The organism is Aestuariirhabdus haliotis, assembly GCF_023509475.1.
Classification (GTDB): Bacteria; Pseudomonadota; Gammaproteobacteria; order Pseudomonadales; family Aestuariirhabdaceae; genus Aestuariirhabdus; species Aestuariirhabdus haliotis.
Genome location: NZ_JAKSDZ010000003.1, coordinates 57,672 through 115,342 on the forward strand (window position 1 = coordinate 57,672; position 57,671 = coordinate 115,342).

The following is a 57,671-nucleotide window of genomic DNA, read 5'->3' on the forward strand; positions in this document are numbered from 1 at the left end:
GCACCTGAAGCCAATGCATCGCTAATAGCGCTCGCACCCAGATAGGCGTTGAGGCTCAACAAACCGGCAGGTAAGGGCTCACCAGTAAACATCTCGCGGGTGTTTTGCTCTTGCAGAGATTTGGTCAAGGCTTGAATGTTGTCGCCCTCTATAACGGCAACACTGAGGTTCAGTCCTTGCTTTTCAATTTCACCACGTAACGCTTCTGCACAACCCTTGGGGTTGATGCCGCCCGCATTACTGATAATACGAGTATGGTCCCTTGAGATTTTGTCCAGCAGCGGACTGAGATTGCTAACGAAATCGGGGGCATATCCCATCGCCGGGTTTTTCATCCTGGCGCCAGCCATAATCGACATCGTCACTTCGGCAAGGTAGTCGAAGACCAGATAATCCAGTTTTGATTTTGTGATCAGTTGTTCCGCGGCGGTTGAGGTGTCTCCCCAAAAGGCTGATGCGCAGCCGATGCTCACTTGCTTATTATTGTTCATGCTGGTTCCGGGTTTTAAAGGCTGGATTGATCCTACCAAGCAAGCGCTTGGTTTGTAAAGTGATGAATACAGGATATGATTGGCACTAATTGCGCAAACTAGTATTGGAGAAACACCGCAGATGAGTAGTAAAGCTGTCGCGTCGTTGGATCTGGATGAACTGGATCGAAAGTTCTATGCCATGGAGATTACAGATCCGAAGAGTGCCAAGGGGAGGCTGTTGCAGACGGCTGCTCACTTGTTTCGTGTGCGAGGCTTCGATCGTACGACCGTCAGGGACCTTGCCAGTGCGGTAGGGATACAATCGGGCAGTATTTTCCACCACTTCAAGAATAAAAATGAAATTCTTGAAGCTGTAATGCGCGATACCATCGTCTATAACACGCGTTTCATGATAGAAGGCTTACGCAAAGCTGATTCGACCAGAGATCAGTTGCTGGCTCTTATCCGCTGTGAGCTGGACTCGATCAATGGTGTAACCGGCGAAGCCATGAATGTGCTGGTGTTTGAGTGGCGCAACCTCCCGGAAGAGAAACAGCAATCGATTCTTGAGCTAAGAGGTATTTACGAAGGCTTATGGCTTGCTGTCCTTGAGGATGCGGCCTCTATTGGCCTGGTGAATGGGCATCCATCGGTTCTTCGGCGGCTATTAACCGGGGCTTTGTCCTGGACGTCTACCTGGTACCGCAAGGATGGGCCTTTAACGGTAGAGCAGTTATCTGAGCAGGTGCTACAAATGATCGTGCGAGACTAATGTCGGCGGTCATCTGTCTGTCGTTAGTCGATAGCCAACCGGCTTTGTTATGGGGCATGCCAGGCACATTTGTTTTGACGCATAAAACAGGCGGGAAGAAAAACCAAGAAAATCATTGACTAACGGCCTCAGGTCAGTAGAATTCGCCTCTCTTTCGGGTGGTTAGCTCAGCTGGGAGAGCGTCTGCCTTACAAGCAGAGGGTCGGCGGTTCGATCCCGTCACCACCCACCAAGTTTGGAGCGGTAGTTCAGTTGGTTAGAATACCGGCCTGTCACGCCGGGGGTCGCGGGTTCGAGTCCCGTCCGCTCCGCCACAAATCAAGCCCTTGCCTTACGGTAAGGGCTTTTTTTGTGCTTGCTTCCAGGACATGGGGTCGCAGTGTCATAAGATTGTCATCGTCACTGGATACATTGAGAGCTCAAGCTGCTTCGCAATGGGGCGAAGGGTATTGAGGAAGCTACCATGGATGAATATTTGGAAGAGATGCTGGAGCGAAACGCCCAGGATCAAATGGACGATAATGAAGAGGATGCTGTCGAGCTTTAATCCTGTTTTCCAGGGTTAAGGTCATTAATTGCGGTATGGCTAGTTTAAAGAAGCCCAGCATTGCCGGGCTTCTCTGGTTTACCGCTGAGTCACTGTTGCCTAAGCGCTTTGAGGGGGATCAAATGCGGTCAACTCAAGTGCGGGTCCGCTGTATTTCTCAATACGCACGAGCGACGAGTTGGCTGCGCAACCGTTTGCCAATCGAGATGTTGGAATATCCCGGGTAAGTACATTGGGACCACCGTTTTTACAGATTCCGGTAGCCTTGTCAAAATCGGGCCAGGCGCCTTCGTGTACACAGACCGTACCTTTCTTTATGCCATCGGTCACCTTGGCACCGACCAAAATCTCACCGCGGCCATTATAGGCTCGCACAAGGTCACCATCACTGATTCCTCGTGCTTTGGCGTCTTCGGTATTGATGGTGATAGGTTCACGGTTCGCTACCGCATAGTTTTCACGAATCTTGGCGTAGTTAAATTGACTATGAAGCCGATCTGCGGCGTGGGAGGTGATAAAGGTTAACTCATCATCTTTGGCGTTACCGGCCCATTCATCAGGTACCAGCCAGGTAGGGTGAGGAGGGCAATCTTTAAGGCCAAAGCCTTCGATGGTTTTTGAATAGATTTCAATTTTTCCGCTTGGAGTGCCCAACGGATTGATGATGGGATCTTCACGGAATGCACCGTGACGAACAAACTGTTCATTCTTTTTGTTGGGCTTCATTTCAATCAGTTCGTTCTTGTCCCAGAACTGACCAAATTTTGGCATACGAATACGAGCTCGCTTGCCACCTTTCGCTGCTTCTTCGTAGAAATATTTCAGCCAGGCCATTTCATCTTTACCCTCTCTGAAGGCGTCTCGTCCTTTCCCTGGCATCAGAAGTTCTGACATATCGCCAAAGACATCAAAGTCACTGCGAGCTTCAAATTGTGGATCAATCACTTTCTTCATGGGGACAAGGTGCTGATTGCTATAATCGCCGGTCATGGTCATATCGTTGCGTTCAAATGACGTACTGGTCGGGAGAACAATGTCGGCGTATTTGGCTGCGGCGGTCCAGTAAATTTCGGAAACAACGGACAGTTCCAGCTTTTGCCAGGCCTTGATCAAACGGTTGGTGTCCTGGTGGTGGGTAAAATTTGCTCCGCCAGCCCACCAAGCCATTTTGAGATTGGGGAAGGTGAGCTCTTTACCGTTGTGCATGTACTTTTTGCCAGGGTTTTCGATGGCTTCGATGATGCGCGCTACCGGCAAGGCATTAACGGCCCCTTTAGCGTCCAGCCAATCACCCGACGCTTGCCCTGATTTTCCGATGTTGGCACCTATAGCAGGTAACACACCCGCATCCCGGGTGGGGTTACCTCCATTGGAGTAATGGTAGGACAAGCCAAAGCCGCCACCGGGTAAGCCGATTTGTCCTAACATGGCGGAGAGGGTGACCAGCATCCAATGCCGTTGCTCACCATGCTGCTGGCGCTGCATGGCCCAGCCTGACATCAGCATGGTGCGGTTACCACTCAGGGTATCGGCCAATGTTTCCATCTGCTCCGCGGGTACACCGCAGATGGCTTCGGCCCAGGCCGGTGTTTTTTCAACTCCGTCGCTATTACCCAGCAGGTACTCTTCAAATTTGTCATAGCCAACGGTGTATTTATCCAGGAAGCCTTTATCGTGTTTGTTACGTGACACCAGCGAATGAGCCACGCCCAGCATCATGGCGGTATCGGTGTACGGATGCGGTGCAATCCACTCGGCTTTATCGCCAAAGAACTCTATGGTCTCTGAGCGCATAGGATCTATACAGATCAGTTGTTTACCGGAATTCTTAAGCTTGTGGAAAAACTCGATGCCGGAGTTATCATTTGAAGTCCAGGCGATTCTTAGGGTATTCATCGGGTTTAAGCCCCATAGAACAACCACTTCTGAATGTTCCAATACAACCGGGTGAGTGGTTTGTTGTTCATAGACTTCGATGGAGCCCATTACATGGGGCATGATGACCTGTGCGGCGCCTGTGGAGTAATCGCCGAGGTGACTGGTATAGCCACCAGCCAGAGACATATAACGTCGTAACAACTCACGGCCTTTGTGCAATACACCTGATGAGCGCCAGCCGTAGGCCCCGGCGAATATCGACTCGTCTCCGTAAGCCTTGCGAATACGAAGGTGCTGGTTGTGAATCAGTTGCAAGGCATCATCCCAGGATACGCGAACGAATTCGTCATCACCGCGTGCTTTGGCTGGAGATTCAGGGTTAGCCAAATAGCTTTTTCGCACCATAGGGTATTTAACCCGTGCCTTGGTATGAACCTGGTCGGGGCCGGTGAGTTGCAGGCTGTTAGGTACGGTTTTAGGAAGTGCGCCTTCGGTGGATACTAGCTTGCCGTCTTTGACCACAGCGTAGAGTGGCCCCATCCGCGAGGCGGTCAAGATGCCCATGCCCCGGGGCTTCATCTCTGCCGCTGCTGGAAGCGGGATGATAGAGGAGATTGCCAGAGTGCCCAGCGTTGCCCCTGTGCCTTTTAGAAAACCACGGCGAGTAAAAGTAGTCATCGTTCGTTCCTCCAGATGGAAGTATGTAATCAGTGATTTGAATCAACTAGGTCTTTGGCGTGGTTCTGGAAATACTTGGTCAAAATCTCAAGGTCCAGAGCCGAGATGTCGGTTCGGTCGCCCATACCTTTGGCGATCGGCCCCCAGGCATTAACAGTAAAGTGATGCGATGGGATAATCGCGTGGCAGCCGGCGCAATAGACATTATCCAGCTGCTCTGCGTACTCCCAGAGAGGTTCCGAACTGGCTAATACAGGGGCGTCGATAGTGGCCGTGAGCTCGGCGCTACGCCACTCGTTGTTATACTCATCAGCCTTGAATTCGCTCACGGTTAAAGCGGCCTGTCCCTGTTCTGATAGCATGGCAATAATTGCTCGCTTACCCTCCGCGAGGTAAATGACCTGTTCTGCCCCTTTCATTTGATAGCCGGAAATTTTTACTTCACGCTGGTTATCGTTACTGCTAATCAGTTCCAGTTGCACTGCGGGATTGATACGGCCCAATTCGCCCATGTCGGCACCTTCAACGGTGTACACTCGCTTGGCATCGGCCGGAACGTTTTCGGTGTGGGATAACAAATTATTGAAGGCTTCGCTATCGAGTTCGATGACCGGTGGGAAGTGCGCAATGCCCTTGTGACAGTCAATACAGGTCAGAGAGTTTTCGATACCGTACTCGTGTATTTTTACGGTGTCTTCGGTCTGTTCATAGGTATCCATGGCCTCCGGATTGTGGCACTCCCGGCAGCTGGCTGAATTGTTGGCTCGCATTTGTTCCCACACCATCTCTGCCATCTCCAGACGATGGGCTTCGTATTTCTCTTCGGTACTGATTTTTTTAGTAATAAATTCGTGATAGATATCTTTGGTGGCACGGATTTTTGCGATCAGGTAACCGAGGGTGTCAGGGGGGAGGTGGCAGTCTACGCATTCTGCACGGAATCCCTTGGCGTTGGAGTAATGGATTGAACTTTGATACTCCTCGTTAGGGATTTGCATGGTATGACAGGATAGGCAGAATTCGGTAGTCGACGTTGCTGTTATCGCATAGGTAGTGGCCCCCAATGCTGCGAAACCAACCAAAGCGCCAATCAGAGCAATTGTTAAGATTGTTTTTTTGGAAAAACCCATAAGTTCTTAATACTCCAGAATTGAAGTGTGAACAGTAAAAGTGAGAATGACTTCTCTTAGGTAAGGCTGGTTCCTAAGGCGGGCGCATAGCGGCAAACGCGGCTTGTCTTTTAAGTGTAGACCCCATGATTGGGCTAAGCTTTAGCTACATCACACATTGCTAAGTTTAATGAGGGATCGGGAAAACATTATTTTATTTCGCTATGTTTTTCGCTTGTTTTATTCTCTATCTGATAGCGATTCTGTTTTGGTCTGTCCCTGTTGATCATCTACAAAAAAGTGCAGTGAAAGACTGTTCTCCTGTACTTGTATTATCTAAAGCGAAACAAGAAAAATATTCACAAACTGAAAGTTGTTGGAAGCAGGGTGAATGGAGTGATAGAGAGCGATCACTCAAAAATATTTCTATGCTTGCTGCGCTTTTGTGTCGGGGGTAATGGGGGGAGGGGCTATCTGTTTTTGCGGCGGTATTCGCCAGGCGTTCTATCGGTCCAGCGTTTGAAAGCGCGTTGAAAGGCTTCCGGCGATGAGAAACCCAACAGGTAAGCGATCTCTCCAAGGCTGAGTTCGGTATCCTGTACATAAGTAATGGCCAGATCGCGCTTGGTTTCACCGAGTATTTGCTGAAACGTGATGTTTTCTTCCTGCAACTTGCGGCGCAGGGTCCAGCTGGGCATGGCAAGTTTTATTGCGACGTCGCTCACGGTCGGTGTGCTACCCGGTAATGCACTGGCCAGTATTTCCCCAACCCTTGAACGCAAAGAACGTCCTTTTTGCATCTGTGACAATTGTTGCTCGCACAGTTCACTCAGATAGTTAAAGTTATTGGTGTTGCTAAACAATAATGGGGTGTCAAGGTGCTCGCCCGGGATGGTTAATTGATTGTACGGCTGACTGAATACCGGCTCGCAGTCAAAATAATGGGCGTAGCGATCACGGTAGCTGGGTGCTGCAAATTCGATCTCGACACGCAGGGCTAATTGGTTATGCCCGGAGAGCCAATGCAGTTGGTGTTTCCACATCGACAACACCGAATCGACCACGAAACGGTTGTAATCGTTGTAAGGCGCGATGGAATAGAAGCGGAGTAATCCGACCTCTTCTTCGTGATAACTCGATTGACCGCGAATATTCACGCTACCCAGGGGCTCATAACGGGTGAGCACTTCCATGGCCGTTCGCAGGTCGGGGGCAGCCATAGCGGTAAGTCCGGGTAACCCAAGATTCTGGATATTGGCACTGCGACCCATTTCCAGCCCCAGTTCCGGGTGGCCGGTCAGTTCGATAGCTCGCTGCCCCATATGCATAAGCCGGGGGATGCTGATGCGCGCGCCGGGATCGCTCAATATAGCCTCGTCGATCTGGTACTGTTCGAGCAAGGGAGCTGAGTCCTGATCGAAAGCCGCCATAGCCTGAATCAGGGCATCGATGATGTGAGGGGTGACATTGCCTAGTTTCATGAAGGCTGGGCCTGCAAAGTTGGGTCAGTATTCTGTTGATTTCGATCATTGAGCACCGGCTGCGGCCATTCTATGGTGTTCGCCAATGGGATGCGACCGCTTCTAGACGGTTTTCCCTGCCTGAAATAACGAGGAGAGTTGAATGTCTGCCAGTAAATACCCCCATATGCTCGAACCACTGGATCTTGGATTCACAACGTTGCGCAACCGAGTCCTGATGGGCTCTATGCACACCGGGCTGGAAGAGGCCCCTCAGGGTTTCGAACGCCTGGCAGCCTTCTATGCCGAGCGAGCCCGCGGCGGTGTTGGTCTTATTGTTACTGGCGGTATTGGCCCTAATGCCGAGGGCGCTGTAGCCATGGGCGCCGCCAAAATGGATACCGAGGAGGAGTCGGATAAGCATCGCGTGATTACCGAGGCCGTGCATCGTGAGGGTGGTAAGATCTGTATGCAAATTCTGCACGCGGGTCGTTATGCCTATAACCCGAAAAGTATTGCACCCTCTGCCGTTCAGGCGCCTATCAACCCCTTTAAACCTCATGAGTTGACCGACGAAGAGATCGAAAAGCAGATTCAGGATTTCGCCAATTGCGCCGCATTGTCACAGCGTGCGGGTTACGATGGTGTTGAGGTGATGGGCTCTGAAGGGTATTTCATCAACCAGTTTATCGCCAAGCAGGTAAACCAGCGGACGGATCGCTGGGGCGGAGACTACGAGAACCGCATTCGCTTACCCCTGGAAATTGTCCGTCGTGTGCGTCAAGCCGTGGGTGAGAAGTTTATTATTATCTATCGTCTGTCCATGCTCGATCTGGTTGAAGGCGGCAGCACCTGGGATGAAATTGTACTGCTGGCCAAAGAGCTCGAAAAAGCAGGTGCCACAATTATCAATACGGGTATCGGTTGGCACGAAGCCCGTATTCCAACTATCGCCACGTCGGTGCCACGTGCAGCCTTTACGGGTGTTACTGCCAAGCTGAAAGGGGAAGTCTCGATTCCGCTGTGCACCACCAACCGTATTAACATGCCTTCGGTAGCCGAAGAGGTTCTGTCCTCCGGAGAAGCCGATATGGTCTCGATGGCGCGTCCTTTCCTGGCCGATGCCGATCTGGTGGCCAAATCTGAACAGGGTCGTGAGGATGAGATCAACACCTGCATCGGTTGTAACCAGGCCTGCCTGGATCACACCTTTGCTGGTAAGTTGACCTCCTGCCTGGTTAACCCGCGGGCCTGTAATGAAACGCTGCTTAACTACCCGAAAGTCGAAGCGGGTAAAGCCAAACGTATCGCTGTTATCGGTGCTGGTCCTGCAGGTCTTGCGGCATCCACCATTGCGGCCGAGCGAGGGCATCATGTAACGCTGTTTGACGCGGCAGATCAAATTGGTGGCCAGTTCAACGTGGCCAAGAAAATTCCTGGTAAAGAGGAGTTTTACGAGACTCTGCGTTACTTCAAGCATCAGATAGAACTGCACGGCGTTGAGTTGCACCTGAATACCCGAGTCAATGCCGACATGCTGAAAGAGGGCGGTTACGATGAGGTTGTGGTTGCGACCGGTATCAAGCCTCGCACACCTGAAATAGAAGGCATTGAGCACGAGAAGGTCGTTAATTATCTGGATGCTATTTTAGGTAAGAAACCAGTAGGCAAGACTGTTGCTGTGATTGGTGCGGGTGGTATCGGTTTTGATGTCAGTGAATTGCTGGTCCACAAGGGTGAGTCAACCAGCCTCAACCGTGAAGCCTTTCTGCGTGAATGGGGTATCGATCCGGAGTTCAACCAGCGTGGCGGTATTGTGGGTGTTGAACCTGCTTTTGAACCAGCGGCACGTGATGTCTATCTGTTGCAACGCAAGAGCAGTAAGGTGGGTCAGAAGCTGGGTAAAACCACCGGTTGGATCCACCGCACTAACCTGAAGAAGCGCGGTGTACAGATGATCAATTCGGTCTCTTATGACAAGATCGATGATCAGGGGCTGCATATTCGGGTCGGCGATGAATCACAGGTACTGCCCGTTGACTCGGTTGTTGTTTGTGCAGGCCAGGATTCCTTACGTGACCTGTACGACGGTCTCGAAGGTAGTGGTCTGTCCCTGCACCTGATTGGTGGTGCCGAAGTGGCTGCTGAACTGGATGCCAAGGCGGCTATCGATCGTGGTGCCCGTCTCGCGGCCGAAATATAATCGGTTGCTGCTTCGCAGCCTCCCACTCGGGAGGCTGCCTTCCTGCCCTGTCTTTATGAGCTCCGTCGCTTTTTTAGCCGACTGATAACCCCGTCACGACCTTTTTCTTCTGGTGTTCTACACTGATGATCTGTGGAATCCAAACTGGCTGTAGCGGCTTGGCGTTCCTATATCTGAACAATGGCTGGTTTCCAGCAACTGATACGTAGTAAGTTACTGTATGGTGTGATCACGGATGTGACACCAATGGCGAGTTGCGTTTGATTATCGGGATACAAGGAGTCGCCCAATGGGTCGTGAGACCATCACAGAAGCGGTTATGTTTTTTGACCAGGGGCATGTGGTCAAAGAGATGCTCTATCCGGAGTTTGAAGCGGTTCTCGATGGTGTTGTACAGATTAATGATTTTCGAAATCTACTGGTAAAATCGGCTTTTGTTGAGATAGATAGCACCTTGTCGGTACGCTCTGCCGTGCTCTTTATGATCGATTTCGATGAGCAGGGTTACGCCGATAAGGACTGGAATATCCCCCTGCAACACCTTGCCTACTCGGCAGGTTTGGGTCCTGACCTTGGCGCAGGCCCTATCAAGCTGGCTTGTCGCAGCCAGTGCCCGGTAAGTTGGCATCAGGCACAAATGTGGGATCCCGAGATGAGCCCGGACGCGAGCCATCTGGTTAGCATCAAGCGTGCCGCTGAAACCAACAACCTCGGTATTTTGGCCGATCGTAAACCACCACCAGCTCCCGCAGCCGTTGCGGCTTCCCAGCCGGCTGAAATTTCACCACCTATTCTTGATCAGAGTGTCCCGATTCTGGACGCCCCCCTGGCGGCAGATCCCGGGATTGAATCCAGGGCTCTCGAACGCCGTTTGTCCAAGCAATACCAGAAAGAACACCGTGACAAGGTCGCCAATCTGATCAAACGCCAGCGTCTGCATATTTCCACCCTCAAAACTCGTTTCAAAGAAGAGTTGATGCAGACCAATCAGTTACTGCAGCAGGAGAAGCAGCAACAGGTTAAAAAGCTGGATGCACTGAAAAAAGAGATGGCGATGCAGTCTCGACAAAACGAAACCCTGAAACGCACCATGAAACAGCAGTTAGTGGAGTTTCGGCGTAGTCGGGAAGAGTTTGCCCAGCAACTGCAGGATATGGAAAGTGAAGAGATGGGCGATATCGCCCGGATCAAAGCCCAGTATGAAGATCAAATGGCTCAGCGTCTTCAGGCGGCAACAGCGGAGTTGCAGGATCAAATCGAGGTTCGCGATGTCGAGATGGCCTATCGCAATGAGCTCGACGGTCAAATGCAGGAAGAGCTGGAGTCATTGAGGTCTCGCGTCGAAGAGCTGACTTTGCGTCAGTCTGATGATGTCCTGGAGGATTTATCCCATAAAGGGGTCGTGTTTGTGGCCTATCACCCAGGTGTTGGCCACATTACCATTCCGTTGCATGACATCCCCAAGTACATGAATCACACCATGGGCTATGTGGCGAGCAAGTGCTTCGTATCGGAAGAACAGTATAACCAGTGGTTAAGGCACTACGAGTCACCGAATTGCGATGCCCGTACTACGGATGGAAGCCGTTGCAGTGTGCGCCTCGATCGAATCGATTCACCAGGAATGTATGTTGATGGTCATTCCAATCACTGCGACAAACATCGAGGTCTAAGTGCGGTAGAAGCTGTTAAAGCAGCAAGAAGTAGCCAATAATCGCTTTCCCGGGCGCCCCCAAACCTGCTTACATTTAGTTATAATGCCCCTTTGTCTCAGGCGTATGGTGCTATGGAACAGTTTAGAAACGTGGGTGTCATCGGCCGCCTTGGTGGTCTGGAAGTTGTCGACACTTTAAAGCGCCTGCTGGATTATCTCGATCGGCGTGATCTCAATATTATCCTGGAAGAGAGTCTGACGGCGGCTTTGCCTGACCCTGGACTGCAAAGCGGCAGCTGTAAGATGCTCGGTGAAGTCTGCGATCTGGTGATCGTGGTGGGGGGCGATGGCAGTTTATTGGGGGCCGCCAGGGCGTTGGCACGCAGTAATGTGCCAGTACTGGGCGTTAACCGTGGTCGCTTGGGGTTTCTTACCGATATTTCTCCGGATGAGATCGATACCCTGATCGGTGAAGTGCTCGATGGTCGCTATATCATGGAAAGCCGGTTTCTTCTCGAAGCCCAGGTCAAACGTAACGGCGAGCCTACGGGGCAGGGGGCTGCTTTGAATGATGTGGTGTTAAACCCCGGCAAATCGGCTCGGATGATTGAATTTGAACTCTATATCGAAGGGCAGTTCGTCTATAGCCAGCGTTCCGATGGCATGATCATTGCCAGCCCGACAGGCTCAACCGCCTATGCCCTGTCGGCAGGTGGCCCCATTATGCACCCCAAGCTGGATGCCATGGTGTTGGTGCCAATGTTCCCTCATACCCTGAGCAGCAGGCCCATTGTTGTTGACGGTAACAGTGAGATCAAGATAGTCATCGGCGCGGACAACGAAGTCTATCCCCAGGTTAACTGTGACGGTCAGGAGATCATTACCACCCAGCCCGGTGATACCGTTACCATTCACAAAAAACCCCATAAGCTAAAACTGATTCACCCGTTGAACCATAACTTCTACGAGATCTGTCGTTCCAAGTTGGGCTGGAGTAGCAGGCCGGGGAGCTGATTCATGGCTGATCTTCAGCAAGCCGCAGGATTTGATCTGATCGGCGATGTCCATGGTTGTGCATTGACGCTTCGACTTTTACTGGAGCGCATGGGTTATAACCAGGTTGATGGTCATTACCAGCACCGTCAGCGTCATGCCATTTTTGTTGGCGATGTTATCGATCGTGGGCCGCGTATTCGTGAAGCCCTGGGTATTGTCAAGGCGATGGTCGACGCTGGTGGTGCCACCATGCTAATGGGGAATCATGAATATAATGCCCTCTGTTATTGCACCCCCGTCGATGGGCAAAGTGATACCTTTCTACGTGAGCACAGTCCCAGGCATTTACGCCTGATTAAAGACACTCTTGAGGAATATGAGGCCCATCCTGAGGAGTGGCAGGGGATGCTCGACTGGTTTCTGACCCTGCCGTTGTTCCTGGAGTTGGAGAGTTGTCGTGTGGTGCATGCCTGTTGGGACTCCCAGTTAATTGATCAATACCAACAGCGCTACGGCAGCAACCAGTTAAATGACCAGCGGCTCAGAGAGTCGGTGGACAAGTCGACCTTGTCGGGGCGGTTGATGGACCGACTGACCCGAGGCTTGGATATACGCCTTCCGGATGGTTTAACTGTCACCAGCAAGGACGGCTTTGTCCGCCATTTCTTTCGTGCTCATTTCTGGAAAGATAACCCGGAAACCTACAACGATGTGGTGTTCCAGCCAGACCCCTTACCCGAACCCATCGCCCATCGGCGTATGAGCCCTCAGGAGAAGCAGCGTCTGTTCCATTACGATGGCGAGCAAAAGCCACTGTTTATCGGTCATTATTGGCGCACCGGAACTCCACAGGCGATCACCTCTAATATCGCTTGTCTGGACTACAGTGCCGTCAAATACGGCAAGCTGGTCGCGTATCGTATGGACCAGGAAACCTCACTCTGTAATAGCAAATTTGTCTGGATCGATGTCGATCCCCAGGAACCGGATCTGCCTGAGCGGGAGAGTGATGCCGATGATTAAAGCATTGAGTACGGATTCGAATCGGGATCTGGGCCCGTTTTCACGCTGGTTGTGGAAGGCGGGGCTACCACACCGCATTTCGGAGGAGCGTGGTCAGCAAGTACTGTGGGTAGCGGATGATAGAGCAGCCCAGGTCGCCCGAGAGGCGTTGATGGCCTATGAGCGCGGAGAGCTTGAGGGTGTTGCCGAGGAAGACGGCCATGAACTTGCTGTTAACCTCAACGCTTTATTCCAGATGCTGGTTCAGCATCCGGTGACGATTGTGTTAATCCTGGTGACGGCCGTTATTTCTTTGCTTACCGGGTTTGGCGGCGATGCGCGTTGGGTGCACTGGCTGAGCTTTGTTGATTTTGAACTGGTTGCCGGTTTTCCCTATTTCGTCACCATTGCCCAGAGCCTTGGTGAGGGAGAATACTGGCGCTTGTTAACGCCCATTTTTCTCCACTTTTCTGCAATTCATCTGATCTTCAATATGCTTTGGCTGTTTATCCTGGGTGGGCGTATAGAAATGCATCAGGGGGGGCGGTTCCTGCTGTTATTGATTCTGGTCACCGGGTTGTTGTCGAACGTTGGCCAGTATGTATTTTCGATGGAGCATCCACTGTTTGGCGGTTTCTCCGGTGTTGTCTACGGATTGTTGGGCTATTGCTGGATTTACAGCCGCTTCCGTCCTGATGCAGGGCTCTCGTTGCCCAGGACGGTTATCGGTTTTATGGTGGGCTGGTTGTTGATCTGTTTCACCGGAATACTGGAAGTGATAGGCTTCGGCGATATTGCCAATGCAGCCCATACCATAGGCTTGATAAGCGGCTGTGCACTGGGTGGCCTGCTGGGTTTTATGCACCGCCAACCCGAATCCACTGAGGAGTCCTGATGAGTTCCGATAGCATGACCTATGAAAAACTTCTGGGAAGCATTACCCCGGAGATTTACCAGAATCTGCGTACGGCGGTTGAATTGGGTAAATGGCCCGATGGGCGTAAATTGACACCAGAACAACGGGAGCAATGTTTGCAGGCAGTGATTGCCTGGGAGCAAAAGAATGTGCCAGAAGAGCAGCGTACGGGATATCTCGAACAGTCGTGCTCATCCAGTAAAGATGCCAGCGAGCTTGATACCATCCAACCCTTGAACCTGACTCGACACTGATGGCCGAGTTTGACTACCAGGGTCCCCTGGCCAAGATGCTGACGACCCACAGTGACCCCATTCGGTATCAGCTGGTCATGGGGGAGCAGCACATTGATCTGAATGCCCTGATGGGTCACCGGTTACACCTAAACTATCTCGGGCAAGTGCACTGCCAGGCCTGCGGTCGTAAGGGCAAGAAAAGCTTTGGCCAAGGCTACTGTTACCCCTGTTTTCGTTCCTTACCGCAATGCGATAGCTGCATGATGAAGCCCGAGACCTGTCATTTTGATGCCGGTACCTGCCGAGACGAAGAGTGGGCTCGTGAAGTCTGCATGCACGACCATATCGTGTATCTGGCCAATTCTTCGTCGCTCAAAGTGGGTATTACCCGTATCTCCCAGGTGCCAGTACGATGGATGGATCAGGGTGCCAGCCAGGCGCTACCCATTTATCGGGTGGCCTCGAGACGTCTATCGGGGTTGGTTGAGGTGATTTTCAAGCAACACGTCAGCGATCGCACCAGTTGGCAAGCCATGCTGAAAGGCGCACCAGAGCCGCAAAATTTGCGCGAGCAGGCGACCCGTCTGTTTGACTTGTGTCGAGAACCCCTGGCCGAACTGGAGCGGGAGCAGGGTATACATCGCCTGATCAGGCTCGACGATGCCAAGCCCTATGATTTCACCTATCCGGTGAGCCGCTACCCCACAAAAGTAAAAGCCTTTAACTTCGATAAGGAACCCCTGGCCAGTGGTGTCCTCGAAGGTATCAAAGGGCAATACCTGATTTTCGATACCGGGGTGCTCAATGTCAGAAAATTCTCCGGCTATCTGGTCGGTTTAAGCCTGGAACAGGAACACGTTTGATGAAAGACGCTCAACCCAGAACCATCTACCTGAAAGATTATCGTCAACCCGATTATTGGATTGATCGAACCCGACTGGATGTTGCCCTGTATGAAACGCATGCAATAGTTGAGGCTACTCTGGATGTGCGCCTTAATGACAGCCAGCATGATGCCAATAAGCACTTGCCGGCGTTGGTCCTGGACGGTGTCGATCTGGAGCTGGAAGAGCTTTGCCTGAACGGTAGCGTTGTTGAAGCCGATGGCTATGAACTAGTACCCCAGGGGCTGTCCGTGCCAGCGCCTGGTGCGGCCTTTGAGTTGAAAACACGGTGCCGTATCGAGCCCCAGAATAATACGTCGTTGGAAGGTCTCTACAAGTCCAACGGCATGTTTTGCACCCAGTGTGAAGCAGAAGGCTTTCGTAAAATCACCTATTACCTTGACCGGCCCGATGTGATGTCGGTGTTTGATTGCCGTATCAGTGCGGATAAATCACTGTATCCGGTCCTGTTGAGTAATGGCAATGAGCAGACTCGTGGTGATGAGCCCGAAGGGCGACATTGGGTTGAGTGGCATGACCCCTTTCCCAAGCCAGCTTATCTGTTTGCTCTGGTTGCTGGCGACCTGCAGCATGTCAGCGACCGCTTTGTCACCCAAAGTGGCCGTGAAGTGACTCTGCAGTTGTTTACCGAACCCCGTAATATTCATAAATGCGATCATGCGATCGACTCTCTGAAACGCGCCATGCGCTGGGATGAAGAGGTCTATGGCCGTGAATACGATCTGGACATCTTTATGATTGTGGCGGTGGACCATTTCAATATGGGAGCCATGGAAAACAAGGGGTTGAACATTTTCAACTCCTCCTGCGTACTGGCCAGTGCCGATACGGCAACCGATAGCAGCTTTCAGCGCATCGAAGCGATCGTTGCCCACGAGTACTTCCACAACTGGTCGGGTAATCGGGTGACCTGTCGTGACTGGTTCCAGTTGAGCCTGAAAGAGGGCTTCACGGTTTTTCGCGATGCGGAGTTCTCGGCCGATATGAATTCGCGTTCGGTGAAGCGTATAGAGGATGTCAGCTTGCTGCGGACCGCCCAGTTTGCCGAAGATGCAGGCCCTATGTCCCACCCGGTTCGCCCGGAATCCTATATGGAAATTTCTAACTTCTATACCCTGACCATTTATGAGAAAGGGGCTGAAGTCGTCCGTATGATCCATCGTCTGTTAGGTCGCGATCGTTTTCGCAAGGGCAGTGATCTCTATTTTGAGCGTCATGACGGCGAAGCTGCAACGGTTGAAAATTTTGTTGCAGCGATGGAGGAGGCTGGTGATATTGACCTGAACCAATTCCGCCGCTGGTACCAGCAAGCAGGAACACCCGAGCTGAACGTCACTGACGAGTTCGATAGTAGCCAGGGACTTTATACCTTGCAGGTAACCCAGAGCTGCCGGGCGACACCTGGCCAGAGTGAGAAGTTGCCACTTCATATCCCGTTGGCGGTAGGGTTGATCAATGCAGAGGGCGATGATTTGTTGCCCGAAGGCACACGAATGCTGGAACTGGTTGAGCAGACGCAATCTTTCAGTTTCGAAGGGCTCAGTGCTAAGCCTGTACCTTCGTTACTTCGTGGATTCTCAGCCCCGATTAAGCTCCATTATGACTACAGCGATCAACAACTCGCCTTTTTGATGGCCAATGACAGCGATGGCTTTAATCGCTGGGATGCTTGCCAGCAGCTGTGTGTCAGGGTTTTGCAACGTATGGTCTCGGCTTATCTGGCAGAGCAACCCATGCAGGTTGATGCGGTATTAACCGAGGCATTTGGTGAATTGCTAGGCAGCCCTGTAGAGGATCCTGCGGCGCTTGATGCGATGCTGGCACTCCCTAGCGAAGCCTATCTGGCGGAAATCTCCAGCGAGGTGGAAGTAGAAGCCAATCACGCGGCCCGAGAAGCTCTGGCTAATCACCTTGCCACAGTGTTTGCTGTGCGATTCTCTGAGTTGTATCAAGGCTGCCAGGCGAAGGGGCCCTACCAGGCTTCAGCGAAGGACATTGCCACGCGTAGCCTGAAGAATGCGGCCCTGGGCTATATCGCCCGAAGTGCCGATCAGGGGATCGAACTTGCCAGGGAGCAATACGATCAAGCGGATAATATGACCGATCGTTTCCGTGCCCTGGCTACTCTGGTGCATAGCGAGCGCAATGGTTCGGTTGAATTGGCTGATAGCTATCTGGATAAATTCTATAATCATTTTAAGAATGACCCGCAAGTTATTGAATTATGGTTGTCTGTTCAGGCTTCATGCCAGCGAGAGGGGGCACTGGAACGGGTCCAGAAACTGATGGAGCACGAGGCCTTTGATGCGGATAATCCCAATAAACTACGCTCTCTGATCGGGGTCTTCTGCTCTCAGAATACCACCGGTTTCCACAACCCGGCCGGCTATGCCTTTTTGGCGGATCAGGTGATCGCATTGGATGCGCGCAACCCCCAGATAGCTTCACGACTGGTTACGCCCTTGACCCGTTATCGTAAATATCCGGCGCTTCGCCAGCAGCAGATGCGCTCTCAGTTGGAACGAATATTTGCCCAGCAACTGTCTCCGGATCTTTATGAGGTGGTCAGTAAAAGCCTTAAATAATGGCAACACTGATAGCCAATCAACAGCCTGCTAAAGGCTGATCGATTGGCTATTGCCCAGCAGTGTCAATCGATAGCGTTTACTCTTGGTTACCCGGGTAAACTGATGACAGGCTGAGTTATAAAACTGTCCATGGGTGACCTGCACCGACGAAGCTTTCGCGGGTAGACGGCTAAAATTGAGCTGACTGTTGTTGTGCAGATACAGGCTGAGAACGGGGGTCTTGCCGTCAAAAAACTGCATAAGGGCATCCTGGGCGTTGTTATTAACGATATTCAGGCTGGCTTCCCCTGTATCCCCTTGCAAAATTTCACCATCGAATGGCCGGGGTTTCGGGTATTGATCACAGTTTGCTTTGCGCGCTCGCCCAGCATCGCCAAAGCCGATCTCGGCTTCCCGAACAAACCCCTTGTGCAGACCGCTACTGACCTCTAGCCAGCCATCGGGATCCACTCTATGGACATCCACTGTTGCGAACAGGGGTAACCGGGTCAGCACACGGCTGTTGTCATCGGCTTCTTGCATCAGATTCACCAGACCCAGGCTGTAATGACTACCCAGGCGCTGATCGGGATATAGCGTACGATGAAAGGGGGAGATAACAACGGGGTCGCCAGCGCCTAATGGTCTGGGCGTCTGGTGTTGCGGAAGAAACCAGTGGTAATTGAGCACTATAACCACTGACAGTAGAGGTATTAGTAACAGGCTGCAGTGAGCCAAAGTTGATATCAGCAGTGGTTTATTATCCCGACTTCCTGGCAGTGACGGGTTACCAAGGCGCATTAACAAACGATCAATACGCTGGATCAAGTTCTGGTCATCGGAGATGGACTTTGCTTCATCCAATAACTCTAGCGCCACGGTGTTGTGGTTAATTTGCAGTTCATGGTTAGCCAGCCGATACAGTAATACGGCATTGTCTGGTGCTATCTGCTGGCCCCCTTTGGCGTTGGCCAGCAAGGTAGCTGGCATCTTTAGTGCGCCGCCTAGGGACCACCAGCCCAGTATAAGATTATGCAGATTGGCGATCATTGAGTGTTTCAGCGCACAGCCCGCACACAACATAGCACGATGGGTATCCGTTATGGTGGTCAACAGCAGGCCGGTGATACGAGTAATGTCGCGACTGCGTATGCTGCGATGAATAATGCCGCAGCGTTGGCACCTGGGAGGTAAGGGAGCCCTCGGCAAGGGGGTGCTGCGCACTGCTTGAACTTCAGTGGGTTCCTGGGTTGGCGGGCTTTGATCGGGTTCCGGTACTTTGTTGCCCGTATAGGCTTGTTTGAGACGGCTTTTGTTCAGTATTACTTCATCTCTACTGCTGGGGTGACTGTTTGTTGGCGAGGCTGTGGTTGCAACCGTTGCTGGATTTGTCTGTCTTGATAAGTCAGTTTTCGTGGCTGCTTTCTGATTGTCCATCTGATGCAGCAGGGTTCTATAAGCGTTTTGTATGCCCTTGAATTGCTCCGTCGTATCCTGCTCGATATTCCTGTCGGGGTGAAGCAGGGCAACGCGTTTACGGTAGGCGCGGCGTAATTCCTCACGACTGGCATCCGGCGTCAGGCCAAATAGTTGGTAAAGTCCATCGGTGTGATGTGCCATAGTGGGTGCCTGCGGCGAGAAATTGGAATTAACCGGCTCAGAGTTAATCTAAATCAGTATAGCTTTTGTCTAAAGGCCAGTCAGCGATTGCCGATACATAGAGTACCCCCAGTACCATTCAAATCGGTAATTTCCCCATGAACCTTGCACAATTATCCAACGGCGCTTTGACCAATTCCCCTTTTTTCCGGGATCGTAACTTTGGCGATCTTGGTCTCCCTAATGCTTCCGGGCTTACCCGTGATGGCGCTGAGGGGAGGCAAGGGATGGATGCCTTACAAGGTGCACTGCTTAAAAAACTGCAACGGGTTCCTGCCAATGAACCCGTGAATTTTCAGAATGACTACACACCCGAGAAGGTGGCTGATCGATTAACCAATCATATCCGGGGCTACATGGAGCGTGAAAAAGCGGCTGGCGCCAGCGATGAGCGTTTGCAAGAGCTTTACGATATTGGCGTTAATGCGGTGGCAGAAGGCTTTGCCGAAGCCCGTGAGATTCTCGATCAAATGGGCGTGTTAGGCGGTCAGATTGCCGCGGATATAGACCAGACCTTCGACCTGTTCAGTCAACAAGCCGCCGCTATGCGGGATGAATTGATTCCCCCTCCAGGTTCTCCTGATACCTCAACTCCGGAGATCAGCACCCAGGCTTATCAGAGTTATTTTGCCGCCGAGGCTATCAAGGTCGAGCGCAGCTTTGATTTTGAGCTGGTTACGGCAGAAGGAGACAGGGTCACGATCAGTGCATCGGGTGGTGCTGGCTATGCTCAGGGGAGTTATCTTGGTAGTGAGACCGATGAAGAGGGCAGTCGCTCTGTCGTAGCCAGCTCCAGTGCTTCTTACCAGCGTGGGTCTTTTGCCTTTGAGGTGCAGGGTGACCTGAATGAAGAGGAGCTTGAAGCCATCGATGCATTGCTCTCTCAGGTGAATGATCTGAGCGATAGTTTTTTCTCTGGCAATCTGGATGAAGCTTTCAATAAGGCGCTTTCCCTTGGTTTTGATAGCAGTCAGATCACACGCTTCGAATTGGATCTGAGCCAGACCCGCACCTATACCGCTATAGAACAGTATCAATCGTTCCAGGGTGAACCTGCAGAACCTGCCGCAGGAATTCGGGAACTGGCGGAATATGCCAGGGGGCTGCAAGAAGCACTGGAGGAAGCCAGCCGCTTCGAGCAACCTAAGGAACTTCTGAACAAGTTACTGGAGTTTGAAGACAGCCTGCGGGCAGAGCCACAAGAATTGCAAGGCTTGCTGGATAATCACCGCGCACTGAATGAATGGCTGCTTGAGTCACTTTAAAGCTGACTTTACTTTTTTTCAGCCTATATACAGCTCTAAAGCAGAAAAAATCGGGTAAACTGACGGGCCTTTACATGCGGTAAACGGCCCTATGCTTACCCTGATTTTTTATACTACCAGTGGCTGCCACCTGTGCGACCAGGCGCTGGAACTGCTGCAACCTGTCATCGAACTCAACGCCCTGCAGCTGGAACTCATCGATATTGCCCAAAGTGATCGGTTGATCGAAGATTACGGTGTGCGTATTCCTTTGATTCAACTTAAGGGAAGTAAGGCTGAGTTGGGGTGGCCCTTCGATGAAGCAAAAGCGCTGGATTTTCTAAATACCTCTCTGGAACAACTCGATCATGTTTGAATTGATCCTGGGCGGTGTTCGTAGCGGTAAAAGCCAGTTGGCAGAACAACGGCTGACGTCAGGAAATGGCACATGTGGTTATATCGCAACAGCAGATTCAGCAGCCTATCAGGATGATGCGTCGTTTCGTGATCGCATCAATCTGCATCGACAGCGGCGGCCTGATCACTGGGAGTTGATTGAAGAGCCTTTGTATTTGGCCCGGGCTATTGAACATTCAAGTGCAGACCGCTTGCTGGTTGACTGCCTGGGAGTCTGGCTCACGAACCTGCTACTGAAAAAAGATCCATTATTATTGCAACAAGAACAAAGTGCCCTTGTGGCAACACTGGAGAGCAACGACAAGGATGTGATTCTGGTATCCAGCGAGGTTGGCTTCGGTGTCATTCCGATGGGAGATTTAAGTCGTGATTTTGTTGACCAGTTGGGACTCTTCAATCAGCAACTGGCCGCCAAAGCGGACAAGGTGTGGCTGAGCATTGCAGGCCTTGCGCAGCAATTGAAATAACTGATCTGCTTTCTCTGTCGACTGTTCCAGCCAATTTGCGCTGAAGATCCTGTTTCTCAATTTTACAATGTGATCATTCCTGATCTTTAGGTAAGAACCAAGGACACAATACATGGACAAAAACTGGTTCCGGCAGGCAGCCAAACCACTTGATAGTCAATGCCATCAACGAGCGTTCGCGCGTCAGTCCCAGTTGACTAAGCCGGCTGGATCTCTGGGGTTGCTGGAAACGCTTGCCTGTAGGCTGGCTGCCTTGCAGGCGAGTGACAGGCCTCAGGTGGAGCGGGTGGCCATTCGATTGTTTGCCGCCGATCATGGTATCGCAGAGCAAGGCGTGTCCGCTTTCCCCCAGGAGGTAACCGTGCAAATGATTGCTAACTTTGTCCAGGGCGGCGCGGCTATCAGTGTGTTGGCTAAGGATTCTGGTGCCAATCTTGAAATTGTCGATATGGGAACCTGCGCTTCGCCCTTGGCGATGTCAGGCGTCATTGATAGAAGTATTGCTCAGGGCACCCGAAGTTTTCACGAACAGGCTGCAATGTCTGAAGAGCAGCTATTCCTTGCCCTGAAAGCCGGGGCAGAACAAGTCACAGGAGCTGACGAGCAGGGGTGCGACCTCTTTATCGCCGGTGAAATGGGTATTGCTAACACCACTTCTGCCGCTGCGATCGCTGCCTGCCTCTTGAACTCTGAGATAAGTGACATGGTCGGTCCGGGTACTGGAATTAACGAGCAGGGTATCGAACACAAAATCAATATTATCGAGCGGGCTGTAGCGCACCATCGTGGCGTCGGAGTTGATCTGAATGATGCAATGCAAGTACTGCAAACCTTTGGTGGATTCGAAATTGCAGCGATGACGGGTGCTTATATGCGCTGTGCTCAACTCGGCATCCCCATACTGGTCGATGGCTTTATCAGCACCGCGGCTTTTCTCTGCGCTGAACGATTGCTGCCCGGAACGCGACATTGGGGAATTTTTTCCCATATGTCGGCTGAACCAGGGCACCAGATTATGTTGCAGTCACTGGAGGCGAAACCCTTGCTTCAGCTGGGTATGCGTTTAGGGGAGGGCAGCGGTGCGGCTGTCGCCATACCCTTGTTAAAAAATGCCTGTGCCTTGCATAATCAAATGGCTACCTTTACTGAGGCTGCGGTGAGTGATGCAAGCTGAAACAGAAGTAACAAGCCTGGATCTACTGCGACATGGGCACTGCAGCTGGCCTCCAGGCTTTTATGGCATCAGTGATAATCCGCTCAGTGAAGAAGGCTGGTCCCAAATGAGCCAGACGCTGGATCAGTGGGGGCTCGACTATGATCAGGTATTCAGCTCTCCGCTGTCCCGTTGTGCCGGGTTCGCTCAACATTGGAGTAAACTCAGTGCTATTGAATGTCAGCTGAGCCCTTTATTGATTGAAGGAAATCTTGGGGAATGGGATGGGCAAACTATAACGGCGCTTGAGCAATCTCACTCTGATGCACTGGAACGGTTTTGGCTCGATCCTCTTGGCAACCTGCCTCCGGGGGCTGAAACTCTGGATGCAATGCAGCACCGGATGCAGGATGAAATCGCTCGAATTGTTCAGCAGTACAAAGGCCAAAGGTTGTTGCTGGTATCTCATAGCGGCCTTATACGAGGGTACCTGATGGCCCTGCTTGGAGCTGACACTAAAGCCTGGCGGACGCTTGCTGTGCCCCATGCCAGTCTTAGTCGAATTAAAATATATCATCACAATAGTGCGGAAGACTGGTACCAGTTGGAAGCCCAGGGAATGGTCGGATATTAAAGAGATGTTGGATTCATTAAAAGTTGCTCTGCAGTTCCTGACCCGTATCCCCGTAGAGCTCCCCGAACAGGTCAGTGAACGAGTCCAGGGGCGCGCATTGCTATGGTATCCCGTGGTTGGTGTCTTGTACGGTGTCTTGCTGGTATCCCTCGGCATTATTTTTAATCATCTCTTGCCAATGGGGTTGTCGGTAACCGAGAGCTTTGTCGTTAGTGGTCTGGTGCTGCTTGTGTGGGTTTTGTTAAGCGGCGCATTACACCTGGATGGGTTAGGGGACAGTGCCGATGCCTGGCTAGGTGGTGGAAATGATCCAGAGCGAACCCTGGGTATTATGAAAGACGTTCACGCTGGAACCGGGGCCCTGGTCGCTGTGTTTCTGGTGCTTATGTTGAAGTTGCTGGCATTGTTACACCTGTTGCTCAACGAACACTATATTGCCCTCTTTCTTGCGCCCATTCTGGCCCGCAGCAGCATGCTGCTTTTATTTGCGACAACACCTTATGTTCGCAAGGGAGGACTTGGCTCGTTGTTTCTCACCCATTGCCGACCGCGAGAGCTTTGGTTGGTCGTCGCCATGGTCGTTGTCGCAGTGATCCTGTTTTTTAAACTTAAAGGCATGGTGCTGCTGTTATCAGCACTCTTGATGTTTTACGTCTGTCGACGTTTGATGTTGAAGCGGATAGGCGGGGCGACGGGAGATACCGCGGGTGCGTTACTCGAAGTGATGGAGCTTAGCGTGCTGATGGCTGGTGTCTTTCTGCCTTAAACGCATTAAGCTCGGTTAACAATTGATCAATGTCGAGTTTCTCCTCCAGCAGATCGGCCAGTCGTTCAAGTTGCTGTTCGCGCAAGGCATCGATGTCGATGCCTTGTACCGATTCCGCTTTTACCCATTGATAGAGCTGGCTGACGGCGCCGGGCTGATCGAACAGGCCGTGCAGGTAACAACCGGCTACCTGGCCGTCGCTTGAGATAGCACCGGAATCTTTATTAGTAATATCCAGTAGTGGCTTTATGCTTTGGACTGTTTTGGTCACGCCGGAATGAATCTCATATCCGGATACTGCGGCCCCTTCGCCGACCAGCATCAATCTGGCGCTCACCTGACTCAGTTGTTTGTTTTTTTGCAAGCGAGTGGTTAACGGTAGCAAACCCAAGCCGGGGCTGGCGCCAGCCTGGCTTTCAATACCCGCCGGGTCATCAATCGTTTGTCCTAACATTTGATAACCGCCACAGATCCCGAGCAGCTTTCCGCCATAACGCAGGTGATGGTTAAGAGCCGAAACCCAGCCATTGTTACGCAACCACTGCAGATCATCGCGCACGCTTTTGCTACCAGGCAGCAAAATCAGATCGCAAGCTGGAATGGATTCGCCTTCATGAATAAAGCACAGGTCAATGTCTGGATGCAGTCGAAGCGCATCGAAATCAGTGTGGTTACTGATGCGAGGAAGGCGAGGGATGATCACCTTCAGTGGTTGTTTGCTGTCGAGGTACTGTTGCTGATCAACGGCGTCTTCGGCGTCCAAATGCAAATCATGAAGGTAAGGGAGCGTGCTGTATACCCGTTTCTTGGTGCGTTGCTCCAACCAGCTAATGCCAGGAGCAAGTAGCGTATAGTCACCGCGAAAACGATTGATTATAAACCCGAGGGTTCGGGTTTGTTCTGAATGGCTTAGTAACTCCAACGTGCCAACCAGGTGCGCGAAAACACCCCCCGGGTCTATATCGGCAATAATTATAACGGGGCAGTCGATGGCCTCGGCAAAGCCCATATTCGCGATGTCGCCTTCCCGCAAATTAATCTCGGCAGGGCTGCCGGCTCCTTCGATCAGGATCAGGTCAAAATTCTGCTCCAGTCGCTGGTAGGATTCGAGCACTGCCTTAAGTGCTGTGGGTTTGTAGTGGTGGTAGTCCTTGGCGTTCAGTTCCGCAGCGACCTTACCCTGCACGATGATTTGTGACCCACAGTCACTGTTGGGTTTTATCAAAACGGGGTTCATGTCGGTGTGAGGTTGCAGTTTGCAGGCCGCTGCCTGCAAGGCCTGGGCTCGTCCAATTTCTCCGCCTTCGGCGGTTACTGCACTGTTGAGAGCCATATTTTGCGGTTTAAAGGGGGCGACCCGTATGCCGCGTCGAATAAGTGCCCGGCATAAACCCGCTACTAATGTGCTTTTACCAGCATTGGAGGTGGTACCCTGAATCATCAGGCTAAGAGCGGACATGGAATAAGGTACCTGCAGGTAATAAATGGCACATTATGCCTTCGCTTCGGGTTTGATAAAACCACCATCTATCAGGCACTATCAAGACTGACAGCGCCTTTTATATATCGAGTTTATTACCTTGAACGAGAAATCCAGTAGCGAGGCCAGTACCAGTCAGGAGCAGCGAGAACGACTGATGCGCAGAGCGTCGGTTGCGTCGGTGGCCACCGCGTTTACCCTGATAATAGCCAAACTCTTTGCCTGGTTATTTACCGGTAGCGTCAGCGTGTTGGCGTCTCTGGTGGATTCCATGCTCGATGCCATGGCCTCTCTGGTCAATTTTCTGGCTGTACGCTATTCACTGAAACCGGCTGATGATGACCACCAGTTCGGCCATGGCAAAGCAGAGTCATTAGCGGCTTTACTGCAAACGGCTTTTATCTGTGGTTCCGCTATATTCCTCATTTTTCACGCTATTGACGATCTTCGTAGTCAAAGCGAAATTGTTAATGAGCAGGTGGGTGTCTGGGTGATCCTGTTTTCCATCGCCCTGACGGCCGTGTTGATCCTGTATCAGGGGTATGTGGTCAAACGTACCGGATCGATTACGATCAAAGCGGATGCTTTGCATTACCGCATGGATCTTTTGACCAACGCATCGGTCTTGCTGGCGTTGATACTGTCCAGTCTTGGCTATCAATCGGTGGATGCCCTGGTCGCCATCGGTATTGCAGTCTATATGCTATACGGGGTTCGGGAAATAGTGCTGGAAAGCTTTGACTTGCTGATGGATCGTCAGCTGCCTGTCGAGCAGTTACAGGAGATTGAATCCATCGCTCTGAGCGTACAGGGGGTGCAAGGGGTTCATGATCTGAAAACCCGGCGCAGTGGGATTATGCCAATTATTCAATTGCATCTAGAGATGGATGGCTCCATGAGCCTTAAAGAGGCTCATGACATAGCGGACAGGGCTATAAAAAAGATCAAGCAACGCTTTACCGGTGCCGATGTTACGATTCATCAGGATCCGGTATAGCTTCTCGACTGCGGTAATCGCCGGGTGTTGTGCCGGACCATTGTTTGAAGCTGCGGTGAAAGGAGCGGGGTTCACTAAATCCCAACCGTAGGGCAATTTCAGTGATAGGCATCGAGGTTTCGAGCAGGAAGTGTTCGGCGGTTTCTTGCCTCAACTGATCCAGAACTTGCTGGTAGCTGGTATTTTCCTGGCGCAATTTCCGCTGCATGGTTCTGGGTGTCATGGAAAGCTGCTCAGCGATGGCATCCTTGCGGGGAATACCCTCTCTGATTCTTTGTTTAAGCGCGTAACGCACCCGCAACGATAAGGATTGTTCGGCATCGAGTTCAGTCAGTAGCGCTCGAGCATGCTCTTCCAACGTGTGCAGCAATTGCCGATCGGCCTGACGTAATGGCAGATGCAGGTGGATGTTTTTCAGAAACAGGGAATTATGCGCCTGGCCAAAGTGTATCGGACAACCGAAAGTTTTGTGGTATTCCTGTTCTAACAGCGCCGACTCTGGGGCTGGGCGTTGTAAGGTGACTTTTAAGGGGGAGCCAACACCATCGGTAATCCAGCGGCCATAGGCCAGCCAGGAAGCAAGGCAGTTATCGACCATTTGGGGGACAACAAGGGGGTCGTCATAATGACATTGCCAATGCAGAACGGTGTAATCCTCATAATATTCAACACTCGAAGTGCCCATATCACCGATCAGCTTTTCATAGGGCACGATTCGTCGAATAGCTTCACCCAGGGTGTCGCAATTCATGCTGATATAACCCAACGCGCTGTATGAGCCAGGTTGAACATGGTCGGCACAATGCAGGCCAAACAGCGGGTCCTTGGCTTGTTCAATCAGTTGGTGTATCAGTTTCTGAAATTGCACCCCGGAGATACGCTGGCTACCGTCCTGCAAATCAACAGGGGCGATGCCAGCCGAAGTCAGGGCAATGTCGGTATCAATACCACGAGCTTGTGCATTACGCATGTACTGTTGCACAGCAGCGATTGATACCTTTCCCAACCTTCCCATTCACCCTCCAGACGACTGACCCCATTGGAGAGAACGATGTCTTCATCGGCCCCTCACTCTGAAAATTTCAGCAGACTAGTATAGGGCCGGACACATAATAGTAAATATCCAAAATAACAGGGGCCAGAGTTGTGAACGAAAATCGCCGGTGGAATGGATGGGGTAATCCCAAAACTGATTATCCTTTACCCGAAGAAGCACTGGGCTTCTTGCAGCAGCTGTTAGGACAATCCAGTTCGTTGGGCGAGGTGAGCCTCGACAAGGTTATAAAAATGGTGCCTGAGAGTCGGGTTGAGCCCCATGCCTTGCTTGATACCGGCGCTGAACAGCGTATTTGTCATGCCAGGGGGCAGAGTTTTCCGGATTGGATCGCCATGAAATGCGGCGATTACCACTGTTTTCCAGATGCGGTCGCGTTACCGGAAAACCGTGAACAGGTCATCGAGCTACTGGCATTGGCCAAGGAAAAGCAATATACCCTTATCCCTTATGGCGGCGGTACCAGCGTAGCTGGCCATATCAATCCTAAGGATGACGGGCATCCGATTGTTACGGTTGATATGGGGCGTATGAATCGCCTGCTAGCAATCGACAAGGCCAGCCAGGTTGCCACTTTTGGTGCTGGCGTGCCGGGACCTGCGCTCGAAGCCCAGCTTCGTGGTCAGGGGTTTACCCTTGGGCATTATCCCCAATCTTTTGAATTGTCGACTTTGGGGGGGTGGGTTGCCAGCCGCTCAAGTGGCCAGCAGTCGGTACATTATGGTCGAATTGAACAGCTATTTGCCGGTGGCAAATTGGAAACGTTTGACGGTTGTCTCCAGGTGGCTCCAATTCCCGCCTCTTCGGCGGGCATTGATCTGCGTGAAATGATTATGGGCTCGGAAGGGCGTATTGGTATCCTTTCCGAGATTGATGTGCGTATCAGCCCATTACCGGAGAAAGAGGATTTCTATGTCGCTTTCCTCCCCAGTTGGGAGCAGGGTAAGGAGGTCGTTAAACGCGCCGCTCAGGATAAGGTACCTGTGTCGATGTTGCGCTTAAGCAATCCCCTGGAAACGTTCACTCAATTGCGGCTTGCCGGTCATCAGCGTGCCATTTCTGTACTTGAAAGTTACCTGAGAATTCGCGGTATTAACGTAACAGACAGTGCCGACGGTGGCGCGACAATGCTGACTTACGGTGTTACCGGGAAAAGTGTTCAATGTCGTAGTTCACAGCGTCAAATGCGTCGTCTGATTCGTCAACAGAGTGGCGCTTATGTCGGTAGTTTACTGGGTAAGCGTTGGCAGCATGGACGCTTCCGTTTCCCCTATTTGCGCGAGTCCCTATGGCATCAGGGGTATATGGTAGATACGCTGGAAACCTGCACGACCTGGAGTAATGTTACTGCCCTGATGGGTAAAATTGAGAGAGCACTTTCATCTGCCCTTGAAGATGAGGGTGAATCCATACATGTTTTTAGTCACCTGTCTCACGTTTATGCGCAAGGATCCAGCATCTATACAACCTACCTGTTTAAAGCCGGTGATGATGCAGACGCCACCCTGAAGCACTGGCAAAAGCTGAAGCATGCAGGGTCCCTGGCGGTGGTCGAAAATGGCGGCACCATAAGCCATCAACATGGTGTAGGTAAGGATCATGCGCCTTACCTTGCGATTGAAAAAGGTGAGTATGGGGTCCAGTGTATCGAGCAGATATGTGGAATGTTTGATGGCCAGCAACAGCTCAATCCGGGCACTCTGCTTGACGATTAATTCACTATTAAAGAACTGGGATTTCTATGAATGCCGTAGCTGATCGCGAACAGCTCATCGCTTCGATCAAAACTCAGCCTGAGTGGGATCTGCTGGTTATTGGCGGCGGTATAACCGGTGCCGGAGTGATGTTGAGGGCTGCTCAACAAGGACAGCGGGTCTTGCTCCTGGAGCAGCAAGACTTTGCCTGGGGCACATCGAGTCGCTCATCAAAGATGGTTCATGGCGGGTTGCGTTATCTGGTCAATGGTGACTTCGCCTTAACTCGGGAATCGGTCAGAGAACGCGAGTTACTGATGACTGAACTCGAAGGCCTGGTTGAGCCGATGAGCTATGTCTATGCCCATTACCGGGGTCGCTGGGTTGAGCGTTTCGGTTTGCGGATGCTGCTTAAACTGTATGACCGATTCGCCAAACGGGTCACCCACAAAGCACTGAGTATTGCTGATACCCTTATGCTGTTACCCGGACTGCGTGCTAGCGGGTTGGTGGCTGCCACCCAATTTGAGGATGCGGTAACCGACGATGCTCGTCTTGTGTTAAGAACAATCGACGAAGCAGAGCAGCAGGGTGGGATAGCGATCAACTACCTGAAAGCCATGGAACTGATCGAAAAGGAGGGTCGGATCGTTGGCCTAAAGGCGGAAGATCAGGTCAGTAAAATGTGCATAACGCTTAATGCGAAGTGTGTCGTTAATGCCAGCGGAGCCTGGGTTTCTCGACTCTGGGGGCGTTCTGGAGGCATCGAGAACGATCGCCAACAACAGGTAAGGCCACTTCGTGGTAGTCACCTTGTATTACCGGGGCATCGCCTGCCAATCGGCAGTGTCTTGACCATGCCCCACCCCAGGGATGGACGCAGTGTCTTTATCTTTCCCTGGGATCAAACGACCGTGGTAGGCACCACCGATCTGGATCATGAGCAGCCGATGGATCGAGAAGCGTCGATTACTGCTGACGAATTCGACTATCTATTGACCTGTGTTCAGGATCGTTTTCCGGACCTTAACCTGCAACCTGAAGAGGTGCTTTCTACCTGGGCGGGAGTACGTCCCGTGATTAGTGAAGGAGAGGGTTTATCACCTTCTGATGAAAAGCGTGAGCACGCGTGCTGGGCTCAACCGGGTCTGGTGTCTGTCAGCGGAGGAAAATTAACAACGTTTCGGGTCATTGCCGATCAAGTGCTGGAGCTGGTTAGACAGCAGACAAAACCTTCGGCAGGCAACTCGAGTGCCCCAAGCCTGTTTGGCATAAATCAGTTGCCTGTACACCCTGCTGGTATTGGCGGCGGAGCCTGGAAGCGATTACATGGTCGCTATGGTAAACGTCTCGATCAGTGGTGGAGTCATCATAGTGATCAACGAACCCTGGGTAATACACCTACCTTGTTAAGTGAACTCTATTGGGCGGCCGCTTTTCAAAAAGTCGTGCACCTCGATGATTTGTTGCTGCGCCGAACGCGTGTAGGATTGCAATTGCCCGAAGGGGCAGCGTTATGGTTACCCCAGGTGCGACAGCTCTGCCAGCCTCTGTTGGGATGGAGCAATAAACGCTGGGAGCAAGAGGAACAACGTTACAGGGCCATCATAGATACGTTTTACTCCTTACCTGCGGGGGTTAAAGTGTCACAGGTTAGTGCTTGTTTATCCGAAAATAACGACTCTGTAGATCATACCGCTCTACCATCCGATGCTTCCCGGGAGCTCTCATGAACGATGACGGATTGATACTGGCGATTGATAACGGTACCCAGAGCGTTCGGGCGTTGTTGTTTGATAGCAAAGGTAATCCGGTTGCTTCAGCCAAACTGGAATTGGAGGCCTATTTTTCGACCTCTCCTGGTTGGGCTGAACAAGAGCCGGAATATTTTTGGCAGAAACTTGGAGAGGTTTGTCAGCTGTTATGGCAGCAGGAAGCAGCAGACCCTGATCAAATTGTTGCCGTTGCCCTGACCACGCAGCGGGGAACGGTAATTAATCTGGATAAGAATGGGGACCCGCTAAGGCCCGCTATCCTATGGCTCGATCAACGCCGTGCCGACATTACAGAACCTATACCGCAACCCTGGCGAGGGTTGTTTGCTGTGGCTGGTCAAAGTAGCAAAATTGATTATTTCCGTTCCAAAGCCCAGGCGAACTGGATCGCCCAACATCAACCAGAGATCTATAAGGCAACAGCGAAAGTATTGTTGCTATCCGGCTTTTTAAGCTACCGGCTCACCGGCGACTATGTAGACTCGGTGGGTGCGATCGTGGGGTATCTACCGTTTGATTTTCGCAAACAGCGGTGGGCCGGCTCCAGTCATTGGGCGTGGAGCTGTTCTGGTATCAAATCCGGGCAATTACCCAAATTGGTAAAACCTGGAGAGACGCTAGGACTCATCAGTGCTGCGGCAAGTGACGTAACCGGTATACCCGCCGGATTACCCCTGATCGCTGCAGCTTCAGATAAAGCCTGTGAGGTTTTGGGGTCGGGCGGGTTGAAAGCGGAAGTGGGTTGTTTAAGCTTTGGCACGACTGCCACCATTAACACGAACAGTTTTCGCTATGTTGAACCCGTCCGTTTTATTCCACCGTACGCCGCTGCGGTTCCCGATGCTTATAATACAGAAGTGATGATCTATCGTGGCTTCTGGATGGTTAGTTGGTTCAAACAGCAATTTGGTTTGCGAGAAGCGCAACGCGCGAAAGAGTTGGGTATGACCCCGGAAGCTCTGTTCGATGACCTGGTCAGAGAGGTGCCCGCCGGATCTATGGGGCTTATGCTACAACCTTACTGGTCACCGGGGTTGAATGATCGGGACATGAAAGGTGCTGTGATCGGTTTTGGTGACCTGCATACCCGCTCGCATATTTATCGGGCAATTCTCGAAGGTTTGATTTACGCCTTACGTGAAGGCAAAGAGCAGATTGAACGGCGTAGTGGTCGGAGAATTAACAGGCTCAGTGTGTCAGGAGGCGGGTCGCAAAGCGATGCCGCTATGCAGATCACCGCTGATATTTTCGGTTTACCGGTCGAACGCCCCCATACTCATGAAACATCGGGTTTGGGGGCAGCGATCGATGCTGCGGTAGGAATCGGGTTGTACAAAGATTTTGATAGCGCGGTGAAGGCTATGACCAGAACCGGTCAGGTGTTTGAGCCCAACCCTGAAAGCCATAAGCTTTACCAGAAACTTTATACGCGTGTATACCGACAGATGTATCGACGGTTAAAGCCACTTTACCAAGAGATTCGGGATATTACAGGTTACCCGGAATAATAAGGGGATCTCTTTTTTCGGGGGGGCAAATGCTGAACCGCTGAGCTAACCACTTTTCTTGGTGATTTGTCGCGCTATCTGCAGGCCATAAAAATAGGCATCGCGCATGGTTTCTGGAGTAATGCCTTGCTGCTCCAATTTAATCCAGTCGATTTTTTGCCATTGGGCTTGCTCAAACAGGACGGTTGCTTTCAACAGCTGACCCATAGGGCCTTGATAATCCAAAATAGCGCTCTTGAGTTCATCGGCCACCGACAATCGATCAATCAAGTCGTGTAACGGACGATCCATAAAGGCATCCATCAGGGATAGAATTCCAGCCAGGAAGAGGGGGCCAGAAGGCAGCTTTACGGCCGATGCTAATTGTTCAAGCATATTTGCCCGTGCCAGGGCGGTCGTGACCAGTTCGTCGGGTTTATCGTCGAGACTCGCGAGCGACAACATGGTGATCATCTTTTTGATCTGTACGAGGCCTAGCATGGTAATGGCTTGTTGGATCGACTCAATGGTCCGGGCCCGCCGGTAAAAAGGCGAATTAACGAGTTTTATCAGCTTGATCGAAAGGTTCGGGTCCTTATCAATAACGTGGGCCAGATCTTTAAAACCCACGTTGTCGTTTTGTGCCAGTTTAAGCAGTTCGAGGATGACAAGACGGTTCGAGTCCAGGCGCTTACCTTTGATATTTTCAGGTTTGCATAGGAAATAACCCTGAAAGAGAGTGAATCCCAATTTCCGACAAAATTCGAAAACCTGGTAGTTCTCCACTTTTTCAGCTAGCAAGGTTACCGGGTAGGCTTTAAGGAACGCGACCGTTTTAAGCACTTCAGCCGGACTCAATGTCATCACATCGACCTTTACATAGTCCGCGTAAGGCAAAAGCTGACTGGTTTCCGAGGTGATAACAAAATCATCCAGCGCAATTTTTACACCTTGCTGTTTGTAGGTGGTCAACGAGTGGAGCAAGGCCTCATCAACTTTTGTGTCTTCAAGTACCTCCACCACGTAATAGTCACTGCTTAGTGGCAGGTTTTGTAAAAGAATATTACGTGTAAAGTTGATGAAGGCGGGGACATTACCCAATAGCTCTTCGTGCTCCACACCGGCAAAAAGGTTGGAGAATACCGTTGAGGTAGCGTTGTCACCGGCATCCTCAGCCAGATTCGCAGAAGTGTTGTCTCCGGCACGAAACAACAGTTCGTACGCTTTGACATTGCGCTCCGTGTCAAAAATCGGTTGGCGTGCCAACAATGTGGTTAATTGAGTTGTCACAACGAAATACCAGATGCTAGTACGCCAACTATAGCCTTTTGTGTGGAGCCAGGTACGATGCTGTCTTTAAAACCTTGGCAGGCCACAGGACCTGGCAAGATCCTAGGTCTGTTCGGTTTGTGCATGTCGACTCGCAAATAGGGTGTAAATAGTGGGGACAACATAGAGCGTGAAGCAGGTACCGATGGTCATTCCCGTCGCGATTACCAAGCCGATATCAAAGCGACTAACTGCGCCAGCGCCGGACGCGAGCAGTAGAGGCAATACACCGAGCACCATGGAGAATGTGGTCATCAATACCGCCCGCAAGCGAATGGAGGCAGCCTCTTCGACCGCTTCTCTCGGGGAGAGACCCTTTTGCAGCTGCAGCTGATTGGCAAACTCGACAATCAAAATACCGTGTTTACTGATCAAGCCGATCAAAGTAACCAATCCTACCTGGGTATAAATATTGAAAGTGGCAAAATCCAGTGCTAATGGGATCATGGCACCGCAAATGGACAGGGGCACGGTGACCAGTATAACCAGCGGATCCCGGAAACTTTCGAACTGTGCAGCTAACACCAGAAAGATAACCAATAACGAAACCAGGAAGGTGTAGAAGAGCTTATTGCCTTCCTCGACATATTGCCGGGACAGTCCCGAATAATCCTTGGAGAACCCCTGGGGGAAGATTTCGGTCGACTTCTGATTGAGGAAATCCAACGCCTGGCCGATGGTGACGCCTGGAGCCATAACCCCCTGAATCAGTGATGAGTTGAGCTGTTGGAACTGGTTAAGGGAGCTCGGTCGAGTGGTAGACTCTACCTTGATCAGAGTCGACAGAGGGATTTTTTGGCCGCTATCGGTGCTCACATAATAGTGCTGAAGCCAATCACGGTTATTGCGCATCTCACGTTCTGCCTGGGGGATAACTTTATAGCTACGTCCCTCCAGGAAGAAGCGGTTAATACGGCCTTCGCCCAATAGCAGGGAAAAGGCATCACCAATCTCTTTCATATTGATGCCAAGCTGTGCCGCCTTGTCACGATCGATCAATACCCGGGTTTCCGGCTTATCGAAACGCAGTTCGTTGGAGACAAACATAAACAGGCCACTTTCCAGTGCGGCCTGGGTTAATCTTTGTGACACCTGATACAGGGTTTCATAATCGGCGGTGGTGTTGACCACAAACTGAACCGGCAGGCCTCCGCCAGCACCCGGCAACGACGGCATGTTAAAAGAAAAGATCTGCAGGCCAGGTATTTTGTCCAGAGCTTGTTGCAGCTGGGGCTGAATGGCCATCTGCGACTGTTCGCGCTGATCCCAGGGCTTCAGCGCCATACCTGCAATAGAGTCTTGTACGGAGCCTGAACCGTTAATAAGGAAACTATGAGAAAACTCGGGAAATTCCTTAAAGATCGACTGATAACTCTCGGTGTATTTGTTGAGGTAATCCAGGTTGGCGTATTTAGGCGCCGTGGCCGAGATAAAGACAATACCCTGGTCTTCGGTCGGTGCCAGCTCGCTCTTGGTGAAAAGGTACAGAAAGGGGATGCTGATTAACACGGTGATGGTCATCAGCACGGTTACCGGACGGTAATTAAGTACCGAGTGCAGCTGCCTCTGATACCCGCCTCGCAGGCGGTCAAAGAGCATATCCAGGCGGTGGGCCAGGCCTTCATTGCTGGTATCATGGCGCAGTAATTTGGCGCACATCATTGGCGATAATGTTAAAGCGATAATTCCGGAAATTAATACGGCGCCCGCCAGGGTAAAGGCAAATTCGGTAAACAGCTTCCCTGTTAAACCACCCATAAACCCAATGGGAGCGTACACAGCGGCCAGTGTGATGGTCATGGAGATGACCGGCATGGCAATTTCGCGTGCACCCTGTATGGCTGACTCAAAAGGGGAGAGGCCCTCTTCGAGATGGCGGTGAATATTTTCTACCACCACAATGGCATCATCGACCACCAGACCGACGGCAAGCACCATAGCCAGTAAGGTCAGTAAGTTGATGCTGTATCCCATCGCCAGCATAAAAAAGAGCACACCGACGATCGACAGGGGAATGGTGACAACAGGAATAATGACCGAACGCACCGAGCCAAGGAACAGGAATACCACCACGATCACAATCAGGCTGGCTTCGATCAGGGTGGAGACCACCTCATCGATCGATGCCTGGATGAATTCGGTTGCATCATAGACGATTTCGCCCTGTAACCCTGTGGGCAGTTGTTCTGTAATCTCAGGGAATCGTTCCCGCACCCGAGCGATAACCTCTAGCGGGTTAGCGCTGGGGGTGCTGCTGATACCAATATAGACCGAGCTAATACCGTTAAAAGCGACGTAGCTGTCAAAGTTCTCCGCATTGAGTTGCACCCGGGCAATATCACGAATGCGTACCAGCGCATCTCCCTGGCTTTTGACCACAATATTGGCAAAGCTTTCTTCATCTTTGAGGTCCGTGAGGGCATTGACCGAGGTGGCAACAAAAGCCCCTTTGGTTTCACCCGCGGCAGTCAGGAAATTATTTTCACGAATGGCATCCTCAACCTGTTTCGCGGTGACGTTATAGGCCGCCATGCGTGTCGGGTTTAACCAGATTCGCATAGCGAATGTTTTGGCTCCCAGCAATTCAGCTTCGGCAACCCCTTCCAAAGTAGATAGCTTGGGCTGTACAACGCGCACAAGGTAATCAGTAACTTGCTCATTCGTCATGTCGTCACTGAAAAAACTGACGTACATCAGCGCCGTACCGCGGGCAGAATCCTTGGATATTACGGGCTTCTCGGCCTCACTGGGCAGTTCATTCTGAACGCCGGCAACCTTGGCCTGAATTTCGCTCAGAGCATCATTAGCACTGTACCCTAGGTTGATGTGGGCGCTGATGGTTGATCGGCTTTGCAGGCTGCTGGAGGTGATATAGTTAATGCCTTCAGCACTGGCAATGGCCTGTTGCAATGGGGTAGTGATAAAACCCTGGATAATATCAGCGGTCGCACCGGGATAAGCGGTATTGATCGTGATCACCGAGTTTTCCAGCTCCGGATACTGTCGAATACTCAGGTTCTGGAACGCCTGGATTCCGAGTAGCAGAATGAACAGGCTGACGACCGAAGAAAGAACCGGACGCTTGATAAAAAGATCTGTAAATTTCATCGATTACTGATCCTTTTTAGCAGGTTCAGCCAAAACGATGCTGGTGCCATTGTTGAGCTTAAGCTGACCGGATGTGATGACCTGGTCGTTCACTTTAACCCCTTCAATAATTTCAACGTGATCGTTTTGAATGCGCCCGGTCCGAATGGCTTTACGCTGTACAGTCATACCACCGTCAGCATCGGTCTCAACCAGGAAGACAGTGTCGCCGTAGAGTGAGTATGCGATAGCCGTCTCAGGTAATGTGATCACAGGCTCGGCTTCACCAACGAGGACACGAATGGCCGCAAACATGCCTGGCGTTAATAGTCCTTCCGGGTTATCTACAACGGCCCGGACCAGGATGTTGCGGGTGTTGGTATCTATGCGCGAATCGATCGCCTGAATTTGACCGACGAAAGTGGTTTCGGGGTGCGCTTCGACATTGAACTCAACCTTGAGCCCTTCGCGGAGTAACGGGACATTTTGTTCGGGCAGATTAAAATCAACGTAGAGTCGTTCAGCCGCTTGCAAGGTGGCTATTGCATCGCCAGAAGAGAGAAATTGACCCACTTCCACCTGGCGAATGCCTATTCGGCCAGAGAAGGGGGCTTTGATGCTTTTTTGCTGAATGGTAGCCCGTGTTTGTTGCACCTGCGCCAGTGCCTGGTCAAGCTCCGCCTTGCTTTGATCAAATCGTGTTTGGGAAATCGCATTGCGCGTGATCAGGGCCTTATCACGGTTAAAGTTAAGTTGTGCAAGATTAAGTTGTGCATTAAAGCTCTTGAGGTTGGCTTGCTCAACGCTGTCGTCAAGCTGTAGTAGCAGCGCGCCTTTCTTAACGGTTTGACCGGAACGGAACTGGATGCTTGAGACGATTCCTTGCTGTTCACTGGCTAGATCTACACCCTGCAAAGACAACAGGGTGCCTACCGAAGCAAGGAAGGGTACCCAGTGTTCTTGTTGTGCATTGGTGGCAGATACAGTGACAGGAGCCGGCTTGTAACTGGCCATGTACTCGGCGATTTTCTCTTGCTTGAAGAGTTCAAAGCCAAAAATACCACCAAATACGAGTACCAGTGCAAGTACCATGACGAACAAGCGAAGTAGCATGAATCCATCCTTTGAAAAGAAACGTCCAGAATGTGGGCATTATGGCGCGCCAGTTTAGCCGATAACAGCGGAATTAATAACTATGTATAAACCGAAATGGTTGTTTAATATCATCAGCCCTTATCTTTAAAACTAGACAGGAAGCCTGATATGGAAATTACGGAGATCAATCTTTACCCGCTCAAATCAGCACGCGGGCTGAGTCCTTCGCGGTGGGATCTGGATCAATTTGGCCTTGTGGATGACCGGCGCTGGATGGTAGTTAATTGCGAAGGTCAATTTATAACCGGACGGCGGCATCCTTTATTGACCACCATAGATGTAGCTCTTACAGAGCAGGGAATAGAGCTGCAACGCGTAGGCATGCCATCTTTGGAGGTTAAATTGCCCGATGCAGGCGCGAAACTACTGGAAGTGGTTGTTTGGGGGGACCAGGTCCAGGCGCAAGATGCTGGTGATGAAGCAGCAGCGTGGTTGGAATCGGTCTTGGAAAATCCATGCAGGCTGGTTTATATGCCCGCTGGGACACGTCGTCAGGTTGATACAGAATATGCGCAGCCGGGTGTTGTGACCTCGTTTGCGGATGGCTTCCCCCTGTTGCTTATCGGCCAGGCTTCCCTTGATGATCTCAACGCAAGATTGGATAAGCCGGTTCCTATGAGGCGCTTTCGTCCAAACCTTGTCGTATCGACGAAAACAGCCTTTGAGGAAGATCAATGGCAGGAGATTCGGGTTGGTGATCTGAGCTTTTCTGTTGTTAAGTCTTGCAGTCGTTGCATCCTGACCACGGTGGATCCTCAAACAGGCATCAAGGGCAAAGAACCTCTACAAACCCTGAGTACTTATCGGCGCCAAAAAGGGGGGGTTATGTTCGGACAAAACCTGGTTCATAAGGAGACGGGGACGTTGACAGTCGGTGATGAGGTCACCGTGGTCAGCTGAGTGCCCGAGCGTTTCAGTTCAGGCCTTGTCTTGAGCCGTAGCCATGATTGACCTCATCCATCGATAGCAGTTGGGTGGGGTTACCCAACTTATCGTCATAGATAACACTAAAACTCAGAACATTTTGAACATACTGGCGAGTTTCTTCAAAAGGAATGGTCTCAATCCAGATGTCAAAGGGGATCTCAGAGCCATTCTTGAGCCATTGCCGAACCCTGTGAGGGCCTGCGTTGTAAGCGGCGGTAGCGAGAACGCGATTACCGTTAAACTGTTTTAAAAGTTGAGCCAGATAACGGCTACCCAGTTTTATGTTAGTGGCAGGGTTGAGCAAATCGCGTTTGCCGCGGTAACTGAGTTTCCCTCGGCGAGCGACTTGTCGCGCTGTGCTGGGCATTAGCTGCAAAACTCCGAGAGCACCGGCACTGGAACGGGCGTCGTGCATAAAAGCACTTTCCTGCCGGGCAACCGCAAACACCCAGCTGCTATTTATGTTCTGGTGTTGGCTCTGTTTCAAGATCTTTTCTTTGTACGCGAGCGGGAATCGCAGCTCCATATCGTCCCACTGCTGGGCACTTATGGCGCTTCTGATAGCTTGATTGAACCATTTCCACTTATGGGCAATGCGAGCGGCCGCAATAAGCTCCGAGGTCGATAAACGGGAGGACAGGTAATGCCATTCTCGACGTGCTGAGGTCAGGTCGTTAAGTTGATAAAATTCGTGGGCTCGCTGAATAGCAGGCAAAGCCGAAACTGCGTCCAGTTCTGGTGGGGAGAGTCGGGCGGAATGATGGGTGATCTTATATTCGCTGCCAATGTGGGAGGCCGAGACAAAGCCGTAAAAGCTTCGATCATTGGCTAGTTCACGGTATTGGCGAGTGTAGTAATCTGGCGCCGGTACGGGTTCCAGGGCTTCCCGTGCGCGGACAGACCAGTATTTCCAGCGTAGATTCGATCGCTTGCTTTCGGGTAATTGGTCGATCCACTTGAGCACAGATGCCCAGTCTTGCTCCCGCAATGCCAGGCGTATTCTCCACTCAATAAGCTTTATGTTTTCTCCTTGATGGGTAACCTGCTCGATCCAGGGCAGTGCCTGATTATCAAACTGTTTGAGCATATATAAAGAGATGCGATCGTTAATGGTGCTCTCTCTATCCGGAGCGAAGGGGCGCTGGGCCTGGTATTGAACCCACAGATCGAGTGCCTGTGCCGGATCTTTGTAGGCTAATCGATGCAATCCGATATAGATGATATCGGTGAAACGGGAGCCAGATGGGGAGAAACGGAGCGTGTTGGCTAATTGCTCGGGACGGCGGTACACACTTCGATACAGCTGCCCTAGTGCCTTTTGATCTTCGGGCAGAAAACGAATCAGGTATTTACCAAGGGTGCCATTTCGTTTTTCGTAGGCCAGACCCATTCTCTGCCAAACCAGATCGGCGCTGAGTTCACCACTGCTGTGCCAAGCCTTAAACAGCGGGTCGCAGGCATCGGGACGTGACTTTCCGCTTAGCCAAAGCGTCTTGGCCCCAGACCAGGCCGATTGGTAATCAGATCGTGCCAGTTGTGCTCGATGCAGGTAACACCGGAGCGTGTCATTGGTTATGGCCGGGTCATAATGGTCTTCAAAGGCCCTCCAGTGGCTTTTCTGCCCCAGTTTTTTCAGCCAGGCCTGCTGCAAACGTTTGGTCACCGGTAGGTCCGGGTATTGACTGATAAAGTCTGCGATATCCTTGTTGGGTAGTGTGTAAAGGCGCCGCATCAGGTCACGATGCACAAGGTAGGGATAGAGCGGGTAGTGTGTCAGTTGTTTACGTAAACGCTTGTAGGTGCCTATTTTTCCCTTTGAAAGAGCATGCAGGGTCTGTTCGTACAGCACTCTCTCTTGATCGTAGTTCAGGGTTGCTTGCGGAATATTGGCAAAACCAGACAGGCTGCAAACTAAACCAGCCAACAGGATGGCAACAGAGGCGGCGCGGCGCATAAATGCTAGATACCTTTACGCAGTGTTTTTGAATACTTCATGTAATAAGAGTACCTGTTATTGCTTATGGAAAGTGGGTGAAATTGCCCAGTGATTAGATTTTTATATACTAAACAGCAATAACCAAGCATCACTTCTTAATAAGTAGTTATTTTCTAACGGCTTTTTAACCTGGTGTCATTAACTTTTTTGTTATTTCCAGTCGACTTCGATTTACCGACCCGCAGTGGTGTAGAATTCGCACCTCCTGAGCTTATCACTGAGAATTTTCATGCCCTTGTTACGTTTTGATGGTGTTAGTGCCGCTTATGGCGACACCCCCTTACTGGATGCTGTCGACTTTTCGATCTATCGCGGCGAGCGCGCCTGCTTGATTGGCCGTAATGGTGCTGGCAAATCGACCTTCCTGCGCCTTGTGGAAGGGGCGTTGGCCCCAGACAGTGGTAGCGTTTGGCGCCGCCCTGGCCTGGTGATTTCCCAGCTGCCACAGGAATTGCCCGACGCTGACGATAAGTTGGTGTTTGACGTGATTGCTGCAGGGTTGCCGGATGTAGGCTCATTATTGGCCGAGTATCACCATCTGATCATGGAGGTTGCCGAAGATCCTGGCAAAATGTCTCGCCTGGAAAGAGTTCAGGAGGAGCTGGAGGCCCGTGATGGCTGGGAATTTAATCAGCGCATAGAGCGTATTATTCAGCAGCTGGAACTGCCGGCTGATAAACCCATGGGGACTTTGTCCGGAGGCTGGCGCAGGCGGGTGATATTGGCTCAGGCTCTGGTGTCTAACCCTGATTTGTTGTTGCTTGATGAGCCAACCAACCACCTGGATATTTTAATGATCAAGTGGCTTGAAGAGCAGCTGCTGGATTTCCAGGGGGCAATTCTTTTTATTACTCATGACCGTACTTTTCTGCAAAACCTGGCGACGCGAATCATCGAACTTGACCGAGGCCATACTACTGAGTGGAAAGGTGATTACGCTGGTTTTCAGGTTCATAAGGCTCATCAGCTGGAGGTTGAAGAGCGACATAACGAGGAGTTCGACAAAAAGTTGGCCCAGGAAGAAACCTGGATTCGCCAGGGTATCAAGGCCCGTCGAACACGCAATGAAGGTCGTGTGCGAGCTTTGGAAGCCATGCGTCGGGAACGTGCGCAACGACGCGAACGGCAGGGCGACGCCAAATTCACCCTGGATCGAGCCGAACGCTCAGGAAAGTTGGTTGCCGAACTCAATAAGGTCAGTGTCGGCTTTGATAACAAGGCAGTTATCAGGGATCTGTCCCTGACCATCGTCAGGGGTGATAAGGTTGGCTTAATTGGTGCCAACGGCTGTGGTAAGAGTACCCTGCTGAAGTTGCTGCTGGGGCAGCTCAAACCGGACCAAGGCGAGGTAGAGCTAGGCACCAAGCTGGAAGTTGCCTATTTTGATCAATTAAGGGCCCAGCTCGATCTGGACAAAAGCGTGGTTGATAACGTGGCCGGAGGCCGCGAATCCATCACAATTAATGGTCGTGACCGCCACATTATCAGTTATCTGGGAGACTTCCTGTTCTCCGGAAGGCGGGCTCGAACCCCGGTTAAGGCGCTTTCTGGTGGTGAGCGTAACCGACTGCTGCTGGCAAAACTGTTCAGTAAACCGGCTAACCTGCTGGTACTGGATGAGCCGACCAATGATCTGGACGTAGAATCATTGGAGTTGCTTGAAGCGCTGCTGGTTGATTTCCCCGGAACGGTACTTTTAGTCAGCCACGACCGGGCATTCCTGGATAGTGTAGTGAGCAGCTCTGTTGTCTTTGAGGGGCAGGGCGTGATTAGAGAGTATGTTGGCGGCTTTTCTGACTGGATACACCAGGGAGGCAAGCTGGAGTCCTTGTTACCAGAAGCTGTAACGGTTGAATCTGCCACCCAGACATCCGTGTCTGCTCCCGTTGTAGAACCCAAAACCACAGGGGCAGCTCCACAAAAACCCAAAGTCAAACTAAGTTATAAACTGCAGAGGGAGTTGGAGCAGCTGCCTGAAGAGATTGAATTGTTGGAAACCGAGCTGGAGCAACTGCAAAACGAAAGTGCCGATGGTAACTTTTACCAGCAGGAGCGCGATCTAGTGGAGCGTAAGCTGGCAAGGTTAACCGAGCTTGAAACTGCATTGGAGCAGAAGATAGACCGCTGGGCTGAGCTGGAAGCAATGGTGTCCGGTGAAGCCGGCTAGATTCGAGGATCACTATGTCGATTGAGTACACATTCAAATTGGAGCACAACCTTGAGCTGCATTACGAAATAGATATAGATCGAGCCGAAGATAGCGAGCGTGATCTGACGTTTGAGCCCGAGTGGACCGAGTTAAAACACAGTCGTTGCACCAACTGCCCGCTTGATGAGACGAAGCACAGCCATTGTCCGGTCGCGTTGGATTTGCGGCAGGTGGTTGATGATTTTAAGGATCTCCCCTCTATGAAGAAGGCTTCAGTCACTGTTGTTAGTGAAGAACGGGAGTATATGAAGATGGTTGGCCTGGAAGAGGGGTTGCGAGCGCTGATGGGGTTGATAATGGCGTCCAGCAACTGCCCTGTACTGGAAAAGCTAAAGCCCATGGCCCGCCATCACCTGCCATTCTCCACGATGGATGAGTTTATTTTACGCTCGGTTTCCATCTACCTTACCCAGCAATACTTTATACATCGAGATGGGGGAGAGCCCGATTGGGATCTCAAGGGGCTGGTTGCCAACAACAAGGAATTGCAATTGGTCAACCAAGCGTTCTGGCAAAGAATCCATTCAGCTTGTGGAGAAGACTCGAATCTTAAAGCCCTGCTGAGCTTTTTTACGCTATCTTCCAGTGTTTCCTATTCGCTGGAAACTCAGCTGCAGAAACTGCGTCGGGAATTTATGTAATCACATCAGGTTGGTCGATGCGGCCAAACGTCTGAAGACCGCATCGATACCTCTATCTAATCACCGACCCTTACGGCCAGAAGGTCACAGCTGGCACCGTGCAATATGCTGGTAGAGGTGGACCCGAGGATTAAGGCGAGGCCATGACGTCCATGGCTGCCAACAACGATCAGATCTACGTCAAACTCATTCGCCATACGATGAATCTCTTTCTCTGGCCTGCCATAGACAACATGCTGTTCGCCTCTTGCGACATCAATGGTAGAGGCCAGGCTGTCGATTTTCTGGCGTGCCTGGTCAGTGATCTCCTCCTGTAAGGACGAAAGGTCTAGAGGGATGTCGCTACCATAAGCTACGCTGAGAGGCTCTACGACATGAACCAAAGTAAGCTTGGCATCGTTATTTCGGGCGATTTCCTGTGCCTTTTCAAGTACAGTATCGGCCTCTTCGGTCAGGTCGACCGCAACCAGAATATGTTTGTACTGACCCATTCTTTCCTCCTGTTTACAAGCTTTTGTCCAGTGTAATCCATAAGGTGCGACATTATCATGACTTACCTCATCATAGCAGTAGTGCTGTTATACCTGATTGGCACCATCACCTGGGTTATGCCGTCTCGCAGGGATAAGAAGCTCGCAGGAATGCGCTCCCGGGCTCGTGATCTTGGGTTTCAGCTCCAATACAAAAATGAAGAATTGAACCGTGAATTGAATCGCGGTCATGGTGCTGTCGCTTATATGCGTTATTTGCGACTAAGACCAACACCACTGGATGATGCAGAAGCCTTACGCCTGATTCGGTTGCCAGAAGTGGATAGCCCTGTAACAGGGTGGCGCATCGACAGCCTTTATGAAGAGATGATGGTGCCAGCTCTTAATGAGATTCTGTCCCAACTGCCAAAAGATGTCTTTGCGGTAATGATCGGCCCGGGGGCGGTGTTTATCGACTGGCAGGAACGCGCGGAAGTGGAAGCCGTTGATCGATTGCATGAGCTTATGGGTGAGTTGCTGAAGGTTCCTCTGATGACTAACAGGCAATAAGCAGGGCTTATACCTGTTGCTCTATTTTGTTTTAGATTGTCTTTGTAACATATTGATAATAATAGAGTATGTTGGATGCTCGTACTTGTTTGTTGTTGCTTCACGGAACTGTTTTAAAACTCCCGGTCTAAAATGGACAGTTGACAAAAAGGGCGATTTAAAAGAAGGTGTCCAGCTCAATTCAAACGCTTGTATGAAAGTGCAGTTTTTGACTTGGCTAACAATAAAGGCTTGATAGCAGGCCTATGGGGCTGTCTACCCTGTGTGGGTAAAATGTTTGATGTACCAGGTTGGGTGGCCGGCAAGCGGCCCAACGGACAGCACAAAGAATAACTTGCCTAACTCTAGTGTGGAGAATCAGTTGATGATTTACGAAGGTAAAGCCATCACGGTGAAACCGGTCGAAAATGGCGTAGCAGAGCTAAATTTCGACCTCCAGGGCGAATCCGTTAATAAATTCAATGAGTTAACCCTTAATGAGCTGAAAGATGCTGTAGCGGCTCTTCAGTCAGACAGTTCTGTTAAAGGGTTGATTGTCACCAGTGCCAAAGACGTGTTTATCGTTGGTGCCGATATTACCGAATTCCTGGTTAACTTCAGCCAGCCCGAAGAGGAATTGCTCAAGGGTAATCTTGAAGTCAATCAGATCTTCAATGGTTTCGAAGACCTTGATTTCCCCACAGTGACAGCAATTAACGGTATCGCACTGGGTGGCGGTTTTGAGATGTGTCTCGCTTCTGACTACCGTGTTATGTCAACCGCTGCCAAAGTTGGTTTGCCAGAAGTTAAATTGGGTATTTATCCTGGCTTCGGTGGCACAGTTCGTTTACCGCGAGTGGTAGGTGCGGATAACGCCGTAGAATGGATCGCATCCGGTAAAGAACAGCGCCCGGATGCCGCCCTCAAAGCGGGTGCAGTCGATGCTGTAGTGGAACCTGAGCAGTTGCGTCAAGCGGCTCTGAACCTGGTGCAGCGGTGCATCGAGGGCGAGCTGGACTATAAAGCCAAGCGTCAAGTCAAGTTGGAGAAGCTGCAGCTGAATCCGATGGAAGCCATGATGTCGTTTGAAAGTGCCAAGGGCTTTATCGCTGGTCAGGCGGGTCCTCATTACCCTGCACCGGTTGAAGCGGTTAAAACCATCCAGAAAGCTTCTGGTATGGGTCGTGACAAAGCGCTGGAAGTCGAAGCCAAAGGCTTCGTCAAGCTGGCTAAGACCGATGTGGCTGCGAGCTTGATTGGTCTGTTCCTGAACGACCAGGCGTTGAAGAAGAAAGCCAAGCATTACGAATCCCAATCCGCACCGGTAGAGCGCGCAGCTGTATTGGGTGCTGGCATTATGGGGGGCGGAATCGCTTACCAGTCAGCCTTGAAAGGCACACCCATCCTGATGAAAGATATCGCCCAGGAAGGTATCGATCTGGGCTTGAGCGAGGCATCCAAGCTGCTGGTTAAGCAGTTGGGTCGTAAGCGCATCAAGCCGGAAAAAATGGCTTCTGTCCTGAATGCTATCGTTCCTACCCTGAACTATGGCGACTTCAACACCGTTGACGTTGTGGTTGAAGCAGTTGTTGAGAACGTTAACGTCAAGAAAGCCGTTCTTGCCGAATGTGAAGATAACATCGGCGAAGACAAGTTCCTGACCTCCAACACATCCACCATCTCGATCACCGAGCTGGCTACCGGATTGAAGCGTCCAGAAAACTTCTGCGGCATGCACTTCTTTAACCCGGTTCATATGATGCCACTGGTTGAGGTTATTCGCGGCGAAAAGACCAGCGATAAGACCATCGCAACCGTGGTTAATTACGCCAAGAAGATGGGTAAGACTCCGGTCGTTGTTAATGACTGCCCTGGTTTCATGGTTAACCGTGTACTGTTCCCATATTTCGGCGGTTTTGCTGCCTTAATGCGCGACGGCGCTGACTTCCAGAAGGTCGATAAGGTTATGGAGCGTTTCGGCTGGCCTATGGGTCCTGCTTACCTGATGGATGTTGTCGGTATTGATACCGGACAGCACGCTGAAGGAGTTATGGCGGAAGGGTTCCCTGAGCGTATGGGGCGTGACTTCAAGAGTGTTGGCGACGTTATGTTCGAGAACAAGCGTTTCGGTCAGAAGACCAATGCCGGTTTCTACAAGTATGAAACTGACAAGCGCGGTAAGCCGAAGAAGGTTGTCGACGAGGCTACCTACGAACTATTGAAGCCTATCTGTGCTGAGCCAAAGGATTACAGTGACGAAGATATCATCGCTCGTATGATGATTCCTCTGTGCCTGGAAACAGTTCGCTGCCTGGAAGATAACATTGTCGAATCTGCCGCTGATGCGGATATGGCCCTGATCATGGGTATCGGTTTCCCACCATTCCGCGGTGGTGCGTTGAAGTATATCGATTCCATGGGCGTTGCCGCGTTCTGCGAGTTGGCCGACAAGTACGCCGACTTGGGTCCGCTTTACCACCCCACCGAAGGACTTCGCGAAATGGCCAAGGCCGGCAAGTCTTTCTTTGGTAACTAACAGCACAGATTCAAAAGCGAGAAACAAGCTATGAGTTTAAATCCTAGAGACGTAGTAATCGTCGATTTTGGACGCACCCCCATGGGGCGCTCCAAGGGTGGCATGTACCGCAATGTGCGTGCTGAAAACCTGTCCGCCAACTTGATCACGGGACTGCTGGAGCGTAATCCAGCTATCAACCCTGCTGAAGTTGAGGATGTTATTTGGGGTTGCGTTAACCAAACTCTGGAACAGGGCTGGAACATCGCCCGTATGGCCTCCCTGATGACGCCAATTCCTCACACTTCTTGCGGTCAAACCGTAAGTCGTTTGTGTGGCTCTTCCATGTCAGCCCTGCATACCGCAGCGCAAGCCATTATGACCGGTAACGGTGATGTGTTTGTTATCGGTGGTGTCGAGCACATGGGCCACGTAGGTATGATGCACGGCGTTGATCCAAACCCCCATATGAGCCTCTATGCCGCCAAGGCTTCTGGCATGATGGGCCTGACCGCCGAAATGCTGGGAAAAATGCACGGTATTACTCGTGAAGCTCAAGACCAGTTCGGTGCGCGTTCTCATCAGCGTGCTCATGAAGCTACTCTTGAGGGTCGCTTCCGTGACGAAATTATCCCGATGGAAGGCCATGATGCCGAGGGTAACCTTTGCGTCTTCAAGGACGATGAAACCATTCGTCCAGAGACCACCGTTGAGTCTCTGTCCCAGCTGAAGCCTGTCTTCAACCCCAAGGGCGGTACTGTTACGGCGGGTACTTCATCACAGATCACCGATGGTGCGTCCTGTATGATCGTTATGTCTGCTCAACGCGCTCAGGACCTCAATCTTGAGCCGATGGCAGTTATTCGCTCTATGGCTGTTGCCGGGGTTGATCCTGCCATCATGGGTTATGGTCCTGTTCCTGCCACTCAGAAAGCACTCAAACGTGCCGGTCTGAGCATCGATGACGTTGATTACTTTGAGCTGAACGAAGCCTTTGCTGCGCAGGCGCTTCCAGTGCTCAAGGATCTCAAGGTTCTCGACAAAATGGACGAAAAGGTCAACCTTAATGGTGGTGCAATTGCATTGGGTCACCCGTTCGGTTGCTCCGGCGCCCGTATTTCAGGTACGCTGCTTAACGTTATGAAGCAGAATAGTGGCACCGTGGGTGTATCCACTATGTGTATCGGACTGGGGCAGGGTATTACGACCGTTTTCGAACGCGTCTAACCCTTAACGCCAGAAAGAGCCGGAGCTTGTCTCCGGCTTTTTTGTTGGGATTTGAAACTAATGAAAAGTTGTAAGCCGGGTGTTTACCGCCATTACAAAGGCAATGAATATCTCGTCACGGGTGTGGCACTTCATTCTGAAACGGAAGAGCCCCTGGTGGTCTACCAGGCTCTTTATGGAGAGCGAGGTTTATGGGTTCGCCCGCTGGATATGTTCACCTCAGAAGTGACCTTGGAAGGCGAGTCTTGCCCTCGTTTTGAGTGGGTAAGGGATTAAACCTTATTAATTACAAAGGGGTAGAACGGCGGTTTCTTCTTGACCCGCTGTTAGTCTGCCCTTATATATGTCGCTGCTTTACTATAACTTTGCTTAATTGTGTCATCAGGTAAGGTGGCATACCACATTCTCCATGAAGTTAGGATTCTATGGGTAAATCACTAGTCATCGTCGAGTCTCCCGCAAAAGCCAAGACAATCAACAAATACCTTGGTCGGGATTTTGTCGTTAAATCCAGCGTCGGGCATATTCGGGATCTGCCCACCAGTGGTGGGGCACGAAAACCCATTGACGCCAAAGCGCGGGCAAAAGCTGCTGCTATTACGCGCAAGATGAGCCCTGAACAAAAAGTGATCCATAAGCAGAAAAAGGCTCGCGAGCAGCTGATTTCAAGGATGGGCGTGGACCCTGAGAATGGGTGGAAGGCGAACTACCAGATTTTGCCTGGCAAAGAAAAAGTAGTAGATGAGCTGCGCCGTCTCGCCAAAGATGCTGACAAAATCTATCTCGCGACTGATTTGGACCGCGAGGGAGAGGCCATTGCCTGGCACTTACGGGAAGCTATTGGTGGCGATGACAGCAAATACCGCCGCGTCGTTTTTAACGAAATTACCAAAAAGGCGATTCAAGAGGCCTTTAAAGAGCCTTCGTCTCTGGACATTAATCGGGTCAATGCCCAGCAGGCACGTCGTTTTCTGGATCGGGTAGTGGGTTATATGGTATCGCCGCTGCTTTGGGCAAAAATTGCCCGTGGCCTTTCCGCCGGTCGTGTGCAGTCTGTAGCGGTCAAATTAGTGGTGGAGCGTGAGCGCGAAATTCGAGCCTTCGTACCCGAAGAGTTTTGGGAAGTGGATGCCGATTGTTCCAGCCCTTCGAAGGATGCGCTCAAACTGGCTGTCACCAAGCATAATGGCAAAGGGTTTCGTCCAACCAGTAAGGAGCAAACCGATCAGGCCCTGGATGAGCTTTCCAGCGCTACTTACCGGATCGCCAAAGTAGAAGAGAAGCCCACTTCCAGCAAACCTAATGCACCCTTTATCACTTCAACCCTGCAACAGGCTGCCAGTACACGCCTGGGTTTCAGTGTAAAGAAAACCATGATGCTGGCCCAGCGACTCTATGAAGCGGGGCATATTACCTATATGCGTACCGATTCTACCAATCTCAGTGAAGAGGCGGTTGCCGCCTGCCGTGACTTTATCGTTGATCAATACGGCAAGGAATACCTGCCTGATGCACCGATCAGCTATAGCAGTAAAGAGGGTGCTCAGGAAGCGCACGAAGCGATACGGCCATCATCGGTATTGACCGATTCCGGCATGCTGTCGGCGATGGAATCCGACGCAGTACGTTTGTACGATCTTATCTGGCGACAATTTGTTGCCTGTCAAACGAACCCTGCCCGTTACCTTAGTACCAGCGTAGTGGTTGAGGCTGGAAGTTTTGAATTGCGCACTAAAGGTCGTGTATTGCTGTTTGATGGTTTTACTCGAATTTTGCCTCCCGGAGGTAAAAAAGCTGAAGATGTCATTTTGCCCAAACTCACGCAGGGTGAAACTTTGTCATTGATCAAGCTTAATCCTGAACAGCATTACACCAAACCGCCCGCTCGTTTTAGTGAGGCTGCATTGGTCAAAGAGCTGGAGAAAAAAGGCATAGGCCGACCCTCTACCTATGCTTCGATTATTTCTACCATTCAGGATCGCGGCTATGTCTCTCTAAAGCAAAAGCGATTTTATGCTGAAAAAATGGGTGATATTGTCACCGACAGGTTAACCGAATCGTTTACAGACCTGCTGGATTACGGCTTTACTGCGCGTATGGAGGAGGAGCTGGATGAGGTGGCCTCCGGCGAATTTGATTGGAAATCGTTACTAAATGATTTTTACAAGCAGTTCAGTGGCCAGCTTGTTGATGCGGAGCAGGCCGAAGCGGGTATGCGCGCCAACTTGCCAACACCAACGGACATAAAGTGCACCGATTGTGGCCGGGACATGCAGATCCGTACGGCGAGTACAGGTGTATTTATGGGCTGTTCGGGTTATGCCTTGCCTCCCAAGGAGCGCTGCAAGAACACGGTAAACCTGATTCCGGGTGAAGAAGCCATTGCTCTTGATGATGATGAGGCCGAGGTCAAGGCCTTACGTGCCAAGCATCGCTGTAAGATATGCGGCACCGCTATGGAAAGTTACTTGATTGATGAGTCTCGTAAGTTGCATGTCTGTGGTAATAACCCGGACTGCTCCGGTTATGAAGTGGAGCAGGGGCAGTTCAAGATAAAGGGCTATGAAGGTCCAGTTCTGGATTGTGATAAATGTGGTGCAGAGATGCAGCTCAAGAGTGGTCGCTTTGGTAAATACTTTGGTTGTACCAATAGCGAATGCAAGAATACTCGCAAGTTGCTGAAAAGCGGAGAGGCGGCTCCACCCAAGATGGACCCGATTCCTATGCCGGAATTGAGCTGTCAGAAGGTTGATGATACCTATATCCTTCGCGACGGTGCGGCCGGGTTGTTTCTTGCTGCCAGCCAGTTTCCCAAAAACCGGGAGACCCGAGCACCCCTGGTTGCCGAGCTTGTGCCTCACCAGGCTGCATTGGACCCTAAATACCATTTCTTGCTGGATGCTCCCAGGAAGGATCCTGACGGCAACCCCTCAATCATCCGTTACAGTCGCAAAACCAAGCAACAGTATGTGATGAGTGAAGTTGATAGTAAGGCCTCCGGTTGGAAGGCAATATTCCAGGACGGTACCTGGGTAGAAGAGGGCAAGCCTCGTAAGAAGAAAGCGTGATCGATTATTCGCACATAACCAACCGTTCCCTGCATCAGGTCTGGTTGTTGCTGGGGGAGTGGGCAGAGAGGGGGGCAGATGCTGCTCTCTCTGATGCCTATGCTGAAGCAGTTCTTAGGGGATTGGATTCTGCGTATGGTGCACTTTGTGCCGAGCTCGCCGGGCAGTGCGGCTACAATGCCAAACTTGAAAACATCGATAAAACTCTTTTTGAACTTCGTCGAGCAGGGCTGTATAGCCCAGAGCTCAATGAGCTTCAGCAGCTCTCGATTGATTCAGGCTCCTGGCTGCATTCAATGCTAAATGCAAGAGTGTCTTATTGCACGGGTGGCTTGACGAGGGCTATTGCAGTTTCTGGCGGGGTCGATGTCGATCAGTGCCGACAATGGCACCGTTTGTTGGGTGAGCTTATCAGACGAATGCGTGAAACTTCTGAAGAGTGTTAAAGCGCTACTGTAGTGGTCAGTTAGGGAAAGTGATAGACTAGCCGGCCCTAACGCGAGAGTAGTACGTCATGCCCGCTTCCTATCTTGAAATTGTCGAGCTTCCTTCCGGTGAGATCGTTCTGCAGCGCTCTGACGAAGAGGAACCTCTTGTCACCATTAACTTCTCTGAAGAAGCCAAGCTTTTTCTGCAAGAGGGTCATGTTGAGGTGGCCAAGGCCATGATCAATGCCGGTATTGCTATGGTTGGCAGCATGGCAGAAGGTGCCTCCGAAGTTGAAGCGCCGCGAACCGTTCACTAATATCTTCTGTAATCTGGCACCTCTCTTTCTATAGAGGTGCCAACTCTCACCAAACGCCTTATGCTACCGCCCGCATTCTAAGTGCGATCCAGGCTTTTCTAGCGTCGAATTACACCAACACTTAGCCCTTCAATTTCGAAGTCGTCTTGGCTCAAGTCCACGTTGATGGGTTCGAACTCTTCGTTTTCAGGGAAAAGAGTGACCTTGTTGCGGCTCTTATGGAACCGTTTTACCGTAACCTCATCACCAACCCTGGCCACAACAACCTGTCCGTTACGAACGCTTTGGGTTTTGTGAACCGCAAGCAGATCGCCATCCAGGATGCCAATATCACGCATGCTCTCGCCTTTAACCCGGAGCAGGTAATCGGCATTGGGATTGAAAAACTCGGATTTAACCGGGCAGTGCTCCTCTATGTGCTCAATCGCCAGTATAGGGCTTCCAGCGGCTACCTGACCCACGATAGGAAGGCCGTCCTCTTCCGATTCAGGAATGCGAATGCCTCTGGATGCACCAGCAATGATCTCTATGGCACCCTTTCTGGCTAATGCTTTTAGGTGTTCCTCGGCGGCATTGGGTGAGCGAAATCCAAGTTGTTTGGCGATATCTGCTCGCGTGGGGGGGAAACCTTTTTCATCGATATAAGATTTAATAAATTCCAGAATTTCTGCTTGCCGTGCTGTTAGTTTTTGCATGAGGTTGCCTGTAAGTATGGTTTTTTATACAGCTACTGGAATTATATACAGTTTTTCTCGGTTGGCAAACGCGGCGTATGAACAGCGTCTTATTTAGTCGCTCCAAGCAGGTGAAATTATTGACTTTATATCTAGGCAAACGTATGTTTGAAACGGTCGTACATTCATCAACTCAACTATTAAGAACAATAAAAGATGGCTCAATCCAAAACCGTAGTTCGCATATTGGATGCAGCAGAGCAACTATTTGCCGAGAAGGGATTTGCCGAAACCTCTCTACGTACCATAACCAGTCAGGCAGGGGTTAATCTTGCCGCTGTTAATTATCACTTTGGTTCCAAAAAGGCGCTTATCCAAGCAGTTTTTTCTCGTTTTCTCGATCCCTTTTGTGAGTTGTTGGATGCCGAACTCGAGCGATTGGAAACACAAAGCAACGGCCAGCCTACCGATATAGAAGCCTGCTTAAAGTTACTGGTTGAGACTGCGCTGCGAGTTGAGTCTCGCTCCGAAAATGATCTCTCTGTTTTTATGCGCTTGCTGGGGCTGGCGTTTTCTCAGTCACAAGGGCACCTTCGTCGTTACATGAGAAGCGCCTATTCTGACGTTTTTGTTCGTTATATGAGCTTGTTGACGGCCTCGGTTCCTGGCCTTACCCCTGCAGATCTCTATTGGCGAGTCAATTTTATGCTGGGAAGTCTGGCTTTTACCATGTCCGGTTTCGATGCCATGCAAGCCATCTCTGCTCGTGATTACAATGACAATCCTTCGGTTGCCAGTATTCTTCATCGAATGGTTCCCTTTCTGGCATCAGGCATGCGTCATTAACCCCTTCTACAGTTCCACTTGGTGCTGTTTTTAAGTAGTCTGAAGCGCTGGACTCGAGGGGATTTTGTTGGCCATCTACATTTCTATTGCTCAGCAGCTGTTACGTCATAAATCAGACTCGATGGTGGACTTTACTGTGCCAATTTCAAGCGCCTCCAACGGCGCTGGTCAGTCCCGTGGCAGTGAGCAAACGCCGCTTGGAAAGCACTATATCCGCGCAAAAATTGGTGACGGGTTACCCCTCAACTCGGTCATGGTTGGTCGTCGGCCCACAGGTGAGATCTATTCGCCCGAATTAGCGCAAGCCTTCCCGAACAGGGATTGGATTCTGACCCGGATCCTATGGCTTTGCGGTACTGAACCCGGCGTAAACCGTCTTGGTGATGTCGACTCGATGGCTCGATATATCTACATACATGGCACACCTGATACAGAACCTATGGGTGTTCCCAAATCCCATGGCTGTATTCGCCTGCGTAATCAGGATCTGGTGATGCTGTATGACCGTGTTAGTGTCGGGGAGTCCGTTATTATTTCCAATTCAACATTGTAAAAGGAGAAAGGGTTGATCTGCCCAGGACCATTAATGCTTGACCTTGAAGGCACAAGCCTGACAGAACAAGAGTCTGAACTATTGCAGCGTCCTGCCTGTGGTGGAGTCATTCTTTTTACTCGTAATTTTTCCAGTCGTGCCCAAATTGTCGAGTTAACAGATTCTATTCGAACGATTCAATCTGATTTGCTGATTGCGGTCGATCATGAAGGCGGACGAGTACAACGTTTTCGGGATGGCTTTACCAGAATCCCTGCCATGGGATGCTTTGAGCAGCATTACCTTCGAAACAAGCCTGCAACGCTGCAGCTGGTAGAGGATGTTGGATGGCTGCTAGCAGCCGAGCTCTTGGCCTGCGGTATCGATTTCAGTTTTACTCCGGTGCTGGATCTGGATTTCAAGCGCAGTGACGTGATTGGTGATCGCGCATTTTCGTCAAATCCTGAGCATGTTGCTGATCTGGCTGGTGCTTTGATTCGAGGGATGCACGGCGCTGGAATGGTCAGCACTGGTAAGCATTTTCCGGGTCATGGCTGGGTGGTCGCTGATTCCCACGTGGCAGTTCCCAGGGATGAACGCGATTTTGAAGCTATATTATCGCAAGACCTGAAGCCGTTTATGGCATTGTGTGAACAGGGCCTCGATGCGGTTATGCCAGCCCATGTAATCTACGAAAAGGTCGATGCTTTGCCGGCGGGTTTTTCACCGTACTGGCTTCAAAATGTATTGCGTACCCAGCTTGAATTTGACGGGGTGATCTTTAGTGATGATCTCTCCATGGAGGGTGCGAGTACAGCTGGTAACTATGCCGAAAGGGCGCGCAGTGCCTTAGCCGCCGGCTGCGACATGGTGTTGGTGTGCAACAATCCTGATGGCGCGAGGGAAGTGCTGGAGTTTCTCGAACGTGACGAGGTTGAGCCGAGTCATCGACTGGCTTCTTTACGGGGTAATCTCAGTTCAAAACGGGACGTTGAGCGCCAGCAACGCGTGATTGCTGAGCTAGACAAATTATAGGGAGATGGGTGAATAATTATGAAGGAGTATTTGCAGGGTTTTGGCTCTCTGGTCAAGGAGTGGGATGTATGGACTTACGAAGTGTTTTTGGTGGTCTCCCTGACCCTGATTGCCCAGTACATAGCTACTCTGGTATTACGCCAACTCAGTAAGCAAACCGAGCGCACCCAGAATCGTTGGGACGATGTCATTATCAAGGCTGCAGAAAAGCCGCTATCGTTCCTTATCTGGGTAATTGGTTTCGGTTGGGCGATTGATATTGCCCATAGCGGGTCGGGCGTTCACCTCTTTGATGCTATCGACTCGGTACGGGATGTGCTGGTTGTCTGGCTGTTGGCCTGGTTTCTGGTGCGCCTGGTGCGTGGGGCAGAGGAGGTGCTGGGCAAGGGGGATATCCGAGGTAAGTCCGTCGATGAAACCTCACTTCAGGCGATCAGCAAGCTGCTAAGGGCTTCGATTATCATCACGGCAAGTCTGGTTGCCTTGCAAACTCTGGGTTACAGCATATCCGGCGTATTGGCCTTTGGCGGTATCGGGGGGATAGCGATTGGTTTTGCTGCCAAAGACTTGTTGGCCAACTTTTTTGGTGGATTGACAATTTATCTGGATCGCCCCTTCAAGGTGGGGGACTGGATCCGCTCGCCTGACAAGCAAATCGAAGGCACCGTTGAGTACATCGGCTGGCGTCAAACTCGCATCCGTACCTTCGACAAGCGTCCGCTGTATGTGCCGAATTCCACCTTCACCAGTATTTCGGTTGAGAACCCATCGCGCATGAGCAATCGACGCATCTATGAAACCATTGGCTTGCGTTACGATGATTCCCAGAAAGTTGAAGCCATTATTCGGTTGGTAAAAAACTTTCTGCAACAGCATCCAGCCATCGATACCAATCAAACTCTAATCGTTAACTTCAATAGCTTCGGCCCATCTTCACTCGATTTCTTCGTCTACTGTTTCACCAAGACCACAAACTGGGTTCAGTACCATGAAATCAAGCAGGAAATATTGCTGGGTATTATGTCTATTATCGATCAAGAAAATGCTGAGATAGCTTTTCCAACACGAACGCTTCACGCTCCGGAAATTGAGGCTTTTGTCTCAGCGAATAATGCCCCTGAGCCGTCAACCCGCACGATCAAGGAAGGGTCTTTATGAGCATCACGGCAATTATTGGAGGGTCGGGGCTTTATGAGCTGGAAGGTCTGAATAACCGATCGGAGATAGTATCGATCGATACTCAATGGGGAGAAGCCTCAGCCACCATCGTATACGGTGAACTCAATGGGGCCGAAGTCATGTTTCTGGCCCGTCACGGTATTCCTCATCGTATTCCTCCGCATAAAGTCAATTATCGTGCAAACTTGCAAGCCTTGAAGGATGCCGGGGCCGATAGAATAATTGCAATTAATGCGGTCGGTGGTATTCACACGGAAATGGGTCCCGAAGTATTGGTCGTGCCGGATCAAATCATTGATTACAGTTGGGGGCGTGAGCATACGTTTTTTGCCGAAAATTTGACTGAGGTGGTACACGTTGATTTCAGTCAACCATACAGCGAGTCTCTGAGGCAGCAGTTGTTGTTGGCTGCCAAACGCCTTCGGCTTGATGTTGTCGAACGGGGTGTTTACGGTTGCACCCAGGGACCACGTCTCGAAAGCGCTGCCGAGGTCGATCGACTCGAACGTGACGGTGTCGATATCATCGGTATGACGGCCATGCCGGAAGCTGCGCTTGCCAGAGAATTAGAGATGGAATACGCCACTCTGGCGTTGGTTGTCAACTGGGCTGCCGGTAGAACCGAGCAACCCATTACCATGGATGATATTCATCAGGTCATCGCTAGTGGGATGTCTCAGGTCACTAGCTTATTGAGCGAAACCCTGAAGGCAGGGTAGCCCTGAAACCTCTATTGGGTCGTTTGCGTTGTTGTCTGGGAGGTATCCTGCTGCTCGGCCGTTTCAGCAGAAAGTTCCTCCTCTAACGCCAAGGGGGGCTCGGTGTGTTCAAAGGGGGTGATTTTGACCAACACCCCAATAACCGGCGAATCGAGGTAATGCAGTTCGTTACTGCGCATTCGCCGACTTTCCTGAAGATCGAAACGTCGCAAGGGTTCGTAGCCGTTCTGTGAGCCAGCATTGGCTGGTGTTAACAGGTTAGCTTCATTGCTGATGTAGTCATCCGGAATCTCGCTGGCCAGATTCTGGAAAGGCTCGTATTCAGTCAGTGAAAGCTGTGTGGTGATGTGCAGATAGCGTTTTAGCGAAAAACGTACCGACCCTGTTAGCACAGGCTGGTCGGCATAGCGTTGGCCCCCTTCGATTCGGATCCATGGAGCTTCTGAGGACTCAACCATCGGTTGCCGCCAAGCCTGATGAAACAATACCTGATAATCTCCCGCTTTTTGCAGTCGGGCCGATTTGTCGGTGAGTTGCAGTGATGG

48 protein-coding genes and 2 tRNA genes (2 of these 50 cut by a window edge) are annotated in these 57,671 nt (G+C 51.1%); 36 read left to right on the forward strand and 14 right to left on the reverse strand.

Annotated elements, in window-relative coordinates; all coding sequences use genetic code 11:
* A protein-coding gene (locus tag MIB40_RS03535) for an acyclic terpene utilization AtuA family protein (RefSeq protein ID WP_249690900.1) crosses the window boundary here: on the reverse strand, positions 1-491 show its 5' portion. It extends 1,324 nt beyond the left edge of the window; only the first 491 of its 1,815 coding nucleotides appear in the window; it begins with the start codon at positions 489-491; its stop codon lies off the left edge, out of view.
* Positions 492-612: 121 nt separating this feature from the next.
* Between MIB40_RS03535 and MIB40_RS03540 the strand changes: the two genes are divergently transcribed.
* The 3 genes from MIB40_RS03540 (at position 613) to MIB40_RS03550 (ending at position 1,559) form a co-directional block, all read left to right on the forward strand.
* On the forward strand, positions 613-1,245 hold the full coding sequence (locus tag MIB40_RS03540) for a TetR/AcrR family transcriptional regulator (protein WP_319941617.1): 633 nt from the start codon (positions 613-615) through the stop codon (positions 1,243-1,245).
* A 156-nt stretch (positions 1,246-1,401) separates the two neighbouring features.
* Positions 1,402-1,477 (forward strand) — tRNA-Val (locus tag MIB40_RS03545).
* A 5-nt stretch (positions 1,478-1,482) separates the two neighbouring features.
* Positions 1,483-1,559: transfer RNA gene (locus MIB40_RS03550), tRNA-Asp, on the forward strand.
* 332 nt (positions 1,560-1,891) lie between these two features.
* Here the strand turns inward: MIB40_RS03550 and MIB40_RS03555 are convergent.
* The 3 genes from MIB40_RS03555 to MIB40_RS03565 form a co-directional block, all read right to left on the reverse strand.
* Positions 1,892-4,348: a molybdopterin guanine dinucleotide-containing S/N-oxide reductase gene (locus tag MIB40_RS03555; protein ID WP_249690902.1), complete on the reverse strand. Its 2,457-nt coding sequence runs from the start codon at positions 4,346-4,348 to the stop codon at positions 1,892-1,894.
* Positions 4,349-4,377: 29 nt separating this feature from the next.
* On the reverse strand, positions 4,378-5,478 hold the full coding sequence (locus tag MIB40_RS03560; protein WP_249690905.1) for a NapC/NirT family cytochrome c: 1,101 nt from the start codon (positions 5,476-5,478) through the stop codon (positions 4,378-4,380).
* Positions 5,479-5,927: 449 nt separating this feature from the next.
* Entirely contained in the window at positions 5,928-6,938 is a 1,011-nt protein-coding gene (locus tag MIB40_RS03565; RefSeq protein WP_249690907.1) for an AraC family transcriptional regulator, read from the reverse strand.
* 142 nt (positions 6,939-7,080) lie between these two features.
* Between MIB40_RS03565 and MIB40_RS03570 the strand changes: the two genes are divergently transcribed.
* The 8 genes from MIB40_RS03570 to pepN all read left to right on the forward strand — a co-directional run bounded on the left by MIB40_RS03570 (position 7,081) and on the right by pepN (position 17,414).
* Positions 7,081-9,120 (forward strand): NADPH-dependent 2,4-dienoyl-CoA reductase, encoded by a 2,040-nt coding sequence (locus MIB40_RS03570; RefSeq protein WP_249690908.1) that lies wholly within the window; start codon positions 7,081-7,083, stop codon positions 9,118-9,120.
* 289 nt (positions 9,121-9,409) lie between these two features.
* Complete coding sequence (locus MIB40_RS03575) at positions 9,410-10,834, forward strand: hypothetical protein (protein WP_249690910.1); 1,425 nt, start codon at positions 9,410-9,412, stop codon at positions 10,832-10,834.
* A gap of 72 nt (positions 10,835-10,906) precedes the next feature.
* Positions 10,907-11,788 carry an NAD(+) kinase gene (locus MIB40_RS03580; protein ID WP_249690912.1) on the forward strand — a complete coding sequence of 294 codons (882 nt, stop codon included), beginning with the start codon at positions 10,907-10,909 and terminating at the stop codon, positions 11,786-11,788.
* Positions 11,789-11,791: 3 nt separating this feature from the next.
* Complete coding sequence (locus tag MIB40_RS03585; RefSeq protein WP_249690914.1) at positions 11,792-12,793, forward strand: metallophosphoesterase; 1,002 nt, start codon at positions 11,792-11,794, stop codon at positions 12,791-12,793.
* Positions 12,786-13,667, forward strand: coding sequence for a rhomboid family intramembrane serine protease (locus MIB40_RS03590; protein WP_249690925.1), 882 nt, complete (start codon positions 12,786-12,788; stop codon positions 13,665-13,667). Before MIB40_RS03585 ends, MIB40_RS03590 begins: the two co-directional genes overlap by 8 nt.
* Positions 13,667-13,942, forward strand: coding sequence for a YeaC family protein (locus MIB40_RS03595; protein WP_249690927.1), 276 nt, complete (start codon positions 13,667-13,669; stop codon positions 13,940-13,942). Before MIB40_RS03590 ends, MIB40_RS03595 begins: the two co-directional genes overlap by 1 nt.
* Complete coding sequence (locus tag MIB40_RS03600; RefSeq protein ID WP_249690937.1) at positions 13,942-14,787, forward strand: DUF2797 domain-containing protein; 846 nt, start codon at positions 13,942-13,944, stop codon at positions 14,785-14,787. The genes MIB40_RS03595 and MIB40_RS03600 overlap by 1 nt, the downstream gene beginning before the upstream one ends.
* A complete protein-coding gene (gene pepN / locus MIB40_RS03605; RefSeq protein WP_249690939.1) occupies positions 14,787-17,414 on the forward strand; it encodes an aminopeptidase N in 2,628 nt (875 codons plus the stop codon). Before MIB40_RS03600 ends, pepN begins: the two co-directional genes overlap by 1 nt.
* Positions 17,415-17,444: 30 nt before the next feature.
* Here the strand turns inward: pepN and MIB40_RS03610 are convergent, their stop codons facing one another.
* Positions 17,445-19,016: a J domain-containing protein gene (locus MIB40_RS03610; RefSeq protein ID WP_249690941.1), complete on the reverse strand. Its 1,572-nt coding sequence runs from the start codon at positions 19,014-19,016 to the stop codon at positions 17,445-17,447.
* 137 nt (positions 19,017-19,153) lie between these two features.
* Here MIB40_RS03610 and MIB40_RS03615 point away from each other — a divergent pair, with 137 nt between their 5' ends.
* The 6 genes from MIB40_RS03615 to MIB40_RS03640 all read left to right on the forward strand — a co-directional run bounded on the left by MIB40_RS03615 (position 19,154) and on the right by MIB40_RS03640 (position 23,736).
* A complete protein-coding gene (locus tag MIB40_RS03615) occupies positions 19,154-20,320 on the forward strand; it encodes a DUF5610 domain-containing protein (protein WP_249690942.1) in 1,167 nt (388 codons plus the stop codon).
* A 91-nt stretch (positions 20,321-20,411) separates the two neighbouring features.
* The gene (locus MIB40_RS03620; protein WP_249690944.1) at positions 20,412-20,675 is read left to right on the forward strand and encodes a glutaredoxin family protein; all 264 of its coding nucleotides are present in this window, start codon (positions 20,412-20,414) and stop codon (positions 20,673-20,675) included.
* Complete coding sequence (gene cobU, locus MIB40_RS03625; protein WP_249690946.1) at positions 20,668-21,183, forward strand: bifunctional adenosylcobinamide kinase/adenosylcobinamide-phosphate guanylyltransferase; 516 nt, start codon at positions 20,668-20,670, stop codon at positions 21,181-21,183. The genes MIB40_RS03620 and cobU overlap by 8 nt, the downstream gene beginning before the upstream one ends.
* A 112-nt stretch (positions 21,184-21,295) precedes the next feature.
* Complete coding sequence (gene cobT / locus MIB40_RS03630) at positions 21,296-22,357, forward strand: nicotinate-nucleotide--dimethylbenzimidazole phosphoribosyltransferase (protein ID WP_249690948.1); 1,062 nt, start codon at positions 21,296-21,298, stop codon at positions 22,355-22,357.
* The gene (locus tag MIB40_RS03635; protein ID WP_249690951.1) at positions 22,347-22,970 is read left to right on the forward strand and encodes a histidine phosphatase family protein; all 624 of its coding nucleotides are present in this window, start codon (positions 22,347-22,349) and stop codon (positions 22,968-22,970) included. Before cobT ends, MIB40_RS03635 begins: the two co-directional genes overlap by 11 nt.
* A gap of 4 nt (positions 22,971-22,974) precedes the next feature.
* On the forward strand, positions 22,975-23,736 hold the full coding sequence (locus MIB40_RS03640) for an adenosylcobinamide-GDP ribazoletransferase (RefSeq protein WP_249690953.1): 762 nt from the start codon (positions 22,975-22,977) through the stop codon (positions 23,734-23,736).
* Here MIB40_RS03640 and MIB40_RS03645 read toward each other — a convergent pair.
* On the reverse strand, positions 23,702-25,195 hold the full coding sequence (locus MIB40_RS03645) for a cobyric acid synthase (RefSeq protein ID WP_249690955.1): 1,494 nt from the start codon (positions 25,193-25,195) through the stop codon (positions 23,702-23,704). The genes MIB40_RS03640 and MIB40_RS03645 overlap by 35 nt on opposite strands.
* A 121-nt stretch (positions 25,196-25,316) precedes the next feature.
* Between MIB40_RS03645 and MIB40_RS03650 the strand changes: the two genes are divergently transcribed.
* A complete protein-coding gene (locus MIB40_RS03650; RefSeq protein ID WP_249690957.1) occupies positions 25,317-26,213 on the forward strand; it encodes a cation diffusion facilitator family transporter in 897 nt (298 codons plus the stop codon).
* Here the strand turns inward: MIB40_RS03650 and MIB40_RS03655 are convergent.
* Positions 26,188-27,228 (reverse strand): AraC family transcriptional regulator, encoded by a 1,041-nt coding sequence (locus tag MIB40_RS03655; RefSeq protein ID WP_249690959.1) that lies wholly within the window; start codon positions 27,226-27,228, stop codon positions 26,188-26,190. The genes MIB40_RS03650 and MIB40_RS03655 overlap by 26 nt on opposite strands.
* Before the next feature lie 131 nt (positions 27,229-27,359).
* Between MIB40_RS03655 and MIB40_RS03660 the strand changes: the two genes are divergently transcribed.
* Genes MIB40_RS03660 through MIB40_RS03670 form a run of 3 tightly spaced genes read left to right on the forward strand, consistent with a single transcriptional unit; the run spans position 27,360 to position 32,244 of the window.
* A complete protein-coding gene (locus tag MIB40_RS03660; RefSeq protein ID WP_249690961.1) occupies positions 27,360-28,982 on the forward strand; it encodes an FAD-binding oxidoreductase in 1,623 nt (540 codons plus the stop codon).
* 26 nt (positions 28,983-29,008) lie between these two features.
* Positions 29,009-30,694, forward strand: coding sequence for a glycerol-3-phosphate dehydrogenase/oxidase (locus tag MIB40_RS03665; RefSeq protein WP_249690962.1), 1,686 nt, complete (start codon positions 29,009-29,011; stop codon positions 30,692-30,694).
* Complete coding sequence (locus MIB40_RS03670; RefSeq protein ID WP_249690964.1) at positions 30,691-32,244, forward strand: FGGY-family carbohydrate kinase; 1,554 nt, start codon at positions 30,691-30,693, stop codon at positions 32,242-32,244. The genes MIB40_RS03665 and MIB40_RS03670 overlap by 4 nt, the downstream gene beginning before the upstream one ends.
* Before the next feature lie 45 nt (positions 32,245-32,289).
* Here MIB40_RS03670 and MIB40_RS03675 read toward each other — a convergent pair whose 3' ends face one another.
* The 3 genes from MIB40_RS03675 to MIB40_RS03685 all read right to left on the reverse strand — a co-directional run bounded on the left by MIB40_RS03675 (position 32,290) and on the right by MIB40_RS03685 (position 37,752).
* The gene (locus tag MIB40_RS03675) at positions 32,290-33,513 is read right to left on the reverse strand and encodes an EAL and HDOD domain-containing protein (RefSeq protein WP_249690966.1); all 1,224 of its coding nucleotides are present in this window, start codon (positions 33,511-33,513) and stop codon (positions 32,290-32,292) included.
* Positions 33,514-33,615: 102 nt separating this feature from the next.
* On the reverse strand, positions 33,616-36,660 hold the full coding sequence (locus MIB40_RS03680) for a MexW/MexI family multidrug efflux RND transporter permease subunit (protein ID WP_249690968.1): 3,045 nt from the start codon (positions 36,658-36,660) through the stop codon (positions 33,616-33,618).
* 3 nt (positions 36,661-36,663) lie between these two features.
* Complete coding sequence (locus tag MIB40_RS03685) at positions 36,664-37,752, reverse strand: efflux RND transporter periplasmic adaptor subunit (protein ID WP_249690970.1); 1,089 nt, start codon at positions 37,750-37,752, stop codon at positions 36,664-36,666.
* A gap of 150 nt (positions 37,753-37,902) precedes the next feature.
* Here MIB40_RS03685 and MIB40_RS03690 point away from each other — a divergent pair, with 150 nt between their 5' ends.
* Complete coding sequence (locus MIB40_RS03690; RefSeq protein WP_249690972.1) at positions 37,903-38,694, forward strand: MOSC domain-containing protein; 792 nt, start codon at positions 37,903-37,905, stop codon at positions 38,692-38,694.
* A 13-nt stretch (positions 38,695-38,707) separates the two neighbouring features.
* Here the strand turns inward: MIB40_RS03690 and MIB40_RS03695 are convergent, their stop codons facing one another.
* Positions 38,708-40,675 carry a transglycosylase SLT domain-containing protein gene (locus MIB40_RS03695; protein WP_249690974.1) on the reverse strand — a complete coding sequence of 656 codons (1,968 nt, stop codon included), beginning with the start codon at positions 40,673-40,675 and terminating at the stop codon, positions 38,708-38,710.
* Between the two features lie 271 nt (positions 40,676-40,946).
* On the opposite strand from MIB40_RS03695, the gene MIB40_RS03700 reads away from it, so the two are divergent.
* Entirely contained in the window at positions 40,947-42,884 is a 1,938-nt protein-coding gene (locus tag MIB40_RS03700; RefSeq protein WP_249690976.1) for an ATP-binding cassette domain-containing protein, read from the forward strand.
* Positions 42,885-42,898: 14 nt separating this feature from the next.
* Positions 42,899-43,567 carry a DUF6901 family protein gene (locus MIB40_RS03705; RefSeq protein ID WP_249690978.1) on the forward strand — a complete coding sequence of 223 codons (669 nt, stop codon included), beginning with the start codon at positions 42,899-42,901 and terminating at the stop codon, positions 43,565-43,567.
* 56 nt (positions 43,568-43,623) lie between these two features.
* Here MIB40_RS03705 and MIB40_RS03710 read toward each other — a convergent pair whose 3' ends face one another.
* Positions 43,624-44,058, reverse strand: coding sequence for a universal stress protein (locus MIB40_RS03710; RefSeq protein WP_249690980.1), 435 nt, complete (start codon positions 44,056-44,058; stop codon positions 43,624-43,626).
* A 57-nt stretch (positions 44,059-44,115) separates the two neighbouring features.
* Here MIB40_RS03710 and MIB40_RS03715 point away from each other — a divergent pair, with 57 nt between their 5' ends.
* The 7 genes from MIB40_RS03715 (at position 44,116) to MIB40_RS03745 (ending at position 52,141) form a co-directional block, all read left to right on the forward strand.
* A complete protein-coding gene (locus MIB40_RS03715; RefSeq protein WP_249690982.1) occupies positions 44,116-44,607 on the forward strand; it encodes a hypothetical protein in 492 nt (163 codons plus the stop codon).
* A 364-nt stretch (positions 44,608-44,971) separates the two neighbouring features.
* The gene (gene fadB, locus MIB40_RS03720; RefSeq protein WP_249691313.1) at positions 44,972-47,122 is read left to right on the forward strand and encodes a fatty acid oxidation complex subunit alpha FadB; all 2,151 of its coding nucleotides are present in this window, start codon (positions 44,972-44,974) and stop codon (positions 47,120-47,122) included.
* 30 nt (positions 47,123-47,152) lie between these two features.
* The gene (fadA, locus tag MIB40_RS03725; protein WP_249690984.1) at positions 47,153-48,328 is read left to right on the forward strand and encodes an acetyl-CoA C-acyltransferase FadA; all 1,176 of its coding nucleotides are present in this window, start codon (positions 47,153-47,155) and stop codon (positions 48,326-48,328) included.
* A 60-nt stretch (positions 48,329-48,388) separates the two neighbouring features.
* Positions 48,389-48,604: a DUF1653 domain-containing protein gene (locus MIB40_RS03730; protein WP_249690986.1), complete on the forward strand. Its 216-nt coding sequence runs from the start codon at positions 48,389-48,391 to the stop codon at positions 48,602-48,604.
* Between the two features lie 149 nt (positions 48,605-48,753).
* A complete protein-coding gene (gene topA / locus MIB40_RS03735) occupies positions 48,754-51,396 on the forward strand; it encodes a type I DNA topoisomerase (protein WP_249690988.1) in 2,643 nt (880 codons plus the stop codon).
* Positions 51,393-51,842, forward strand: coding sequence for a DUF6586 family protein (locus tag MIB40_RS03740; protein WP_249690990.1), 450 nt, complete (start codon positions 51,393-51,395; stop codon positions 51,840-51,842). The genes topA and MIB40_RS03740 overlap by 4 nt, the downstream gene beginning before the upstream one ends.
* A 68-nt stretch (positions 51,843-51,910) precedes the next feature.
* On the forward strand, positions 51,911-52,141 hold the full coding sequence (locus tag MIB40_RS03745; protein ID WP_249690992.1) for a hypothetical protein: 231 nt from the start codon (positions 51,911-51,913) through the stop codon (positions 52,139-52,141).
* 98 nt (positions 52,142-52,239) lie between these two features.
* On the opposite strand, the gene lexA is transcribed toward MIB40_RS03745, so the two are convergent.
* Positions 52,240-52,836 (reverse strand): transcriptional repressor LexA, encoded by a 597-nt coding sequence (lexA, locus tag MIB40_RS03750; protein ID WP_249690994.1) that lies wholly within the window; start codon positions 52,834-52,836, stop codon positions 52,240-52,242.
* A gap of 195 nt (positions 52,837-53,031) precedes the next feature.
* Here lexA and MIB40_RS03755 point away from each other — a divergent pair, with 195 nt between their 5' ends.
* From MIB40_RS03755 to MIB40_RS03775, 5 genes are all read left to right on the forward strand, one after another.
* A complete protein-coding gene (locus MIB40_RS03755) occupies positions 53,032-53,661 on the forward strand; it encodes a TetR/AcrR family transcriptional regulator (protein WP_249690996.1) in 630 nt (209 codons plus the stop codon).
* Between the two features lie 64 nt (positions 53,662-53,725).
* Positions 53,726-54,214: a L,D-transpeptidase family protein gene (locus tag MIB40_RS03760; RefSeq protein ID WP_264758430.1), complete on the forward strand. Its 489-nt coding sequence runs from the start codon at positions 53,726-53,728 to the stop codon at positions 54,212-54,214.
* A gap of 33 nt (positions 54,215-54,247) precedes the next feature.
* Entirely contained in the window at positions 54,248-55,228 is a 981-nt protein-coding gene (gene nagZ, locus MIB40_RS03765) for a beta-N-acetylhexosaminidase (protein WP_249690998.1), read from the forward strand.
* A gap of 18 nt (positions 55,229-55,246) precedes the next feature.
* Positions 55,247-56,386: a mechanosensitive ion channel family protein gene (locus MIB40_RS03770; protein WP_249691000.1), complete on the forward strand. Its 1,140-nt coding sequence runs from the start codon at positions 55,247-55,249 to the stop codon at positions 56,384-56,386.
* Entirely contained in the window at positions 56,383-57,126 is a 744-nt protein-coding gene (locus MIB40_RS03775) for an S-methyl-5'-thioinosine phosphorylase (RefSeq protein ID WP_249691002.1), read from the forward strand. The genes MIB40_RS03770 and MIB40_RS03775 overlap by 4 nt, the downstream gene beginning before the upstream one ends.
* 11 nt (positions 57,127-57,137) lie before the next feature.
* Here MIB40_RS03775 and MIB40_RS03780 read toward each other — a convergent pair whose 3' ends face one another.
* Positions 57,138-57,671 carry the 3' portion of a CsiV family protein gene (locus MIB40_RS03780; protein ID WP_249691003.1) on the reverse strand. The gene runs 441 nt beyond the window's last position, so 534 of the gene's 975 nt are visible here — the last part of the coding sequence; its start codon lies off the right edge, out of view — the gene reads right to left on this strand; it ends in the stop codon at positions 57,138-57,140.

What these genes read in the sequence shown, in the direction of transcription:
- MIB40_RS03540 (WP_319941617.1), top strand. Translation starts at nt 613, where the DNA reads ATGAGTAGTAAAGCTGTCGCGTCGTTGGATCTGGATGAACTGGATCGA.
- MIB40_RS03555 (WP_249690902.1), bottom strand. Translation starts at nt 4,348, where the DNA reads ATGACTACTTTTACTCGCCGTGGTTTTCTAAAAGGCACAGGGGCAACG.
- MIB40_RS03560 (WP_249690905.1), bottom strand. Translation starts at nt 5,478, where the DNA reads ATGGGTTTTTCCAAAAAAACAATCTTAACAATTGCTCTGATTGGCGCT.
- MIB40_RS03565 (WP_249690907.1), bottom strand. Translation starts at nt 6,938, where the DNA reads ATGAAACTAGGCAATGTCACCCCTCACATCATCGATGCCCTGATTCAG.
- MIB40_RS03570 (WP_249690908.1), top strand. Translation starts at nt 7,081, where the DNA reads ATGTCTGCCAGTAAATACCCCCATATGCTCGAACCACTGGATCTTGGA.
- MIB40_RS03575 (WP_249690910.1), top strand. Translation starts at nt 9,410, where the DNA reads ATGGGTCGTGAGACCATCACAGAAGCGGTTATGTTTTTTGACCAGGGG.
- MIB40_RS03580 (WP_249690912.1), top strand. Translation starts at nt 10,907, where the DNA reads ATGGAACAGTTTAGAAACGTGGGTGTCATCGGCCGCCTTGGTGGTCTG.
- MIB40_RS03585 (WP_249690914.1), top strand. Translation starts at nt 11,792, where the DNA reads ATGGCTGATCTTCAGCAAGCCGCAGGATTTGATCTGATCGGCGATGTC.
- MIB40_RS03590 (WP_249690925.1), top strand. Translation starts at nt 12,786, where the DNA reads ATGATTAAAGCATTGAGTACGGATTCGAATCGGGATCTGGGCCCGTTT.
- MIB40_RS03595 (WP_249690927.1), top strand. Translation starts at nt 13,667, where the DNA reads ATGAGTTCCGATAGCATGACCTATGAAAAACTTCTGGGAAGCATTACC.
- MIB40_RS03600 (WP_249690937.1), top strand. Translation starts at nt 13,942, where the DNA reads ATGGCCGAGTTTGACTACCAGGGTCCCCTGGCCAAGATGCTGACGACC.
- pepN (WP_249690939.1), top strand. Translation starts at nt 14,787, where the DNA reads ATGAAAGACGCTCAACCCAGAACCATCTACCTGAAAGATTATCGTCAA.
- MIB40_RS03610 (WP_249690941.1), bottom strand. Translation starts at nt 19,016, where the DNA reads ATGGCACATCACACCGATGGACTTTACCAACTATTTGGCCTGACGCCG.
- MIB40_RS03615 (WP_249690942.1), top strand. Translation starts at nt 19,154, where the DNA reads ATGAACCTTGCACAATTATCCAACGGCGCTTTGACCAATTCCCCTTTT.
- MIB40_RS03620 (WP_249690944.1), top strand. Translation starts at nt 20,412, where the DNA reads ATGCTTACCCTGATTTTTTATACTACCAGTGGCTGCCACCTGTGCGAC.
- cobU (WP_249690946.1), top strand. Translation starts at nt 20,668, where the DNA reads ATGTTTGAATTGATCCTGGGCGGTGTTCGTAGCGGTAAAAGCCAGTTG.
- cobT (WP_249690948.1), top strand. Translation starts at nt 21,296, where the DNA reads ATGGACAAAAACTGGTTCCGGCAGGCAGCCAAACCACTTGATAGTCAA.
- MIB40_RS03635 (WP_249690951.1), top strand. Translation starts at nt 22,347, where the DNA reads ATGCAAGCTGAAACAGAAGTAACAAGCCTGGATCTACTGCGACATGGG.
- MIB40_RS03640 (WP_249690953.1), top strand. Translation starts at nt 22,975, where the DNA reads ATGTTGGATTCATTAAAAGTTGCTCTGCAGTTCCTGACCCGTATCCCC.
- MIB40_RS03645 (WP_249690955.1), bottom strand. Translation starts at nt 25,195, where the DNA reads ATGTCCGCTCTTAGCCTGATGATTCAGGGTACCACCTCCAATGCTGGT.
- MIB40_RS03655 (WP_249690959.1), bottom strand. Translation starts at nt 27,228, where the DNA reads ATGGGAAGGTTGGGAAAGGTATCAATCGCTGCTGTGCAACAGTACATG.
- MIB40_RS03665 (WP_249690962.1), top strand. Translation starts at nt 29,009, where the DNA reads ATGAATGCCGTAGCTGATCGCGAACAGCTCATCGCTTCGATCAAAACT.
- MIB40_RS03670 (WP_249690964.1), top strand. Translation starts at nt 30,691, where the DNA reads ATGAACGATGACGGATTGATACTGGCGATTGATAACGGTACCCAGAGC.
- MIB40_RS03680 (WP_249690968.1), bottom strand. Translation starts at nt 36,660, where the DNA reads ATGAAATTTACAGATCTTTTTATCAAGCGTCCGGTTCTTTCTTCGGTC.
- MIB40_RS03685 (WP_249690970.1), bottom strand. Translation starts at nt 37,752, where the DNA reads ATGCTACTTCGCTTGTTCGTCATGGTACTTGCACTGGTACTCGTATTT.
- MIB40_RS03690 (WP_249690972.1), top strand. Translation starts at nt 37,903, where the DNA reads ATGGAAATTACGGAGATCAATCTTTACCCGCTCAAATCAGCACGCGGG.
- MIB40_RS03695 (WP_249690974.1), bottom strand. Translation starts at nt 40,675, where the DNA reads ATGCGCCGCGCCGCCTCTGTTGCCATCCTGTTGGCTGGTTTAGTTTGC.
- MIB40_RS03700 (WP_249690976.1), top strand. Translation starts at nt 40,947, where the DNA reads ATGCCCTTGTTACGTTTTGATGGTGTTAGTGCCGCTTATGGCGACACC.
- MIB40_RS03705 (WP_249690978.1), top strand. Translation starts at nt 42,899, where the DNA reads ATGTCGATTGAGTACACATTCAAATTGGAGCACAACCTTGAGCTGCAT.
- MIB40_RS03710 (WP_249690980.1), bottom strand. Translation starts at nt 44,058, where the DNA reads ATGGGTCAGTACAAACATATTCTGGTTGCGGTCGACCTGACCGAAGAG.
- MIB40_RS03715 (WP_249690982.1), top strand. Translation starts at nt 44,116, where the DNA reads ATGACTTACCTCATCATAGCAGTAGTGCTGTTATACCTGATTGGCACC.
- fadB (WP_249691313.1), top strand. Translation starts at nt 44,972, where the DNA reads ATGATTTACGAAGGTAAAGCCATCACGGTGAAACCGGTCGAAAATGGC.
- fadA (WP_249690984.1), top strand. Translation starts at nt 47,153, where the DNA reads ATGAGTTTAAATCCTAGAGACGTAGTAATCGTCGATTTTGGACGCACC.
- MIB40_RS03730 (WP_249690986.1), top strand. Translation starts at nt 48,389, where the DNA reads ATGAAAAGTTGTAAGCCGGGTGTTTACCGCCATTACAAAGGCAATGAA.
- topA (WP_249690988.1), top strand. Translation starts at nt 48,754, where the DNA reads ATGGGTAAATCACTAGTCATCGTCGAGTCTCCCGCAAAAGCCAAGACA.
- MIB40_RS03745 (WP_249690992.1), top strand. Translation starts at nt 51,911, where the DNA reads ATGCCCGCTTCCTATCTTGAAATTGTCGAGCTTCCTTCCGGTGAGATC.
- lexA (WP_249690994.1), bottom strand. Translation starts at nt 52,836, where the DNA reads ATGCAAAAACTAACAGCACGGCAAGCAGAAATTCTGGAATTTATTAAA.
- MIB40_RS03755 (WP_249690996.1), top strand. Translation starts at nt 53,032, where the DNA reads ATGGCTCAATCCAAAACCGTAGTTCGCATATTGGATGCAGCAGAGCAA.
- nagZ (WP_249690998.1), top strand. Translation starts at nt 54,248, where the DNA reads ATGCTTGACCTTGAAGGCACAAGCCTGACAGAACAAGAGTCTGAACTA.
- MIB40_RS03770 (WP_249691000.1), top strand. Translation starts at nt 55,247, where the DNA reads ATGAAGGAGTATTTGCAGGGTTTTGGCTCTCTGGTCAAGGAGTGGGAT.
- MIB40_RS03775 (WP_249691002.1), top strand. Translation starts at nt 56,383, where the DNA reads ATGAGCATCACGGCAATTATTGGAGGGTCGGGGCTTTATGAGCTGGAA.